This window comes from Mycolicibacter acidiphilus, assembly GCF_018455725.1.
Classification (GTDB): domain Bacteria; phylum Actinomycetota; class Actinomycetes; order Mycobacteriales; family Mycobacteriaceae; genus Mycobacterium; species Mycobacterium acidiphilum.
Genome location: NZ_JAHCLR010000018.1, coordinates 1 through 52,616, shown reverse-complemented (window position 1 = coordinate 52,616; position 52,616 = coordinate 1). Strand labels below are relative to the sequence as shown.

At 67.6% G+C, this 52,616-nt stretch carries 49 protein-coding genes, 3 pseudogenes and 1 riboswitch; of the genes and pseudogenes, 28 read left to right on the top strand and 24 right to left on the bottom strand.

The features are described 5' to 3' along the window. Positions 1-309 (top strand): annotated as a pseudogene (locus KIH27_RS10920) (HNH endonuclease signature motif containing protein); the annotation flags it as partial. 17 nt (positions 310-326) lie between these two features. Here KIH27_RS10920 and KIH27_RS10915 read toward each other — a convergent pair. After that, positions 327-1,904 carry a PE-PPE domain-containing protein gene (locus KIH27_RS10915; protein WP_214092967.1) on the bottom strand — a complete coding sequence of 526 codons (1,578 nt, stop codon included), beginning with the start codon at positions 1,902-1,904 and terminating at the stop codon, positions 327-329. Between the two features lie 157 nt (positions 1,905-2,061). On the opposite strand from KIH27_RS10915, the gene KIH27_RS10910 reads away from it, so the two are divergent. Further along, positions 2,062-2,580: a TetR/AcrR family transcriptional regulator gene (locus tag KIH27_RS10910; RefSeq protein WP_214092966.1), complete on the top strand. Its 519-nt coding sequence runs from the start codon at positions 2,062-2,064 to the stop codon at positions 2,578-2,580. Between the two features lie 16 nt (positions 2,581-2,596). On the opposite strand, the gene KIH27_RS10905 is transcribed toward KIH27_RS10910, so the two are convergent. Further along, on the bottom strand, positions 2,597-2,815 hold the full coding sequence (locus KIH27_RS10905) for a hypothetical protein (RefSeq protein WP_214092965.1): 219 nt from the start codon (positions 2,813-2,815) through the stop codon (positions 2,597-2,599). Positions 2,816-2,883: 68 nt separating this feature from the next. Further along, positions 2,884-3,984, bottom strand: a complete 1,101-nt coding sequence (gene otsB / locus KIH27_RS10900) for a trehalose-phosphatase (RefSeq protein WP_214092964.1) — start codon at positions 3,982-3,984, stop codon at positions 2,884-2,886. A gap of 76 nt (positions 3,985-4,060) precedes the next feature. On the opposite strand from otsB, the gene KIH27_RS10895 reads away from it, so the two are divergent. Further along, positions 4,061-4,945 (top strand): universal stress protein, encoded by an 885-nt coding sequence (locus tag KIH27_RS10895; protein WP_214092963.1) that lies wholly within the window; start codon positions 4,061-4,063, stop codon positions 4,943-4,945. Between the two features lie 7 nt (positions 4,946-4,952). On the opposite strand, the gene KIH27_RS10890 is transcribed toward KIH27_RS10895, so the two are convergent. Then, complete coding sequence (locus KIH27_RS10890; RefSeq protein ID WP_250149929.1) at positions 4,953-7,874, bottom strand: MMPL/RND family transporter; 2,922 nt, start codon at positions 7,872-7,874, stop codon at positions 4,953-4,955. Beyond that, a complete protein-coding gene (locus tag KIH27_RS10885) occupies positions 7,871-8,302 on the bottom strand; it encodes an MmpS family transport accessory protein (RefSeq protein ID WP_214092962.1) in 432 nt (143 codons plus the stop codon). Before KIH27_RS10885 ends, KIH27_RS10890 begins: the two co-directional genes overlap by 4 nt. 112 nt (positions 8,303-8,414) lie before the next feature. Here KIH27_RS10885 and KIH27_RS10880 point away from each other — a divergent pair, with 112 nt between their 5' ends. Further along, the gene (locus KIH27_RS10880; protein WP_214092961.1) at positions 8,415-11,705 is read left to right on the top strand and encodes an error-prone DNA polymerase; all 3,291 of its coding nucleotides are present in this window, start codon (positions 8,415-8,417) and stop codon (positions 11,703-11,705) included. A gap of 78 nt (positions 11,706-11,783) precedes the next feature. Here KIH27_RS10880 and KIH27_RS10875 read toward each other — a convergent pair whose 3' ends face one another. Then, positions 11,784-12,167, bottom strand: coding sequence for a hypothetical protein (locus KIH27_RS10875; RefSeq protein WP_214092960.1), 384 nt, complete (start codon positions 12,165-12,167; stop codon positions 11,784-11,786). Positions 12,168-12,234: 67 nt separating this feature from the next. Between KIH27_RS10875 and KIH27_RS10870 the strand changes: the two genes are divergently transcribed. Continuing rightward, entirely contained in the window at positions 12,235-12,882 is a 648-nt protein-coding gene (locus KIH27_RS10870; RefSeq protein ID WP_214092959.1) for a nitroreductase family protein, read from the top strand. Positions 12,883-12,966: 84 nt separating this feature from the next. Here KIH27_RS10870 and KIH27_RS10865 read toward each other — a convergent pair whose 3' ends face one another. Continuing rightward, positions 12,967-13,431: a tRNA (cytidine(34)-2'-O)-methyltransferase gene (locus KIH27_RS10865; protein ID WP_214092958.1), complete on the bottom strand. Its 465-nt coding sequence runs from the start codon at positions 13,429-13,431 to the stop codon at positions 12,967-12,969. A gap of 165 nt (positions 13,432-13,596) precedes the next feature. On the opposite strand from KIH27_RS10865, the gene KIH27_RS10860 reads away from it, so the two are divergent. From KIH27_RS10860 to KIH27_RS10835, 6 genes are all read left to right on the top strand, one after another. Next, a complete protein-coding gene (locus tag KIH27_RS10860) occupies positions 13,597-14,112 on the top strand; it encodes a hypothetical protein (RefSeq protein WP_214092957.1) in 516 nt (171 codons plus the stop codon). Positions 14,113-14,295: 183 nt separating this feature from the next. Further along, a complete protein-coding gene (locus tag KIH27_RS10855; RefSeq protein WP_372451349.1) occupies positions 14,296-17,283 on the top strand; it encodes a HAMP domain-containing sensor histidine kinase in 2,988 nt (995 codons plus the stop codon). After that, positions 17,280-17,726, top strand: a complete 447-nt coding sequence (locus tag KIH27_RS10850) for a roadblock/LC7 domain-containing protein (RefSeq protein ID WP_214092956.1) — start codon at positions 17,280-17,282, stop codon at positions 17,724-17,726. Before KIH27_RS10855 ends, KIH27_RS10850 begins: the two co-directional genes overlap by 4 nt. Before the next feature lie 16 nt (positions 17,727-17,742). Then, entirely contained in the window at positions 17,743-18,111 is a 369-nt protein-coding gene (locus KIH27_RS10845; protein ID WP_214092955.1) for a DUF742 domain-containing protein, read from the top strand. Beyond that, positions 18,089-18,682, top strand: a complete 594-nt coding sequence (locus KIH27_RS10840; RefSeq protein WP_214092954.1) for a GTP-binding protein — start codon at positions 18,089-18,091, stop codon at positions 18,680-18,682. Before KIH27_RS10845 ends, KIH27_RS10840 begins: the two co-directional genes overlap by 23 nt. Next, complete coding sequence (locus KIH27_RS10835) at positions 18,679-19,236, top strand: pentapeptide repeat-containing protein (RefSeq protein ID WP_214092953.1); 558 nt, start codon at positions 18,679-18,681, stop codon at positions 19,234-19,236. The genes KIH27_RS10840 and KIH27_RS10835 overlap by 4 nt, the downstream gene beginning before the upstream one ends. Here KIH27_RS10835 and KIH27_RS10830 read toward each other — a convergent pair. Beyond that, complete coding sequence (locus tag KIH27_RS10830; RefSeq protein WP_214092952.1) at positions 19,226-21,967, bottom strand: FHA domain-containing protein; 2,742 nt, start codon at positions 21,965-21,967, stop codon at positions 19,226-19,228. The two genes, KIH27_RS10835 and KIH27_RS10830, sit on opposite strands and share 11 nt — an antisense overlap. A gap of 5 nt (positions 21,968-21,972) precedes the next feature. After that, entirely contained in the window at positions 21,973-23,166 is a 1,194-nt protein-coding gene (locus KIH27_RS10825; RefSeq protein ID WP_214092951.1) for an NADH:flavin oxidoreductase, read from the bottom strand. A gap of 39 nt (positions 23,167-23,205) precedes the next feature. On the opposite strand from KIH27_RS10825, the gene KIH27_RS10820 reads away from it, so the two are divergent. Further along, positions 23,206-24,066: a bifunctional methylenetetrahydrofolate dehydrogenase/methenyltetrahydrofolate cyclohydrolase gene (locus tag KIH27_RS10820; RefSeq protein ID WP_214092950.1), complete on the top strand. Its 861-nt coding sequence runs from the start codon at positions 23,206-23,208 to the stop codon at positions 24,064-24,066. Further along, positions 24,066-24,374 (top strand): DUF3017 domain-containing protein, encoded by a 309-nt coding sequence (locus tag KIH27_RS10815; protein ID WP_307856844.1) that lies wholly within the window; start codon positions 24,066-24,068, stop codon positions 24,372-24,374. The genes KIH27_RS10820 and KIH27_RS10815 overlap by 1 nt, the downstream gene beginning before the upstream one ends. Here the strand turns inward: KIH27_RS10815 and KIH27_RS10810 are convergent. Further along, a complete protein-coding gene (locus KIH27_RS10810) occupies positions 24,371-24,820 on the bottom strand; it encodes a DUF732 domain-containing protein (protein WP_214092949.1) in 450 nt (149 codons plus the stop codon). The two genes, KIH27_RS10815 and KIH27_RS10810, sit on opposite strands and share 4 nt — an antisense overlap. Positions 24,821-25,052: 232 nt before the next feature. On the opposite strand from KIH27_RS10810, the gene KIH27_RS10805 reads away from it, so the two are divergent. Continuing rightward, positions 25,053-26,492 carry a recombinase family protein gene (locus tag KIH27_RS10805; RefSeq protein WP_202374935.1) on the top strand — a complete coding sequence of 480 codons (1,440 nt, stop codon included), beginning with the start codon at positions 25,053-25,055 and terminating at the stop codon, positions 26,490-26,492. A gap of 205 nt (positions 26,493-26,697) precedes the next feature. On the opposite strand, the gene KIH27_RS10800 is transcribed toward KIH27_RS10805, so the two are convergent. The 3 genes from KIH27_RS10800 to KIH27_RS10790 form a co-directional block, all read right to left on the bottom strand. Continuing rightward, the gene (locus KIH27_RS10800; protein ID WP_242528599.1) at positions 26,698-28,227 is read right to left on the bottom strand and encodes a replication initiator; all 1,530 of its coding nucleotides are present in this window, start codon (positions 28,225-28,227) and stop codon (positions 26,698-26,700) included. 86 nt (positions 28,228-28,313) lie between these two features. After that, positions 28,314-29,729: an FtsK/SpoIIIE domain-containing protein gene (locus KIH27_RS10795; RefSeq protein WP_202374934.1), complete on the bottom strand. Its 1,416-nt coding sequence runs from the start codon at positions 29,727-29,729 to the stop codon at positions 28,314-28,316. 98 nt (positions 29,730-29,827) lie between these two features. Beyond that, a complete protein-coding gene (locus tag KIH27_RS10790) occupies positions 29,828-30,169 on the bottom strand; it encodes an SCO3933 family regulatory protein (RefSeq protein ID WP_044544024.1) in 342 nt (113 codons plus the stop codon). A 155-nt stretch (positions 30,170-30,324) separates the two neighbouring features. Between KIH27_RS10790 and KIH27_RS10785 the strand changes: the two genes are divergently transcribed. Together KIH27_RS10785 and KIH27_RS10780 are read left to right on the top strand one after the other, a co-directional pair. After that, positions 30,325-31,539, top strand: a complete 1,215-nt coding sequence (locus KIH27_RS10785) for a hypothetical protein (RefSeq protein ID WP_250149928.1) — start codon at positions 30,325-30,327, stop codon at positions 31,537-31,539. After that, positions 31,536-32,255, top strand: a complete 720-nt coding sequence (locus KIH27_RS10780; protein ID WP_214092948.1) for a creatininase family protein — start codon at positions 31,536-31,538, stop codon at positions 32,253-32,255. Before KIH27_RS10785 ends, KIH27_RS10780 begins: the two co-directional genes overlap by 4 nt. 300 nt (positions 32,256-32,555) lie before the next feature. On the opposite strand, the gene KIH27_RS10775 is transcribed toward KIH27_RS10780, so the two are convergent. The 4 genes from KIH27_RS10775 to KIH27_RS10760 form a co-directional block, all read right to left on the bottom strand. Next, positions 32,556-33,650, bottom strand: coding sequence for a hypothetical protein (locus KIH27_RS10775; RefSeq protein ID WP_214092947.1), 1,095 nt, complete (start codon positions 33,648-33,650; stop codon positions 32,556-32,558). Positions 33,651-33,923: 273 nt separating this feature from the next. Further along, on the bottom strand, positions 33,924-34,412 hold the full coding sequence (locus KIH27_RS10770; protein WP_214092946.1) for an MTB12 C-terminal domain-containing protein: 489 nt from the start codon (positions 34,410-34,412) through the stop codon (positions 33,924-33,926). Positions 34,413-34,570: 158 nt separating this feature from the next. Further along, positions 34,571-35,089, bottom strand: coding sequence for an MTB12 C-terminal domain-containing protein (locus tag KIH27_RS10765; protein ID WP_214092945.1), 519 nt, complete (start codon positions 35,087-35,089; stop codon positions 34,571-34,573). A gap of 222 nt (positions 35,090-35,311) precedes the next feature. Then, positions 35,312-36,631 (bottom strand): glycine-rich domain-containing protein, encoded by a 1,320-nt coding sequence (locus KIH27_RS10760; RefSeq protein WP_214092944.1) that lies wholly within the window; start codon positions 36,629-36,631, stop codon positions 35,312-35,314. Between the two features lie 110 nt (positions 36,632-36,741). Between KIH27_RS10760 and KIH27_RS10755 the strand changes: the two genes are divergently transcribed. Together KIH27_RS10755 and KIH27_RS10750 are read left to right on the top strand one after the other, a co-directional pair. Next, on the top strand, positions 36,742-38,298 hold the full coding sequence (locus KIH27_RS10755) for a S53 family peptidase (RefSeq protein ID WP_214092943.1): 1,557 nt from the start codon (positions 36,742-36,744) through the stop codon (positions 38,296-38,298). A 26-nt stretch (positions 38,299-38,324) separates the two neighbouring features. Further along, positions 38,325-38,672, top strand: a complete 348-nt coding sequence (locus tag KIH27_RS10750; RefSeq protein ID WP_214092942.1) for a hypothetical protein — start codon at positions 38,325-38,327, stop codon at positions 38,670-38,672. 441 nt (positions 38,673-39,113) lie between these two features. Here the strand turns inward: KIH27_RS10750 and KIH27_RS10745 are convergent, their stop codons facing one another. After that, on the bottom strand, positions 39,114-39,533 hold the full coding sequence (locus KIH27_RS10745; protein ID WP_214092941.1) for a hypothetical protein: 420 nt from the start codon (positions 39,531-39,533) through the stop codon (positions 39,114-39,116). A 383-nt stretch (positions 39,534-39,916) separates the two neighbouring features. On the opposite strand from KIH27_RS10745, the gene KIH27_RS22985 reads away from it, so the two are divergent. The 3 genes from KIH27_RS22985 (at position 39,917) to KIH27_RS10730 (ending at position 41,693) form a co-directional block, all read left to right on the top strand. Continuing rightward, a complete protein-coding gene (locus KIH27_RS22985; protein ID WP_214092940.1) occupies positions 39,917-40,495 on the top strand; it encodes a hypothetical protein in 579 nt (192 codons plus the stop codon). Continuing rightward, positions 40,461-41,276 (top strand): chymotrypsin family serine protease, encoded by an 816-nt coding sequence (locus KIH27_RS10735; RefSeq protein WP_214092939.1) that lies wholly within the window; start codon positions 40,461-40,463, stop codon positions 41,274-41,276. The genes KIH27_RS22985 and KIH27_RS10735 overlap by 35 nt, the downstream gene beginning before the upstream one ends. Positions 41,277-41,489: 213 nt before the next feature. Beyond that, a complete protein-coding gene (locus KIH27_RS10730; protein WP_214092938.1) occupies positions 41,490-41,693 on the top strand; it encodes a hypothetical protein in 204 nt (67 codons plus the stop codon). Between the two features lie 322 nt (positions 41,694-42,015). Here KIH27_RS10730 and KIH27_RS10725 read toward each other — a convergent pair whose 3' ends face one another. Together KIH27_RS10725 and KIH27_RS23380 are read right to left on the bottom strand one after the other, a co-directional pair. Beyond that, positions 42,016-42,252 carry a hypothetical protein gene (locus tag KIH27_RS10725; RefSeq protein WP_214092937.1) on the bottom strand — a complete coding sequence of 79 codons (237 nt, stop codon included), beginning with the start codon at positions 42,250-42,252 and terminating at the stop codon, positions 42,016-42,018. Between the two features lie 77 nt (positions 42,253-42,329). Further along, positions 42,330-42,980, bottom strand: coding sequence for a glycine-rich domain-containing protein (locus KIH27_RS23380; protein WP_504739468.1), 651 nt, complete (start codon positions 42,978-42,980; stop codon positions 42,330-42,332). A gap of 217 nt (positions 42,981-43,197) precedes the next feature. Here KIH27_RS23380 and KIH27_RS10715 point away from each other — a divergent pair, with 217 nt between their 5' ends. Genes KIH27_RS10715 through KIH27_RS10710 form a run of 3 tightly spaced genes read left to right on the top strand, consistent with a single transcriptional unit; the run spans position 43,198 to position 44,843 of the window. Continuing rightward, positions 43,198-43,944 carry a hypothetical protein gene (locus KIH27_RS10715; RefSeq protein WP_214092935.1) on the top strand — a complete coding sequence of 249 codons (747 nt, stop codon included), beginning with the start codon at positions 43,198-43,200 and terminating at the stop codon, positions 43,942-43,944. A 51-nt stretch (positions 43,945-43,995) separates the two neighbouring features. Continuing rightward, entirely contained in the window at positions 43,996-44,169 is a 174-nt protein-coding gene (locus tag KIH27_RS22535; RefSeq protein ID WP_250149927.1) for a hypothetical protein, read from the top strand. Next, on the top strand, positions 44,166-44,843 hold the full coding sequence (locus KIH27_RS10710) for a GH25 family lysozyme (protein WP_307856842.1): 678 nt from the start codon (positions 44,166-44,168) through the stop codon (positions 44,841-44,843). The genes KIH27_RS22535 and KIH27_RS10710 overlap by 4 nt, the downstream gene beginning before the upstream one ends. A gap of 218 nt (positions 44,844-45,061) precedes the next feature. Here the strand turns inward: KIH27_RS10710 and KIH27_RS22530 are convergent. Further along, positions 45,062-45,214 (bottom strand): annotated as a pseudogene (locus KIH27_RS22530) (hypothetical protein); the annotation flags it as partial. Here KIH27_RS22530 and KIH27_RS10705 point away from each other — a divergent pair. Both KIH27_RS10705 and KIH27_RS23285 read left to right on the top strand, forming a co-directional pair. After that, complete coding sequence (locus tag KIH27_RS10705) at positions 45,144-45,320, top strand: DUF433 domain-containing protein (RefSeq protein ID WP_307856843.1); 177 nt, start codon at positions 45,144-45,146, stop codon at positions 45,318-45,320. The pseudogene KIH27_RS22530 and the gene KIH27_RS10705 overlap by 71 nt on opposite strands. Then, positions 45,317-45,430: pseudogene (locus tag KIH27_RS23285) on the top strand (DUF5615 family PIN-like protein); the annotation flags it as partial. The gene KIH27_RS10705 and the pseudogene KIH27_RS23285, both read left to right, overlap by 4 nt. Positions 45,431-45,490: 60 nt before the next feature. Here the strand turns inward: KIH27_RS23285 and KIH27_RS10700 are convergent. From KIH27_RS10700 to KIH27_RS10690, 3 genes are read right to left on the bottom strand one after another with little or no spacing between them, the layout of a single operon-like run. After that, positions 45,491-46,228: a class I SAM-dependent methyltransferase gene (locus KIH27_RS10700; RefSeq protein ID WP_214092933.1), complete on the bottom strand. Its 738-nt coding sequence runs from the start codon at positions 46,226-46,228 to the stop codon at positions 45,491-45,493. Beyond that, positions 46,225-47,367 (bottom strand): homoserine O-acetyltransferase MetX, encoded by a 1,143-nt coding sequence (metX, locus tag KIH27_RS10695; RefSeq protein ID WP_214092932.1) that lies wholly within the window; start codon positions 47,365-47,367, stop codon positions 46,225-46,227. The genes KIH27_RS10700 and metX overlap by 4 nt, the downstream gene beginning before the upstream one ends. Beyond that, complete coding sequence (locus tag KIH27_RS10690) at positions 47,364-48,689, bottom strand: bifunctional o-acetylhomoserine/o-acetylserine sulfhydrylase (protein WP_214092931.1); 1,326 nt, start codon at positions 48,687-48,689, stop codon at positions 47,364-47,366. Before KIH27_RS10690 ends, metX begins: the two co-directional genes overlap by 4 nt. Before the next feature lie 139 nt (positions 48,690-48,828). Then, positions 48,829-48,948, bottom strand: a riboswitch (SAM riboswitch). A 142-nt stretch (positions 48,949-49,090) separates the two neighbouring features. On the opposite strand from KIH27_RS10690, the gene KIH27_RS10685 reads away from it, so the two are divergent. Continuing rightward, complete coding sequence (locus tag KIH27_RS10685) at positions 49,091-51,325, top strand: NADP-dependent isocitrate dehydrogenase (RefSeq protein WP_214092930.1); 2,235 nt, start codon at positions 49,091-49,093, stop codon at positions 51,323-51,325. Positions 51,326-51,448: 123 nt separating this feature from the next. Then, positions 51,449-52,616, top strand: a 1,168-nt coding sequence (locus tag KIH27_RS10680) for a PPE family protein (RefSeq protein ID WP_214092929.1), incomplete at its 3' end; no start/stop codon positions are given.

Sequence of the window (52,616 nt, the reverse complement as noted above, 5' to 3'; positions counted from 1 at the left end):
GACCGCGGCTGCACCCACCCGGGGTGCACCGTCGCCGGCTACCACTGCCAAGCCCACCACAACAACGACTACGCCATCACCGGCACCACCGACGCCGACGACCTCACCTGGCGCTGCGGCGGCCACCACAGCCTCATCACCAACCACGGCTGGCGAACCCGCCGCCGAAAAAACGGCGACATCGAAACCATCCCCCCACCGCACGCCGACCACGGCCAGCCCCGCACCAACCACTACCACCACCCGGAAAACCTGCTCCGCAACAGCGAAAACGACGATGGCGAAGACGGAGACGGAGACGGCCCGTAGCCGCTGACGTCCCACTGTTAGTCACTCAGGTCGCCGCCCAGGCCGAGCAAATCGGCCAGGTTGACCACCGTTCCCCCGAGGGCCTCGGCGACGGGGGCGATCACCCCGTCCATCACCGCGAACGGGATCAGCCCGGCCAGCGCGCCGATGCCCTGCTCCAGGCCGCCGAGGATGTCGCCGGATTGGAACGAGTCCGTCAGCAGGGTGACGGCCGCGTTGGGCAGGCTGCTCAGCAGCGCGGTGCCGGTGTCGCCGAGCGGCAGCAGGGTTGCGTAGTCACCGGAGAGGGTGCCGGTGATGGCGTTGACGATGTCGGCAAGCGACGAGGACGGGGTCGCATCGGAGATCGGGAAGTTCGCGAAGCCGGCACCGAGGAAGTTGCGGGCCAGCGCCAGCAACTCCGGCAGGTTGGTCAGCAGCTGCGTGGGATCGGTGGCGGTGGTGAACCCCATGGTGTGCGCGGCGCTGACCAGCGGTGCCAACGCGTCGGTCAGCGCTGTCTGGGTGGCGGTCGGATCCTGCAGGTCGTGGACGGCGTCGGTGATCCCCTGTTGGGCGCCGTTGGCCAGCGCGGTGAGCAGCTGGCCCGGGTCGATGTTCGTCGGCCACAGCCCGGCCTGGGTCGCCACGTCCGCGGGCCCTTGATTCCAGCCCTCGGTGAGGCTGCCATAGCCCAGGTCCACCAGGATCCGCATGTCCGGCTCCAACAGGTCGTAGAGGACCTTGCCGCCGGGGCCGAACAGCAGCAGCGGCTCCAGCAGCGGCAGGTACGGATCGGGGACGACGTAGTAGTTGGTCAGGGTGTCGGCCGCCGAGGTCACCAGCTGATGCGCGTCGGCGATCTGCTCGGGGGTCAGCGCTGGATACAGCAGGTGCTGGAACACGATGCCGAGCAGGGCGTTGATCGTGGACAGCTCGTTCAGCGGATACCGCGGGAAGTCGGCGAACCCGTCGTACTCGTTGGTGTAGACGTCGGTGGGGTACAGGTCGTTGGGCTGCGGGCCGGTGAACGTGATGCCCAGCGATGGGGCCGACGGGTGGGCGCCGGCCGGAACGTCGAACATCGACAGCACGCCGCCGTTGGGGATGGCCTCGTCGCCGACCAGCACGAAGTGGACGTCGTCGGTGGGCACGCCCAGCTTCGCCAGGTCCGGCATCACCATCGTGGAGATCACCGAGCTCTGCGACCAGCCGAAGACCACCACCGGGTTGACGGCGTCGACGTGCCCGCCGGCGATCTGCGCCATGATCGCGTGTTCCAGGATCTGCACGCCCTGGGCGTTGGAGGTGTCGTTGAGCAGGCTGTGGACGCCGGTGATCGGATACAGCCCCTCCGGTGTGTTGACACCCTGCGTCACCCCGGTGAATCCGCGCGGCGCCAGGTACAGCTGGTCGACCATGTCGATGTAGCTCTGCGGCGGGATCGGGATACCGCTGGGCCCGAGCACCAGGGCCACGCCGCCGCCGAGCGGTGCGTCGGCGGCGGTGAGGATCGCCGTGCGTGCGTTCGACGGCGGTGCGGACGGGAGCGGTGCGACGGCCAGTCCGGCCGCCGCGACGACGATTCCGGTGCCTGTTCGCAGAACGTGGACCATCAACTACCCCTTGCCTCAGACCGTCAGATTGAAATGCAACTGAGTTGCACTTTAACTGAGTCGAGCCTGAGCAGACAGTGTCTGGCGGTAGATTTTCGAGGTGACCAGCACGCCCGTGCGCCGGGGCCGAGGGCCGCGCAAAGCCGAGGAGATCCTCGTGGCCGCGCTGCGACTGCTGGCCGAACGGGGCTACGACGATTTCACCGTCGAGGTCGTGGCCGCACGGGTCGGCGTGAACAAGACGACGATCTATCGGTGGTGGCCGTCCAAGGAAGCCCTGCTGGGCGCCGCACTGCTCGACTCCGAAGCGCTCTACTTCGACATGCCCGATACCGGCAGCCTGCGCGGCGACCTACTGGCGCTGGCCGAGCATGTCGCCGGCCTCCTCGTCGCGAACACCGCTGTGGTCACCGCGATCTTCGGTGCGGCACAACGTAAACCACAGTTGGCCGAGTTGCTTCACGACTTCTCCGCTGACCGCCTCGCACGGGAACGGCCCATCTTCGAGCGGGCCGTTCAGCGTGGTGAACTGCCGCCCGACGTCGATCCCAAGACCGTGATGGATCTGCTCGACGGCGCGATCTGGTTCCGGGTCCTGGTTCGCGGTGAACAGATCCCGCCGGGATTTCTCGCCGCGATCGTCGACGCGATTCTGGCCGGGAGCACTTGCCGCTAGGCGTTCTCAGTCCGCCTCAGTCCTCTTTGGCCATCCGCAGCCCCGACGCCAGCCCGTCGATCCAGATCGACACCATCAGCTCCACCACCGGCGGGTGGTTGGACGGCATGAACATCTTGGTGAGCTTCCCGACGCGCTCATGGGCCAGCTTCTGGAAATCACGGTCGTCCAGTTCGGGAAACTCCAGGTACTCGCTGCCGATCTTGGCGTTCTGAGCGGCCGTATACGCATCCATCCGCACATCCGATCAGCTGCCCGCGTGTCAGGGAAGGGACGGAAGTCCCCGGTCAGGTGTCGACCGGCTCACTCCCCGGCGAGCAACCCCGCCAGCCGGGCGGTGAATTCCACCACCCGGGCGGGGCTGTCCAGCGCGAACCGCGCCGCGGTGCGCCGGTCGCCGTCGTCGGTGTGCCGGACCAGGATCCCGACGCCGGCGAGATCGGCGGCCTGCACCGCGTCGAACGCGTCCTCGTCGGTGATGTCGTCGCCGAGGTAAACCGGCAGCAACGGGCCGGGCAGCCGGTCGAGGAGCCAGCGCAGCGTCGCGCCCTTGTCCCAGTCGATGTCCGGACGCAGCTCGATCACCTCGCGGCCCGTCGTCACCCGCAGCGCCCGGTGCCGCCCGGCGTCGCGCACCGCCGCCGTCACCTGCCCGACCCGGTCCCGGGCCGCGTTGCGGTAGTGCACGGCCACCGCGAACCGCTTGTGCTCCACCACGACTCCCGGGATTTTCGCCAACCGGTCGCGCAGTGCCGCTGCCGCCTTGGCCAGCGTCTGCACCGCACCGGCGGCGGCCTCGTTCTGGTGGTGCGCGCCGTCGGGCCCGGTCAGCTCGAAACCGTGGCTGCCCGCGTACCAGATGCCGGGCAGCCCGATCCGGCCCCGCACGTCGGCCAGGTCGCGGCCGGACAGCACCGCGACCGGGCACACCGCGGCCAGCGCCGCCAGCGCATCCACTGCGCCGGCCACCGGCTGGGCGGCGTCGGGGTCGTCGACGATGTCGGACAGGGTCCCGTCGAAGTCGAAGAACACCGCCGGGCGGGTCCACGGGGCCGGGTCCGGCGCCGGCAGTGCCGACATCGGCCGGTCACCGCTGCGCACCCCGACGTCGTCCGGGTCGGCCACCACGGCGTCGGCGCCGTCTTGGCCCATCCCGACCACCAGCGCGAAACCCGCACTGCGAGCGGTGATCACCCCGGCCGCGGTGTCGGTCAGCACCGCGCACCGCCCCGGGCGCACCGACAGTGCGGCCGCCGCGCCGGCCGGGTCCGCACCCGCCGCGGCGACCCGCACCCCCGCCTGCCGCAGCCGTCGCGCCAGTCCGTCGGCCGACGCCGGGTCGGCGAGGTCGAGCAGCACTGCGTCGTGACGTCGCGGGTCGATGGTCACCGACTCGTCCAGCATGTCCCCACGGTGCCACAGCGCAAACCGGATTAGCGTGGGAGGGGCGTAGTCAGGCCCATCAGCGCAAGGAGAACCGATGCCCGCGAAGTACGGAATCCTGGTCGGCGTCGACGGCTCGCCGTCATCGATCGCAGCGGTCGACTGGGCGGCCCGCGACGCCGCACTGCACAACCTGCCGCTCACGCTGGCGCACATCCTGGCCCCGCCGGTGGTGATGACGTTCCCCGAGACGCCGATGCCGCCCGGCTACACCGAGTGGCAGCGCGAGCAGGGGGAGCAGCACCTGCGGCAGGCCCGCAAGATCGTCGAGGGCTACACCGGCCCGGCCGGCCCGCTGCGGATCACCGCCGAGACCGTGGTGGGGTCGACGGTGCCGATGCTGGTGGACATGAGCGCCGAGGCGGAACGCGTCGTGGTCGGGTCCCGCGGCCACGGCCGGCTGCGCCGCAGCCTGCTCGGCTCGGTCAGCTCATCGCTGGTCCGGCATGCGCACGGCCCGGTGGTCGTCGCCCACGAGGGTGCTGCGCATCCAGCCGAAGCGCCGGTGGTGGTCGGCATCGACGGCTCACCGGTCTCCGAGGCGGCCACCGCGCTCGCGTTCGAGGAGGCGTCGCTGCGCGGGGTGGAGCTGATCGCGGTCTACGCCTGGCATGACACGTCCGTCGCAGATTTCCCCGGGATCGACTCCGCGGCAATGGCATCCGATGGTGAGCTGGTGCTCGCCGAGCGGCTGGCCGGCTGGCACGAGCGCTACCCCGACGTCACCGTGCGCCGGGTGGCGGTCAGCGACCGGCCGGCCGATCAGCTGATCGAGCAGTCGCAGGCCGCCCAGCTGGTGGTGGTGGGCAGCCACGGCCGCGGTGGCTTCACCGGGATGCTGCTGGGCTCGGTGAGCCTGGCGGTGGTGCAGTCGGCGCACTGCCCGGTGCTGGTGGCACGCGGCGGCACGCCGACGACGTGACCCCCGCTCAGCCGATCGGGAGCGGCTCGGACGCCGGCGCCGGTGCCGGCCGCTGCGGGACCCGGGGCTTGCGGGAGTACACCCGCTGCGGCCACCAGAACCACTTGCCGAGCAGCGCCGCGATCGACGGCGTCATGAACGAGCGGATCACCAGGGTGTCGATCAGCAGGCCCAGCCCGATCGTCGACCCCACCTGGCCGATCACCCGCAGGTCGGAGACCAGCATCGACATCATCGTGAACGCGAACACCAGGCCCGCCGACGTGACGACCGAACCGCTGCCGCCCATCGCGCGGATGATGCCGGTGTTCAGCCCGCCGTGCAGTTCCTCCTTCATCCGGGAGACCAGCAGCAGGTTGTAGTCCGACCCGACCGCCAGCAGGATGATCACACTCATCGCCAGCACCATCCAGTGCAGGTCGAGTCCGACGATGTGCTGCCAGATCAGCACCGATATCCCGAACGATGTGCCCAGGGAGAGCACCACGGTCCCGACGATCACCGCCGATGCGACCACCGCCCGGGTGATCAGCAGCATGATGATGAAGATCAGGCACAGCGAGGCGATCCCGGCGATCAGCAGGTCCCAGGCCGAGCCGTCCTTCATGTCGTTGAACATCGCCGCAGTACCGGCCAGGTAGACCTTGGAGCCCTCCAGCGGCGTGCCCTTCAGTGCCTCGTGCACGGCGTGCCGGATCGGGGCGATGTGGCTGACGCCCTCCGGTGACATCGGGTCGCCCTCGTGGCTGATGATGAACCGCACGGCGTGCCCGTCGGGGGACAGGAACATCTTCATGCCGCGCTTGAAGTCGGGGTTGTCGAACGCCTCCGGCGGCAGGTAGAACGAGTCGTCGTTCTTGGACTCGTCGAACGCCTTGCCCATGGCGTTCTGGCCCTCGGTCATCTTCTCCATCTGCAGCTGCAGCCCCTCCATGGTGGCCTGCATCTTCAGCTGGGTGACCCGCATGTTCTTCATGGTCTCGATCATCGGCGGCATGATCTCGATCATCCGGGGCATCAGCTTGTCGAGGTTCTCCATGTCCGGCATGAGCAGGTCGATGTCCTCGCTCATCTTGTCGACGCCGTCCATCATGTCGAAGATCGACCGGATCGAGTTACAGATCGGGATGTCGTAGCAGTGCGGTTCCCAGTAGAAGTAGCTGCGCATCGGACGCCAGAAGTCGACGAAGTTCTCCATCTCGTCGCGCAGCTGGGCGACGTCGTCCTGCATCTGGTGCATCTTGCCGACCATGCTGTGGGTGGTCGCCGCCATGCCCTTGGTGACCTCGAGCATCTGCTCCATCGACTCGACCGACACCATCATGTCGTCGCCCATCTTGAGCATGTTGCGCATGCTGTCGAGCTGGTACTTCATGTTCAGCTGCTGGGTGGTGCCCTGCATGCTGATCGCGAACGGGATCGTGGTGTGTTCGATCGGGGTGCCCTGCGGCCGGGTGATCGCCTGCACCCGGGCGATGCCGGGCACCTCGAAGATCCGCTTGGCGATCCGGTTGATCACCAGGAAGTCGGCCGGATTGCGCATATCGTGATCGGTCTCGATCATCAGCAGCTCGGGGTTCATCCGGGCCTGTGAGAAGTGCCGGTCAGCGGCGGCGTAGCCGATGTTCGCCGGCACGTAGCTGGGCAGGTACTGCCGGTCGTTGTAGTTGGTTCGGTAGCCGGGCAGGGTGGCCAGCCCGACCAGGCAGACCATCGTGGTCGCCACCAGCACGGCGCCCGGCCAGCGCACGATCACCGCGCCGATCCGCCGCCAGGTGCGGATCCGCATCGCGCGCTTGGGTTCGAGCATGCCGAACTTCGCGGCCACCGAGATCACCGCGGCACCGAACGTCAGCGCCGCCGTCAGCACGACGACCATGCCGATCGCCAGTGGGATGCCCAGTGACTGGAAGTAGGGCAGCCGGGTGAAGTGCAGGCAGAACGTGGCGCCGGCGATGGTCAGGCCCGAGCCGAGGATCACATGCGCGGTGCCGTGATACATGGTGTGGAACGCCGACTCCTTGTCCTCGCCGACCGACCGCGCCTCCTGGTAGCGGCCGAGCAGGAAGATCGCGTAGTCGGTGGACGCGGCGATGGCCAGTGTCACCAGCAGGTTCACCGCGAACGTCGAGAGCAGGATGATGTTGTAGTAGCCGAGCACGGCCACCACACCGCGGGCGGCGCTCAACTCGAACACCACCATCAGCAGCACCAGCAGGACGGTGCCGATCGACCGGTAGACGCTGAGCAGCATGCCGATGATCACCACGAAGGTCAGGGCGGTGATCAGCTTCAGGCTCTTGTCGCCGGCGATGTGCTGGTCGGCGTTGAGTGCGGCCCCGCCGGTGACGTAGGTCTTCACCCCGTCCGGTGCGGGGGTGTCGGCGATGATCTTCTGGACGGCCTCGACGGACTGGTTGGCGAGCGTCTCGCCCATGTTGCCGGCCAGGTACACCTGCACGTAGGCCGATTTGCCGTCCGGGCTCTGCGAGCCTGCGGCGGTCAGCGGGTCGCTCCAGAAGTCCTGGACGTGTTCGACGTGGGTGGTGTCGGCCTCGAATTTCTTGACCAGATCGTCGTAGTAGGTGTGCGCGGCGTCGTCGAGGGGGTGGTCGCTTTCGAGCACCACCATCGCCGAGCTGTCGGACTCGAACTCGTTGAACACCTTGCCGATGCGCGTCATTGCGACCATCGACGGGGCGTCCTTGGGGCTCATCGAGACCGCGCGCATCTGGCCGACCTCGTCGAGCTGCGGAACGATGGTGTTCACCAGCACGGTGATGCCGACCCAGATCAGGATGATCGGGATCGCCAGCCGCCGGATCCACCGTGAGATCGTGGTGTGCTTGGCGGTGTTGGGCGCCGGCTGGATCACCGGCAGCACCTGGGTCGGGGCGTCCATGTCGGGGCGGTTGCTGTGGTTGCTCATGCGGATTTCACAATGCAGAAGGTCTGAGCGACCACGGGGCCGCTGGAGATCCGTTCGTCTTTGACGACGCCGTCGATGGTGACGCGGCAGCCGATGGTGGCACCGTCACCCTGGGCGACGATGTTGGGGCTCACCGCCGGGTTGGTGGTCGACAGGGTGAGCGACCACGGCAGGGTGGCTGCGTCGACACGCTGCGGGGTGGCGTCGAGGTCGAGATAGTTGATGTCGGCGTAGGTGCCGTCCGGGCTCCAGATGTCGTAGACGACGATCTTGGGGTGGAACGGCTTGGTGTCCTCAAATTTGCTGGATCCGGCGGCGTTGGGGTCGGCGCCGAAGTAGCCGCGGATCCGCTGCACCGCGAACATGCCGACGACGACGACGGCCACGACCATCAGTGGCAACCAAGAGCGTCTGAGCACGCCGAGCATGAGGTGGGGGCCTTTCGTGCGGTGCGGGAATCTGACACAGATTAGTGCATCAAAGTTCTTTTAGGCACCTGTCGAGATCGAAATCGCACATCTGTTCGATATACTCGTCGGTGTGGGTTGGGGCGGTGGCCCGCCTAGCTGGGCGGAAATAGAACGTGTTCTCGATGGTAAGCCTCGTCACACCGGTTCCGGGGCCGGTGCGTCGATCCACGACGGCTCGGCGATGTCGCGCAAGCGGGAGCCGTACCGGCCGACCGGTCCGGCGCGGCCACCCGCTGCGACCGTTCCCTACGCCGAGCTGCACGCGCACTCGGCGTACAGCTTCCTGGACGGGGCCGACACCCCTGAGGAACTGGTGGAGGAGGCCGCCCGGCTGGGCCTGCGGGCGATCGCGCTGACCGACCACAACGGCCTGTACGGGGTGGTGCGGTTCGCCGAGGCGGCCCGGGAACTGGACATCGCGACCGTGTTCGGGGCCGAACTGTCGCTGGGTGACGGCTGCGCGGCCCGCACCGATGCGCCGGATCCGCCGGGCCCGCATCTGCTGGTGCTGGCCCGCGGCCCGGAGGGCTATCGGCGGTTGTCCCGGCAGATCGCCGCCGCGCACCTGGCCGGGGGCGTCAAGGGCCGGCCCCGGTTCGACCTCGACGCGCTGACCGAGGCCGCGGGCGGGCACTGGCAGATCCTGACCGGCTGCCGCAAGGGGCATGTCCGGCACGCGCTGGCCACTGGCGGTCCCGATGCGGCCGCGGCGGCGCTGGCCGACCTGGTGGACCGGTTCGGGCAGGCGCGGGTCAGCATCGAACTGACCCGGCACGGCGACCCGCTCGACGACGAGCGCAACGCGGCGCTGGCCGGGCTGGCACCGCGATTCGGGGTTGGCGTGGTGGCCACCACCGGCGCGCACTTCGCCGGGCCGGAGCGGGGCCGGCTGGCGATGGCGCTGAGCGCGGTGCGGGCCCGGCAGTCGCTGGACGGCGCCGCCGGCTGGCTGGCGCCGCTGGGCGGGGCGCACCTGCGCTCCGGGGCGGAGATGGCTCGGATGTTCGCGGCGCACCCGGGCGCGGTGCCCGCCGCCGCAGAACTGGGGAGGCAGTGCGCGTTTCCGCTGCGCCTCATCGCGCCGCGGCTGCCGCCGTACTCAGGCATGCCGGCCGGCGAGACCGAGGACAGCTGGCTGCGATCGTTGACGATGACGGGTGCCGCGCAGCGGTTCGGGGCGCCGGCCGACAACCCCAAGGCGTACGCGCAGATCGAGCATGAACTGAAAGTCATTGCCCAGCTGAACTTTCCGGGGTACTTCCTGGTGGTCCACGACATCGTGGCGTTCTGCCGGCGCAGCGACATCCTGTGCCAGGGCCGGGGATCGGCGGCCAACTCCGCGGTCTGCTACGCGCTGGGCGTCACTGCGGTGGACCCGGTCGCCAACGAGTTGCTGTTCGAACGCTTCCTGTCACCGGCCCGAGACGGCCCGCCGGACATCGACATCGACATCGAATCCGACCAGCGGGAGAAGGTGATCCAGTACGTCTACGACCGCTACGGGCGCGACTACGCCGCGCAGGTCGCCAACGTCATCACCTACCGGGGCCGCAGCGCGGTGCGGGACATGGCGCGCGCCCTGGGCTTCTCGCCGGGCCAGCAGGACGCCTGGAGCAAGCAGTTCGGCCGGTGGGGGGCGCTGGACGGGCAGGTCGAGGGGATCCCGGACCAGGTCGTCGAACTCGCCGGTCAGGTCGCGAACCTGCCGCGGCATCTGGGCATCCATTCCGGCGGCATGGTGATCTGCGATCGGCCGATCGCCGACGTCTGCCCGGTGGAGTGGGCGCGGATGCCCGGCCGCAGCGTGCTGCAGTGGGACAAAGACGACTGCGCGGCTATCGGTTTGGTGAAGTTCGACCTGCTGGGCCTGGGCATGCTCTCCGCACTGCACTACGCCCGCGACCTGGTGGCGCAGCACAGCGGCGTCGCGGTGGACCTGGCCCGCATCGACCTGTCCGAGGCGGCGGTCTACGAGATGCTGGCCCGCGCCGACACCGTCGGGGTGTTCCAGGTGGAGTCTCGCGCCCAGATGGCCACCCTGCCGCGGCTGCGGCCCCGGGTCTTCTACGACCTGGTGGTATCAGTGGCACTGATCCGGCCCGGGCCGATCCAGGGCGGGTCGGTGCACCCCTACATCCGGCGGCGCAACGGGGTGGACCCGGTGGTCTACGAGCATCCGTCGATGGCCCGGGCGCTGCGGAAGACACTGGGGGTGCCGCTGTTTCAGGAGCAGCTGATGCAGCTGGCGGTGGACTGCGCGGGTTTCTCCCCGGCCGAGGCCGACCAGTTGCGCCGCGCCATGGGATCCAAGCGGTCCACCGCGAAGATGCGCCGGCTGCGGGACCGGTTCTACGACGGGCTGCGCGACCTGCACGGCATCACCGGCCCGGTGGCCGACCGGATCTACGAGAAGCTGGAGGCGTTCGCCAACTACGGCTTCCCGGAGAGTCACGCGATGAGCTTCGCGTCGCTGGTGTTCTACTCGGCGTGGTTCAAGCTGCACTACCCGGCGGCGTTCTGCGCCGCACTGCTGCGGGCCCAGCCGATGGGCTTCTACTCCCCGCAGTCCCTGGTGGCCGACGCCCGCCGGCACGGGGTGACGGTGCGCGGCCCGGACGTCAACGCCAGCCTGGCGCACGCCGGACTGGAGGACGCCGGGGCCGCGGTCCGGCAGGGGTTGGGGGCGGTCCGCACCATCGGCGGCGAACTCGCCGAAAAGCTGGTGGCCGAACGTGATTCGGGCGGGCTGTTCACCTCACTGGCCGATCTGACTGCCCGGGTGCAGCTCACCTCGCCGCAGGTCGAGGCGCTGGCCACCGCCGGGGCGCTGGGCTGCTTCGGGCTGTCCCGGCGGGAGGCACTGTGGGCGGCGGGGGCGGCGGCCGCCCAGCGGCCCGACCGGCTGCCCGGGGTGGGCGCCGTCTCGCACGTTCCGACACTGCCCGGGATGAGTGAGACCGAACTGGCCGCCGCCGACGTGTGGGCCACCGGGCTGTCCCCGGACAGTTTCCCCACCCAGTTCTGCCGCGCCGACCTCGACGCCGCCGGGGTGCTGACGGCCGACCGGCTGGCCGTGGTGCCCGACGGCACCCGGGTGCTGGTGGCCGGGGCGGTGACGCATCGGCAGCGGCCGCCGACCGCCCGCGGGGTGACGTTCGTCAACCTGGAGGACGAGACCGGGATGGTCAACGTGCTGTGCACGCCGGGGGTGTGGGCGCGGCACCGCAGCCTGGCGCAGACCGCGACGGCGCTGCTGATCCGCGGGCGGGTGCAGAACGCCAGCGGGGCGGTCACGGTGCTGGCCGAGCGGCTGGGCCGCATTCAGTTGGCGGTGCGGTCGGCGTCCCGGGACTTCCGCTGATCTCTCTGCCACCGTGCATGATTGTCCACCCTCACCTGGGCGTTTGCCGGACAACTCTGCACGGTCGCGGGGAAGGGGTCAGGCCGGCCGGTCGGGGCCGCGCACCGTCATCACGGCGCACGCCGCCAGGAACCCGACCGCCGTCAGCCCGATCAGCCGGGTCAGCGGAGTGCCATGCCGCCACTCCCGGATGTGCAGCCCCACCGCGATCGTGAAGTACAGCGTCAGCATCGCCGTCGTCAGCCGGGCCAGCCCCGGGGCTCGGTGCACCGACCCCAGCCCGACCGCCGCGGCGGTCTTCACCGCGGCCAGCACCCAGCCCATCGGCGGTTTACGGTCGGAGAGTTGCAGCGCCTCCAGTAACTCCTCGACCTGAGGGATCGGGATGGCGCACAGCACGGCATCGACGGCGTGGAACACCGCCAGTCCGACATAGGTTTTCGGCGACGTCAACGCACCCATGCCGACCAGCGTAGGGGCCCGCGCGGATTCCGGAATCATCGGCCGCGGCGATCGGTAATCTCCCCTCATGGCACTCAACCTGTCCTTCGACGAAGTCCTGACCACCACCCGTTCCGTGCGCAAGCGCCTCGACCTGGACAAGCCGGTGCCCCGCGACGTGCTGATGGAATGCCTGGAACTGGCTCTGCAGGCGCCCACCGGGTCCAACGCCCAGGGCTGGCAGTGGATGTTCGTGACCGACCCGGTGAAGAAGCAGGCGATCGCCGACATCTACCGTGCCAACGCACTGCCGTATCTGAGCCAGCCGAAACCCGACTACGGCGAGGGCGACGTGCGCGGTGAGCGGATGGAGTTCGTCAGCGGCTCGGCGCGGTATCTGGCGGAGAACATGCAGGACGTCCCGGTGCTGCTGATCCCGTGCCTGGAGGGGCGGCCGGAGAAGGCGCCGACCGGGATCACCGCGTCGTTCTGGGCGTCGCTGTTCCCGGCGGCGTGGAGTTTCTGCCTGGCGCTGCGCTCCCGCGGGCTCGGTTCGTGCTGGACGACGCTGCACCTGCTCGAAGACGGTGAGCGCCAGGCCGCCGAGGTGCTCGGCATCCCGTTCGACAAGTACAGCCAGGGTGGGCTGTTCCCGATCGCCTACACCAAGGGCACCGGCTTCAAGCCGGCCAAGCGGCTGCCGGCCGAGCAGGTGACGCACTGGGACACCTGGTAGCCCGTCACCCCTTCCCGTGACCGTGCACAAATGTTCGCCCGACCTGGGGAGATACCGAACGCTTGTGCACGGCCGCGGTGAAGGTCAGACGGCGCCGGCGAACCCGTGCTGGCGCCACGCTTCATAGGCGGCGACCGCGGCGGCGTTCGACAGGTTCAGCGACCGCCGGCCCGCCAGCATCGGGATGCGCACCTGCGCGGTGATCCGCGGATCGGCCAGGGTTGTCGCGTCCAGACCGGTCGGCTCCGGGCCGAACAGCAGCACGTCACCGGGCCGGTAGGCCACATCGGCGAAACAGGTCTCGGCATGCGCGGTGAACGCGAACACCCGGGCGTCGGGCAGCGTCGCCCAGGCCGCCGGCAGCGACGGGTGCACGGTGACCGATGCCAGGTCGTGGTAGTCCAGTCCGGCGCGGCGCAGCTTCGCCTCGGACAGGTCGAACCCGAGCGGTTCCACCAGGTGCAGCGCCGCCCCAGTGGCCGCGACCAGCCGGATCGCATTGCCGGTGTTCGGCGGGATGCGGGGCGAATGGAACATGACGTTGAACATCGCGGCGGGCACTCCCTTTCGGCGATACAGGGCATTCCGGCCCTAGCGTTTGTACAAATTCAATTTGTATAAAAAACACGGCGGTGCGAGGCGGATCACCGTGACAGTGGTGAACGCATCATGCCGTGGCAGTTGAACTGACCGGACAACGGCAAGGGGTTCGACATGACCGTGACCGACGCGACCCACCCCGCCGACCTCGGCTCGACGGTGTTCACCGTCACCGCCGGCCGGCGCCCGTTGACCTACCGGGTCGACGACGACGCATTCAAACACTGGTTCGCCGGCCGGGCGGCCCAGGCCGAAGCGGCCGACGACACCGACGGCCCGGATGCCGACGAACCCGGCGTCCCGGACTGGCTGCCCGACTGGATGGAGTACGGCGCCGGCGCCCGGATGGCGCAACTGGCACTGGACGCCTGGCGGGCCGGGGTCCTCGGCGGGGACCCCGACGTGCAGCTGACGGTCTGCGGCGACGACGACGGCGAGACCAGCGGGTTCTACGTCATCCTCAACAACCGGGCGGGTGCTCAGACCGCGCTCGGGTTGACCAGCGGCTGGCAGGAGTTGCTGCACCTCGACGACCTGTCGCCGCGGCAGCGGGCCAGGGCCCATCTGGAGGAGATCTGCGCGATCGCGAACTTCACATTGGCGAAACTGCAGGTGTCTCCAACCAGTTAGCGGAAGGACACACGGCGGTCTCAAGAAGCGCTCTGTTCAGTAAAATTCCTGGTCATAGTGGTCCGGGGACTGTCATACTCGTCGAATTGCCATGCCCATCGATGTGCGGCGTGTGAGAAATCCGATGAATGAGGCGCTAACGGTGAATTCAAGCCGAGCGGTCGGTGAACCGGCCGCCGACGAGTGACGCTCTTCGGCCACCCGGACGGGGTGGAGCCGGCTGAGGAAGAGTCAGCAAGCCGGGAGGACGAGCCGATTGCAGCGACGGTCAAACGCCCGTCGCGGTACTCGGTGCGCAACTGGTCGGTGCGCTGGAAGGTGCTGGCGATCGCGCTGCTGCCGATGGCGCTGGCCGCGGTCTTCGGCGGTATGCGGGTCGCCAACGCGATCACCGAGGCCAACCGGCTGCGCCTGGTCGCCGACCGTGCCGAGATGATCCCGGCGATCACCAACTACATGTCCGCGCTGGGCAACGCGCTGGTCGCCGTCTCCTCCGACGGCGACGCACAGGGGGCGAAGAAGAACTTCGAGAACCGCAAGTTCGAACTGCAGTCGCGCCTGTCGCACACCGCGGTGGCGACCGACGTCCAATCCGGGGTGAACACGCTGCTCGAGCACGGCCAGGGGCTGCTGGACGTGGCGCTGGTCGGTGGCATCGGGCTGCGCGACGAGGTCACCAGCTACGCGCCGGTGCTGCTGACCGCCGAGGACGCCATCAACGGATCGGTGCGCGTCGACAACGAGCGGATCCGTGCGCAGACCGAGGGTCTGAGCCGGGCGGTCGGCGCCCGGGGCCAGATGCTGATGCAGGAACTGCTGGTCAACCGCGGCGGCGAGATCCCCGACCCGGAATTGCGCACGTCGATGATGACGCTGGCCGGCACCGAGCCGTCGACGCTGTTCGGGATGAGTGAAGTTCTCGGCGTCGACTCCCCGGACGCCAAGAATCTGCAGCTGCAGCTGGTGACCCGGATGGGGGTGATGTCCAACCCGGAGAATGTGCTGCCCAACAACCCGGTGCTGCTGGACTCGATCCGCACCACCGACGGGATCGCGGCCCGGGTGATCAGCGAGAACACCGGGGCGATCACCGCGGCCCTGGAGGACCGCGCCGCCAACCGGCGCACCGCAGCCCTCCGCGACATCGCGCTGGTGGTCGGCGCGATCATCGCCGCGCTGCTGGTGGTCGCGCTGGTGGCCCGCTCGCTGGTGCGGCCGCTGCGCACCCTGCGTGACAGTGCGCTGCGGGTGGCCCACACCGACCTGGAGGACGAGATCGCCCGGGTGCGCGCCGGGGATGAGAGTCCGCCCGCGCCGCTGCCGGTGTACACCACCGAGGAGGTCGGTCAAGTCGCGCACGCCGTCGACGAACTGCACGCCCAGGCGCTGCTGCTGGCCGGTGACGAGGCCCGGCTGCGGCGGCTGGTCAACGAGATGTTCGAGACCATGTCGCGGCGCAACCGGTCGCTGGTCGACCAGCAGCTGGCGCTCATCGACCGGCTGGAGCGCAACGAGGACGACCCGGATCGCCTGGAGAGCCTGTTCCGGCTGGACCACCTCGCGGCCCGGATGCGACGCAACGGCGCCAACCTGCTGGTGCTGGCGGGTTCGCGGGCGCCGCAGGAGCGTGGCCGATCGGCGCCGCTGGCGACGGTGATCAGTGCGGCCACCTCCGAGGTGGAGGGCTATCACCGGGTGCAGACCGTGTTGGTTCCCGAGGTCACCGTGCTGGGTGCGGCCGCCACCGACACCGTCCACCTGCTCGCCGAGCTGATCGACAACGGGCTGCGCTACTCCGCGCCGACCGAGCCGGTCCGGGTGGTGGCCGGCTTCGAGGCCGACGGCGGGGTGGTGATCGAGGTCGTCGACACCGGCCTGGGCATGACCGACACCGACCTGCGGATGGCGAACATGCGGTTGGCCGCCGGCGGCGAGTTCAGCCCGGAGAACGCCCGGCACATGGGCCTGTTCGTGATCTCGCTGCTGGCTCACCGGCACGGGATCGAGGTCCGGTTGTTCCCGGCCGAGCAGGGCGCGCAGGGCGTCACCGCGGAGGTCTACCTGCCGCCGGATCTGCTGACCGGCGCTCCGGTCATCGAGCAGCCCCCCGAGCAGTCCATTGCGCCGTATCCGGCGCCGCCCGTCGAGCCCGCCCCGCCGCGGCCGGAGTCGAAGTGGTCCGCCCCGGCCGTCGGCATCCCCGAACCCGAATTCGACCTCGAGCCCGAGTCCGAGTCCGAGCAGTACGACGACTCGTCGCCCGGGCCGGTCGTCTCACTGCTGCCCCGGCGCACCCCGGGGTCCAGCGGCATCACCGGGATGCCGGCCGCCCTCGAACCCGAACCCGAACCCGAACCGGAGCCCGCCGCTGAACTGCCACGGGTCCGTCGGGAACTGCCGCGGCCATGGTGGGAGACCGGCACCGAGGGCGACCAGGGTGCCGCGAGTTCAGAGGCCACCCCGGAGCCGGCCGGTGACAAACCCGCTCCCGCCGACACGTCCGCCTACTTCGCCGCCCGGTACCGGGTGGAACCCGACGAGGTGGCCGAGTTGGTGCGAGCCGACCTGAGCCACCCCGACCTGGGTCACACCGACCTGCCCGACCACGACGACGCGACCGGCGCGACCGACTGGGCCCCCGACACCGATGCCATCTACCAGCGGATGCTCTCGGAGTCGATGGGCGGGACGGCGGGCGCGGATCTGCAGGCCGACCTGGACTGGAAAACGGTGTGGGACCACGGCTGGTCGGTGGCGGCCGAGGCGGAGAACGTGCCGGTCGTCGCGCACACCGAGCACGGGCTGCCGGTGCGCGAACCCGGCGTGCGGCTGGTGCCCGGGTCGGCGGAAGGCGACCTGGACGCCGACCGGACTCCCGATGCACCGGCGGGGAGCCCCGAGACGCCCGAGCCCGACGAGGTGTTCGGTGAGCCGTCGGCCCCGGCGCACCGCGCGGCCGACCAGGCGGAGCCGGTAGCATCCAACGGCGTACCGCACCGGCCCGCGCACGCGGCGCCGGGACGGGATCCCGACGCGGTCCGCGCCTCGATCAGCAGCCACTTCGGTGGGGTGCGGGCCGGGCGGGCACACGCGCGGGACGACGAGCGCAACGGCTTCGACAGCGACATCAGCAATGGACCCGACACCGACCGGGGGCAGAATCACCGATGACATACCCGCCCAGTGCCGCCGGCCCCGCGGGCCGTTCCTCCGGCAACTCCCTGGATTGGCTGGTCACCAACTTCGCCCGGGAGGTTCCCGGGGTGTCCCACGCGGTGCTGGTGTCGGTGGACGGCCTGATGGTCGCGGCCAGCGAACACCTGCCCCAGGAGCGGGCCGACCAGCTGGCGGCCGTGTCGTCCGGGCTGGCGAGCCTGGCGAGCGGGGCGGCGCAGCTGTTCGACGGCGGGCGGGTGCTGCAGTCGGTGGTCGAGATGGAGAACGGCTACCTGCTGCTGATGCGGGTCGGCGACGGTTCCCACCTGGCGACGCTGGCCGGACCGGCCTGCGACATCGGCCAGATCGGCTACGAGATGGCGGTACTGGTGGAGCGGGTGGGGGCCGTGGTGCAGTCGTCGCGCCGGTCGGCGCCGGCGCCCGGCGGCCACGCGTGAGCGCCGGGGAGCCGTGATGGACACACCCGATCCCGCCGACCGGGCCAACCTGGTACGTCCGTACACGTTGACCGCCGGGCGGACGCACACCGACGTCGAACTGCCGCTGGAAGCCCCGGTGCACACCGTGCGGTCCGCGCAGCCCAACCAGTGGCCGGCGAACGACCCGCGCGGCCGGATCGTCGCGCTGTGCCAGGGGCATCCGTCGCTGGCCGAGATCTCGGCCCGGCTGGACTTGCCGCTCGGCGTCGCGCGCGTCCTGGTCGGTGATCTGGTCACGTCGGGATACCTTCGAGTGAGCCCGACGCTGACCGAACGGTCCACTCGGGATGAACGCCGCGAATTGATTGGGAGGACACTTCGTGGGCTACGAGCGCTCGGATAAGCCGGGCAGCGGGAGGGACTCCGCCTCGACGAAGATCATCGTGGCGGGCGGGTTCGGCGTCGGCAAGACCACCTTCGTCGGCGCCGTCTCGGAGATCATGCCGCTGCGCACCGAGGCGATCGTCACCGACGCCTCCGCCGGGGTGGACGCACTGGAGGCCACCCCGGACAAACGCACCACCACCGTTGCGATGGACTTCGGCCGGATCACGCTCGCCGACGACCTGGTGCTGTATCTGTTCGGCACCCCCGGGCAGCGCCGGTTCTGGTTCATGTGGGACGACCTGGTGCGCGGTGCGATCGGGGCGATCATCCTGGCCGACTGCCGCCGGCTGGCCGACAGCTTCGCCGCCGTCGACTTCTTCGAGCACCGCAACCTGCCGTTCCTGATCGCGGTCAACGAGTTCGAGGGGGCGCCGCGCTACCCGGTCTCCGCGGTGCGCAAGGCGCTGACGCTGCCCGACCACATCCCGGTGATCCCGGTCGACGCCCGCGACCGGCGGTCCGCCCGCGACGCGCTGATCGCGATCAGCGAGTACGCGCTGTCGAGTCTGGCCCCGACGGGCGGGTGACCGGCGAGTCGCAGTGGGCCGACCGCGAGTTTGTCGGCCACGACTTCCGCGACGAGGACCTGTCCCGGCTGCGCACCGAGCGGGTGGTGTTCGACGGCTGCGATTTCAGCGGCGCCGACCTCGGGCAGTCCGAACACCGGGCGTCGGCGTTCCGCAACTGCCGGTTCGATCGGACGACGCTGTGGCACAGCCGGTTCACCGGGTGCAGCATGCTGGGTTCGGTGTTCACCCGATGCAGCCTGCGGCCGCTGACGCTCGTCGAGGTGGACTTCACGCTGGCCGCGCTCGGCGGCAACGACCTGCGCGCGGTGGACCTGAGCGGATGCCGGTTGCGGGAGGCGAACCTGGTCGAGGCCGACCTGCGCAAAGCGGTGCTGTGCGGCGCCGACCTGACCGGCGCCCGCACCGTCGGCACCCGACTGGACGACGCCGACCTGCGGGGTGCGCAGATCGATCCGACGCTGTGGACCACGGCGACACTGACCGGTGCCCGGATCGATGTCGCGCAGGCGCTGGCCTACGCGGCGGCGCACGGCCTGACGGTCAGCGGGTGAGCCGGATCTTCCAGCGCACGATGCCGGCGTAGACCGTCGACAGCAGGATGAGCATGGCCATGTCCAGGAACCAGATCCCCTTGGTGTGCTTCCACAGGTTGTCCTGGGGAATCTGCGTGACCTGAATCGCCGGGGTGCAGCCGGCGGGCACTGCGGGGTTGGGGTCCTTCGGCGACGGTGCCGGCATGCAGTTCGCCGGATCGGCGTCGTGATGCAGCAGATGGTTGAAGTCGATCGTCGACGCTCCCGCCGCGAACCCCCACCGGCCAGGGGTCACCCAGGACGCCTGGTCGAGACCGAACCGGCCGGTCACCGGGATCATGCCGCCGCACAGCACCAGCTGACCCATGATCGAGACCACCAGCATCGGCATGATCTGCTCGTTGGAGTTCGCGAACGCCGACAGCGCCATGCCGAGGATCGCCGAGGCCACACAGGTGGCCGCGACCGTGAGGAACAGCGAGAAGCTGGCGCTGCCGAACATCGGATCGGATGGGTTCGGCGCCTTCTTGCCGATCAGCACGATCAGGGTCGCGATCGCCGACTGACCGACGGCGAAGGCACAGAACACCCCCACCTTGGCCAGCAGATACGCCGTCGTCGACAGCCCCACCGCCTGCTCACGCCGGAAGATGGGGCGCTCACCTATCAGATCTCGAATGGTCAGCGCGGTGCCCATGAAGATGGCGCCGAGGATGAGCAGCACCATGATGTATTGCGGCTCGGTGGGCGCATCCAGCCCGGGCATCTGCAGACCGTGTTTGCCCTTCACCGTCAGTGACAGCGCGCCCACGATGAACGGCAGCACCCCGAGGAACACCGAATAGCCGCGGTCGGAGACGATCAGCCGGAACTGACGTCGCGCGATCGTCGACAACTGCTTGACGAGGTTGGTCGCGGGCGGGGCGCCGAGCTCCGACGGTGGGCTGGGGGGGATCTGCGCGGCGGCTTTATGATTCCCGTCGCGCGCCAGGAAGCGGCGGTTGGCCTCGTCGGGGTCCGCGCCGACGTTGGCGAAGATGTCGGCGTAGTTGTCCGCCCCCATGGCACCGAACACCTCTTTGGGCGGCCCGCAGAATGCGGTCTTGCCACCTGGCGCCACCAGCAGGATCTGGTCGCAGACGTCCAGGTACGACACCGAGTGGGTCACCACCATGACGACACGGCCCGCATCGGCGAGCTGACGCAGCATCAGCATCACCTGCCGGTCCAGCGCCGGGTCCAGGCCCGAGGTGGGCTCGTCGAGCAGCAGCAGGGACGGCCCGGTGAGCAGTTCCAGCGCCACCGAGGCGCGTTTGCGCTGACCGCCGGAGAGCTTGTCCACCCGGGTGTCGGCGTGCTTGGTCAGGTCGAGTTCCTCCAGCACCTGCGCGACGGTGTGGTCGCGGTCGGCTTTGCTGGTGTCCGGCGGTAACCGCAGCTCCGCGGCGTAGCCGAGTGCCTGGTTGACCGTGAGCTGGCGGTGCACGACGTCGTCCTGCGGGACCATCCCGATCCGGCTGCGCAGGATCGCGTACTCGGTGTGGATGTTGTGGCCCTCGAAGGTGATCGAGCCGGAGGTCGGCTTGGTGTAGCCGGCGATCAGCCGTGACAGCGTCGTCTTGCCGGCGCCGGAGCCCCCGATGATCGCGGTCAGCGATCCGGGCCGGGCCGTCAGCGAGATGTTGTTGATCAGGCGCTTACCGCCCTCGACATCGAAACAGATGTCCCGGACTTCCAGCCCGCCGGTCTTCGCGGCCGCCTCGGTGGCGCGCACCAGGGCGCCGTCGGTGAACGACAGGTCCACGTTGCCGATCGTGACGATGTCACCCTCGGTGAGGATCGCCGAACCGATCCGGACGCCGTTGACGAACGTCCCGTTGATGCTGCGGCTGTCCCGGATCTCGGTGCCCAGCGGGGTCTGAATCAGCATCGCGTGCTGCCGGGAGGCCAGCACGTCGGAGATGACGATGTCGTTGTCGGTGGCGCGGCCGATGGTCAGGGCCCCGGACGGCGCCTGCGGGGCCGCCGCGCCGCCGGGACGCAGGATGTCGATCATCCGGGTCGCCAGGTTGCCCATCTCCGGCGGTTTGGCGGCCACCGGAGCCATCCGGGTGTGCGGCTGGCGGGGCGGCATCGGCGGCATCGGCGGGCTCGGGGGGTACTGCTGGTGGCCGGCGGAACCGCCCGGATAGGCCGGCTGCCGGGTGGTCGGCGGCGAGTATCCCGGGCCGGGCTGCGGCCGGCCGACGGGACCCGGTCGGGCCGGTGGCGGATACGGGTGGGCGGTGGTGCGCGGCTCGTGATATCCGGCGTCGTGATGTCCGGCGTCGTGATATCCGGCATCGTGTGGGCGGCCCGGCGGCGGCAGGTGCGGCCGGGAGACCCCGGGCGTCGGGAGATGGATCGCCATGGTCGCCGGTGGCCGGCCGGCCTGCCCCTGGTGGCGGCCGACCTCGAAGAACAGTCGCGGGCCGTCCGGGTTGCCCAGGTTGAGTGCCATGCCGTCGCGGACGTCGACCATCGGCACCCGCTGGCCGTTGACGTAGACGCCGTTCAGCGACCCGTTGTCGATGGCCAGCCAGCGGCCCTGGTCGAAGCGGAGCAGCAGGTGGGCGCGGGACACCAGCGGGTGCGGGACACGGACGTCGGCGCGCAGGTCACGGCCGACGACCACGTCGTGGCCTGCGGAGAAGGTGCCCTGCGACCCGTCGTAGCGGACGGTCAGCACCGGCGGTACTGGGTGATTCATCGCCGTCAACTGTAGCGAGTTGTGTCCGGAGCGCCGGTAACCACGCAATGGGTGCGGCGGTAGATGGTCGGCATGCACTGGTTGCAGTGGATGCACGCCGACTGGTGGTTCGCATCGGCGGCGATCCGGTTGACCAGGTCCGGTTCGGCCAACAGCGCCCGCGCCATCGCGACGAATTCGAAGCCCTCGGCCATCGCGGTGTCCATCGTCTCCCGGCTGGTGATGCCGCCCAGCAGGATCAGCGGCATCGACAACTCGGCGCGGAACAACCGGGCGTCCTCCAGCAGGTAGGCATCCCGATACGGGTACTCGCGCAGGAAGCGGTGCCCGGTCATCCGCATCCCCCAACTCAGCGGCGGCTTGAAGACCCCTGCGAATTCCCTGATCGGGGCGTGTCCACGGAACAGGTACATCGGGTTGACCAGCGAACTGCCCGCGGTGAGTTCCAGGGCGTCCAGCCCGCCGTCGTCCTGCAGCCAGCGCGCGGTGGTCAGCGCCTCCTCGGTGCCGATGCCCAGGCGCACCCCGTCGGACATGTTCAGCTTCGCGGTCACCGCGATCTGCCCGTGTACCGCCGCGCGGACCGCCTGCACGATGCCGCGGGCCACCTTGGCCCGGTTCTCCAGCGAGCCGCCGAACTCGTCGCGGCGACGGTTGACCAGCGGGGACAGGAACGAACTGGCCAGATAGTTGTGGCCGAGGTGGATCTCGACGGCGTCGAACCCGGCGTCGACGGCGATCCGGGCGGCGTCGGCGTGCGCGGCGATGACGCCGGCGATGTCGTCGCGGTCGGCCTTCTTGGCGAACCGCATGCCGATCGGGTTGAAGAACCGGATCGGGGCCAGGGCGCGTGCCTTGTTGGAGCGGGCGTCGGCGACCGGCCCGGCGTGGCCGATCTGCGCGCTGACCGCCGCGCCCTCGGCGTGCACCGCGTCGGTGAGCCGGCGCAGGCCCGCGACCGCCTCCGGGCGCATCCACAGCCCGTCGCCGGACGTCCGGCCGCCGGGGGAGACCGCGCAGTAGGCGACCGTCGTCATCCCGACGCCGCCCGCGGCCACCACCCGGTGAAACTCGATCAGGTCGTCGGAGACCAGGGCGTTCGGAGTTCGGTTCTCGAAGGTGGCGGCCTTGATCACCCGGTTGCGCAGGCTGACCGGCCCCAACTTGGCGGGGCTCAGGACGTCGGGGGACGGTGCCATGGCGAGAGCCTACGCAGCGGCGGTGACACAATGTGCGGCGTGGGTGCAATCAAGCTGGACGGTAAGGCAACGCGCGACGAGATCCTCGTCGACCTGAAATCCCGGGTGGCGAAGCTCGCCGCGGCCGGCCGGGTTCCGGGACTGGGCACCGTGCTGGTCGGCGACGACCCCGGTTCGCACGCCTACGTGCGCGGCAAGCACTCCGACTGCGCGCAGGTCGGCATCAACTCGATCCGCCGCGACCTGCCCGCGGACGTCACCGAAGCGCAGCTCAACGACACCATCGACGAGCTGAACGCCAACCCGGAGTGCACCGGTTACATCGTGCAACTGCCACTGCCGAAGCACCTGAACGAGAACGCGGCGCTGGAGCGGATCGACCCGGCCAAGGACGCCGACGGGCTGCACCCGACCAACCTGGGCCGGCTGGTGCTGGGCACGCCGGCGCCGCTGCCGTGCACCCCGCGCGGCATCGTGGCGCTGCTGCGCCGCTACGACGTGGAGATCAACGGGGCGCACGTCGTGGTGATCGGCCGCGGGGTGACGGTCGGGCGTCCGCTGGGGCTGCTGCTGACCCGCCGCACCGAGAACGCCACCGTCACGCTCTGCCACACCGGCACCCGCGATCTGCCGTCGCTGACCCGGCAGGCCGACATCATCGTCGCCGCCGTCGGGGTGCCGCACATGCTCACCGCCGACATGGTGCGGCCCGGTGCCGCCGTCGTCGACGTCGGTGTCAGCCGCACTGAGGCCGGCCTGGTCGGCGACGTGGCGCCGGACGTCTGGGAGGTCGCCGGGCATGTCTCGCCGAACCCGGGCGGGGTGGGCCCGCTGACCCGGGCGTTCCTGCTCACCAACGTCGTCGAGACAGTCGAAGCGCAGGTCGAGGCCGGGTTGTGATCCGCGCGATCCGCCCGGTAAGCCCGGCCCAGGTGCGGCAGGTGCTGGTCGCGCAGTGGCCGATCGTGCTGGTCGGGTTGATCTTTCTGAGCGCGTTCGTGTTGGTCGGGGCCAACTTCTGGCGCCGCGGCTCGCTGCTGATCGGCGTCGGCGCGGGGGTGGCCGCCGCGCTGCGGCTGGTGCTGCCCGACGAGAAGGCCGGGCTGCTGGTGCTGCGGGACCGCGGGCTGGACTTCGCGACGATGGCGACCGCGGCGACGGTGATGCTCTACGTCGCGGCGACGATCGACCCGCTGGGGACCGGCTAACGCCCGCCGACCACCGGAATGCCGGCGGGCAGGCCGGGGATGGCGGGGATGGCGAAACCGCCGCCGCTACCGGTACCGCCCAGGCCCGGGATCTGCGAGAAGTCCGGCACCTGACCGTTGGCCAGCTGCGACAGCATCTGCGGGCAGTACGCGTCGACCGCGATCTCGGTGAACGTCTGCGCCATCTCCGGATCCATGCCGCTGTCACCGCTCACGGTGGCGTAGGTGGAGGCGGCGGTGCCGGCCGGCGCGGTGAGCATCGGGCAGACCGACTGGCCCAGCGCGGTGGTGGCCGCCGGGTCGCCGACGTTGACCCCGGCGGCGCCGAGCGAAGACAGGAACGACGGGTCGATGGGATCGGCCTGGGCGGGCGCCGCGAGCGCAGCCGCCGCGATCAGGCCGGTCGACAGGGCCAGGCCGGTCTTCACCGCTCGGTTACGTCGCATCTTTTCCCCGTTTCGGTTCGCCGCACGCCGTGTCGGCGTGGTCGTACCGACGATACCGACGGGCCGCGCTTGGTGCACACAGCGTTGGTGGGGCCGGGCCTACCTGGCTCGGCTCATCGACCGAATCTGATAGTCGCAGCGCTTGAGCCTTCTGCGCGCCCACCGCGCCGAGTGCTGGGAAGACGGCGGTGCCACTGAACGGATCAAGGTCATAAGTTGTTAAACTACCCTCATGTCTGTGAGGAAATCTGCTGGTCAGCGTGTTGGGGTGGGGTCGGCGGCGATTTATGCCCGGATTTCCTCGGATGTGGAGGGCACGGGGTTGGGGGTGGCGCGGCAGTTGGAGGATTGCCGCAAGCTCGCCGCGGATCGGGGTTGGCCGGTCGGGGCCGAGTACGTCGACAACGATGTGTCGGCGTTTTCCGGCAAGCCGCGACGCCAGTACGCCCGGATGCTGGCTGATCTGGCATCAGGTGATCGTGATGCGGTGATCGTCTACAACTTGGATCGGCTGCATCGGCGTCCGGTGGAGCTGGAGGAGTTCGTCACGCTGTGCGAGTCGGTCGGGGTTCGCGATGTGGCGACGGTGACCGCCGACATCGACTTGGGTAATGATGACGGGCTGTTCATGGCCCGCATTTTCGCGGCGTTCGCCGCCAAGGAGTCCGGCCGCAAGTCGGCCCGTATCCGCCGCAAAATGTTGCAGAACGCCCAGGCCGGGTTGCCACACGGTTCAGCACGCCCGTTCGGGTATGAGGCCGACAAGATCACCGTGCGCGAAGCGGAGGCCGCAGTGGTCCGTGAGATGGTGGACCGGTATCTGGCGGGCCAATCGCTGCGGTCGTTGACGATCTGGCTCAACGAGACGGGGATCGCCCCGAGTGTGGCGGCGTCGTGGCAGACGTCGGCGGTGCGCCAAGTGTTGTCTTCGGGCCGTATCGCCGGGTTGCGCGAGCATCGCGGAGAAGTGATCGGTCAGGCGGTGTGGCCGGCGATCATCACCCCGGCAGACCGGGATCGGGTATTGGCGCGGATGGCGGCCCGGGCGGTGACCAAGACCAGATCAGCCCGCACGTATCTGTTGTCGGGGATGTTGCGCTGTGGGCGTTGCGGTAACCGGCTGTATTCCCAAGCTCGGCACAGCAATCCGGAGAATCGGATACGCCGTTATGTGTGTTTGAAGGGGCCGGATCATGGTGGGTGTGGCCGGTTGACGGTGGTCGCTGCCCCGGTCGAGGAACTGCTGGCTGAGGCGGTGTTGGCGCGGCTGGATTCACCGCAGTTGGCCGACGTGTTGGCCGGCAAAGCCACCGCTGATGCTGATGTTTCCGCGTTGGCCGCCCAGGTCGATGCCGATCAGGAACGTCTTGATGAGTTGGCCGGCTTGTATGCCGATGGGGCGATCACGGCGCGGGAGTGGATTGCGGCGCGTGATCCGATCACCGAACGCATCACGACGGCACGCCGAGATATTGCTGCGGCGACTGACACGACGGCGGTGTTCGAGTTGGCCGGGACCGGCGGGGTGTTGCGCACCGACTGGGACGGAATGGATTTGGGTCGCCAGCAGGCGATCGTCAAAGCGGTGTTGGATCACGCCGTGATTGCACCGGGCACACCGGGTGCGCGCCGCCTGGACATCGACCGGGTGGCCCCGGTGTGGCGGGTCTGACCCGACGACGTCGGCGGGCGATCGGCCCCAAGGAGCGTGGCGATCCGGGCGATGACGGTCGGGTCGGTCACGGTGACCGGCACGTCGTGGCGTTCACACGATGCGGTCAGCCACGCGATGAACTCGGGCCGCTCATGAAGGGGCAGCACGCCGGAGTCACTGCTGCTAGCGGCGTCTCCCGTCGCGTCACCGGGTGTGGTGGTCATTATCCGGCACCCGGAGGCATGGGCGGGATTCTTCCAGTGGCACAGCGGGATTCGGTGATACCGGCGATGCGGGCAGCGATGTGACGCAGGGCTGCGGAGACGACCAGCACCCGCTCCCCGGCGCTGGCGTGTCCAGCGTAGTCGAACTCCCAGAACACCTCATCGGAGTCGAGCGCCGCGTAAGGCCGCTGGTCGGGGCCGGTCACCGCGCCGCCGGGTGAGGTTCCGTTTCGTTGCGTTGCGTCTTTCGTTGCTTGCTGGCGGGTCCAGGTGGCGCGGGCGGTGCGCAGGGCGCCCAAGGTGGTGGAGTAGTGCCGGGATTTGGTGGTGATGTGCCCGCGATACCCCAGCGTGTGCAGCCAGCGCCCGATCCCCGTCACCGCGCCACTACCGTGTTCGGCCAGCTCGGCGATGGTGGCCAAGATAGCGCGCACATGCTCACTGACATCCAAGCCGGTGATCGCTTCGGCGGATAGGCGTCGCGCGGTGATCCCGAAGTCGTGCAACGATTTGGTGACGTATTTCGCCAAATAGGCGGCGACCCGGCGCGGTGAAAGCCGCGACGATGCACTCACCGCGGTTCCCACCGTTGCGGGGTCGGTTGCGGCCGTGTCGGTTTCGGATGTCAATGCTTGAGTGTCGATTTGGGTGCCGAAACGCACCGTCCGCACGTCATCTCGTCCGCTGTCGCTGTCGCCGGCGGTGATGTCGATGCGGACACGGCCGGCGGCTTGGTGAATCAGAGCGGTCAGGTCGGTGGCGGTGATCGGTGACGACCAGCCCGTATCCTGGCCGACTCTCGAACGGGGCTCCCCACCACCCCGAGAGGCGGCGGGGCCGTCAGTGTCACGGCCACTCGATGCGGTGGTGGCGGGATGACCGGGTGGGTCGAGGCGGATCAGGGCGTGAATGTGCGGAATGGCACGCACTTGCAGCTCGACGACCTTGACGAAGCTCATCCGCACCGAATCCGAGGACATGCCAATGGCCTTCAGATGTGTTGCGACAGCTCGGCGTAGTGCGATGGTGAAGCGCCGCCACAGTTCAGGCAGATGCCAGGCGAACAGCACATGCCCGAGGTAGTCATAGCAATCACCGCATAACGGCTGACCCACCGCAGGATCATGGGCAGAGTGGATCATGGTGCAGGACAGTGGTTTACCGTGCTGACATCTAGTGGCTGCCCCGCTGCGTTTCGGGTGACAGGTGCTGCCGGTGGTGTTGTGCACGCTTCCGTACCCCGGCGCGGTGAGCGTGGCGAACACCTGGGGGCGGGTAGCGACCTCGGTGGATATGTTGTGGTGCCCGCCAGCGGCACCAGCGTGCACCAGCTGCCAGGTGTCGCGGGCATACAAATCCGAACACGACGGGCAGACCGTAGTCCGACGATTGTTGCAGCGCGTCCACACCATGTGCCGGAGCCCCGCGGTGTCGGCGCCGACCAGCTGGATCGGATGGGCGCAGTAGCCGACCGATTCCACCCGCCGCCACCATGTCTCAAAGCGTGGTGAGGATGCGCGCCGAACCATTTCGGTGATGACCGGCGCGGGGTCGGTGGTGGTGGGCAGACCCGGCAGTGCGATCACCGGGCCGCCCACCACGTCGGCGGCAGTACTCACTGCGGACCCCGCCCCTGGGAATGCTCACCGCCGGGGCGCGGTGCCCGAAAGGTGCGGGCCAAAACGCTGATGTCGCGGTCGGTGACGTGAAAGGCGCGGACCCGTGCCGGGTCGGCGGTGCCGTCGATCATCACGTAGCCGATCCCCGGGGTGGCATCGGCGATCAGGTCGCATTCGGCGCCGGCATCGCGGGCTCCTTGTCCGAGCACCATCGCGGTCTGGGTGGCTTCGGTCATGCGCAGCCCGATGCGCACGGTGAACAGTTGGCGCACCGGCAGGGTGTCTTTGGCCGGGTCTTGCACCGCGGCCACCACCGAAATCCCGACCGCCCGCCCCTGCGATAACAGCAGCCCGAGTAGGTGTTCGATCTCGGCACGCAGTTTGCGGTCGCTGACATAGGCGGTCAGCGCGGCAATCTCGTCGATGATCACCACATACAGCGGCTCGCCGACAGTGGGGTTGTGCAGTCGGGTGTGCCCGCGCAGCCGGGCGGCGCGTGCGTGCATCAGCTCCACCAGCTGCCGCAGCAGCTCCACGGTGGGTTGCCCCGTGTGATAGCAGAACCGGGTGAACAGCGGTGCGCCGGCGCCGAGTTCCATGCCGCCTTTGGGGTCGATCACCCACAGCCGCACCCGCCCGGTTTTCACTTGGGGTGCCAGCCCGGCGATCAGCGACCACAGCACCGAACCCTTGCCCGCTCCGGTGGCACCGGCAACCAGCAGGTGCTGCCCGAGCACCGGCAACGTCCACCAGCGCCGTGATTCGGTGACCCCGACCCGCACCGCGCCCAGATCGACCTCAGTGGCCGGGGTTGGCATCGGTACCGCGATCGGCTGGCCGAGCACATCACCGCGGCCGATGATGATCCGCAGCTGCCCCGGCGCCGTGGCGCGGATCGTCAACCGCTGCGCACCCCAGGTCGCCGCCAGCGCGGGGGCGCGTTTTTGCCAGTCAGCAATCGACTGGCCGGTCACCACGCGCAGGCACAGTACGTCGGCGTGGCGGCCGATCCGCACCGACTCCACGGCGGGCACCAGCGTGCGCTCACCGAGTTTGGCGGTCAGCCCGTGCAGGGCGCACACCGATGCCCAGTTGCGGTGATACCGCCACCACGCCCAGAACCGCTGCCGCAGCGGGTTGGTCACCCACCGGCTAAACGATGACGGCTCGCATACCGACCAGCCGACATATGCCGCGATCTCCGCGATGGCGGTCAACACGCCGGCCCGCGCCCCGTGGCTGACGGTGACCCAGAGCGCCACGATGGCCGGGACGCTCAGGACGGGAAACAGGATCGCCCACCACAGTAGCTGTCCGGCGGCTTTGACTGCCGCCACGATCAGCTCACCGATCCAGTCATCATGGGGTGATGGATTGTTGTTGTGGCGCTTATTGTTTGGGGTGTTCGACATGACGGCCTGCTTTCACTGACGACGGAAAAAAGGGAAGGGGGGTGCCAGCCCGGCAGCCCCGACGCGCTGGTGTGCGCAACTGCCGGGCCGGCATCCGGTTACCGGGCCTGCTGGCCCGTCTTGACGGTCGCCGTGGCGGGGTCGGTGGCGGTGATGGATTCGGCGCGATACGCGATGCCCGAGCGGCCGTCTTGCGACCACGGCAACGCCACCAGACCCGCTACCGCCACCGGCTGGCCGACAGTGACTTTCGGTTCACCGACCACGGTGACCGCCAGCACTTCGCCGCCGGTGGCGTCCAGGGCGATCAACTGCACCTGCCACAGCGCTTGCCCGGTGGCCTTGTCGACGCGTGGTGCCCCGGTGTCGAAATTGGTGCGCTGCTCAGGAACCCGCGTGCACAAGAACGTCACGCCGCTCGTGTCGATTCTCAGTTTCATGCCGGTGCTGTCCTTCCTCGTTTGTTTTCCCGCGGGTGTGTTCACCCGCCAGACAAGGAAGCGCCATCCCGCGATGCGCCAGGAAGTGATAGGCAGTGATAGCAGTGATGACCGCAAACGCGCACAGGTTGCTGACCTGCGGTGATATATGCGGCATGATCGAAGTCATGGCCGCAGCCGACCCGATCCGCGCACTCAACGCGCAGCGGCTCAGCGCGGCCCGCAAGCGCTACGGCTACAGCCTGCGCGAGTTGGCGATCGAGGTCGAAAACGTCCGCACGCTACGCGGGGATGCCGACCTGCCCACCCAGGAGTCCCTGCGACAGAAAATCGCCCAGATCGAGCGGACCGGAATGCTCGGCCCGATGTGGCGCGAAGACCTCGCCGCGGTGTTCGGCGTCGAACCCGACGAGATGTTCAGCGTGCCGATCACCACCGACCTGCCGCACCCGCTGCTGCTGCAAGTGCCCGTCGACCGTGACGTAGTGGCCGTCATCGCCGCCCAGCAACATGCCCACATCCGAGCTGAGCACACCTTCGGCCCCCAGCACGCCCGCCCGCTGGTGGAATCCGATCTGCTCACCATCGAATCCCTGATCGTCCACGCGCCATCACAGGTCAAAGCGGAAATGCGGCATGCTGCCGGGACTACCGCCGAGGTCGCCGGGTGGATCGCCCAAGATGTCGGAGATCACGCCGCCGCGGAACGACTCACCCACACCGCCGCCTTGCACCTGCGTACGGCCGGCCCGGCATTCAACGCCATGATCTTGATGCGTCAATCCAACATTCTCACCCGCACCAACCCCGACCTGGCCGCCGCGTTGGCCGCTGATGCCGCCGAACTCATCGACGGCCACGACGTGGGCCGTCTGGCCGCCAGCATCGCCCGCCAACAGGCCCTCGCGGAGCTGGCCAACAAGAATGAGCGGGCTTTTCACCGCCACGCCGCCGCAGCCCTCGAACTCGGTGACCTGCAACCCCATCCGCACGATCATGCGATCTACGCCCACGGCGCCTACGTCGCCAGCGAAATCGCCTCCGGCTACCTACGCATCGGTGACTCCGACAAAGCAGTAGCGCTGCTCGCCACGCACCATCACGCCTGGACATCGCAACAGCATCGCGACCAGACCGTGGCCGACATGCGACTCCTGCACGCCTGGATCGCCACCGGCGAATACCAAAAAGCACTCGCACTGACCGGCACGGCGATCCCGGGCTACCTGGCCGCGCCTTCCCAGCGAGCCAGACGTCATCTGGCCCAGGCAGGCACCATCGTGCGGGAGCGCCGGCGACGAAACAAAGACTCGATCCTGCAACAGCTCGCCGGCCGCATCAAAAACGCCACCCAAGGGGTCCTCCCGTGAGCCGTCGAGTCATTCCCGACAGCACCAGCACAGACCCCGCAACCGCCCGCCCCGTCGCGGTGCTGCCGGTCGGCTCATTCGAACAGCACGGCCCCTACCTGCCGCTGGGCACCGACACCCTCATCGCCAGTGCCATCGCATCATCAATCAATCAGCACCACAGCGTATTTCAGCTACCACCAGTCACATTCGGCTGCTCGCATGAACACGCGGCCTACCCCGGCACCATCAGCATCAGCGCCACCACCCTGGCCGCGATCGTCGCTGACATCATCGAATCGCTGGCACGCCAGAACATCGCCGGGCTGATCGTCGTCAACGGCCACGGCGGCAACGCCGTGCTGACCAACGTCGTCCAACAAGCCAACCACCCCAAGAACCCCGTCAAGGTTGGGCTCTACCCCAGCCGCGAAGACTGGGCCGAAGCCCGCGCCGCCGCCGGAATCCACAGCAGCAACCACGACGACATGCACGCCGGCGAACTGGAAACCTCCATCCTGCTCGCCGCCCACGCCGACTACCTGCGCGAGGGATGGCAGACCAGCGACCACACCGCCACCGACCGCCGCTACCTGACCAGCCTCGGCATCCACGCCTACACGCCTACCGGCGTCATCGGCTCCCCATCCCAGGCCAGCGTCGCCAAAGGCAGCAGTGTCCTCGCCCATCTCGGCCGCAGCGCCGACACCCTGATCGGGCTGCTCACCACACGTTGAGCAGCAGAACAGACAACTCGGCGGCTACCTCCGGGCTGCGCTGCGCTCCCTTCGCTTCCGTCCGCTGGCGCTCCCGTCCGCGCCGGTCGCTCCACTGCGCCCTGCGTCCGCCGCCGAGCACCAGTGCCACCAGCCAGTGAATACACCCGCAGCGTTCGTGCCAGCTGCCACCAGGCCAACGACGCTTGCGCCTATCGCTCCGCGGCCAGCACCTTCACCGCGACCCCGCGTCGGCCCACCCGCCCGCACGCTGCCGAACACAGTCCCCAACCTCGCGCGTGAGGAATTTCTTTACTGGTATTAAATGCCCAGGTCCATGTCAGCGGCACCGGCGGCGAGCAGATCCACGTTCGAGTCGAGGATGGAGCTGAGTCCGTTGCCGTTGAGCACGAAATCGATTTCGGTGGCCAGGAAGCCCAGGGAGTCGGTCGGAATCAGGTAGCCGCCGCCGGGTTGGAGGAAGGCTCCGTCGATGCCGTCGAACGTCGCGCTCGCAAACGCGTTGTGGTCGAACGAGTAGACCAAATCGGTGAGCGGGTGGTCGTTGCTTTCTTCGAAATACGTGACGGCGTTGTAGAAGTTTGCCGCGTCGACCGGGTCGGTCTGGAACAAAGCCGCGTCCAGGGCCGCGTTGTGCGCGCCGACGCCGCCCTCGGCCCCGAACAGCGCCGAGTAGCCCTGGTCATCGACCGGGGTGCCGTTTTCGGCGGCGGTGTCGGGGTTGCCGTCAGCGAAAGTGTAATCGGCGGGGATGTTGGTGGCGCCCGGCGGCGGGGTGGCCCCGTTGAGGTCAGCGGCGATGTCGGCCGCGTTGACATCCGAGGCACTGGCAAACTGGTAGCCGTCGATGCCCAGGGCGGCGGTGACTTGGCTTGCCGAGACCGAGCCCCCGAAGATATCGGTGCCGCGATCGGTGCCTGCGGTCAGGATGCCTTGGTAGGCGGCGAGTGCGTTGGCGACCTCGCCGACGGTGGTGTCGCCGCTGAAGTCCGAGCTGGTGACCCCGTCTGCGCTAAGTACTGATTGGATTTCGTCGCCCGAGGGGATGACGTGGTTGAGGTCGTAAGCGATCAAGGGCGAATCGTAGTAGAGCGCCTGTCTCGTGGGTTGGTTGACAATGCCGTCGCTGATGAAGACGTTGGTCACCTCGCTTGCGGTGACGTCGCCGCCGAACACATCGGTCTGTGCGTTGTCAGCCAGGGCGGTCGCCGCGTCGAGGAGGGTGGTGGACCCGGTGAAGTCACTGCTCACAAGCCCGTAGCCGGTCAACACGGCTGCAATGTCGTCGGCGGTCGGACCCGGGTCGGCCAGTGCCGCCGACGCGGCACCCAGGCCAACCAGCAAAGCCAACGCGCCACCAGCGCCGACACGGACAGCGATAATGTGACGGGCCATATCTGAGTCTCCCATCGAGAGGCACCTGGGTGCGCGATACCAGCGGGAGTCCGCCGGTGAGTGAGCAAAGACGAACGCGACCAGGAACTGCAACACAAAGTACACCGATATCGGCAGACATCAGGACTTCCCGAGCGGTCTCTCTTCAGGCCGGACCACGCCGGCGGGGTCGCCTTCGTACCGCCGCGCTGATTCCCGGACGGCGAAGCCATCGACACTTCCGAACGCGTTCTCTGGTGGCGCCGCCCGCCGATACGGCACAGCCGACCAATCTCAGATACCACCAACGACCACTGGGTGCCGCTGGGCGTTGTACCAGAACGCGTCCAGTGCCGTCATGGCGGTGTCGTGGGTGATCAGCCAGTGCCCGTCCTGGTCGACCAGCACAATCGGCCCCGGAGGAGTGTATTGGTTGTACCACCGTCCCGAGGCGGACACGGTGGCCCCGGCCAGATCGTTGGGTGCGGGTTGGATGTCGGCCGCCACGAAGTTCAGTGGCAGCAGCCCGACCGCGTTCATCCGGTTCAGGTGGTCGTCGATAGTCCTGGCTTCTTCGGAGGTGAACCCGGGAGTGACGATGTCAGTCTTGTTCGCGGCGGGAATGTTCGGGTCGGTCAGCTTATCCATGATGGCGACCACCTCGTCGACGGTGGGGACGGGACCGGTGCAGGCAGGCTCGCCGGGGTCTCCGCAGTCCGCATAGACCGGTGCGGCGGTCACAACCGTTGCGGGGACGGCGATCAGCGCTGCCGTCAGCGCCACCCGCGCAATCCCAGCGAATTTCGCTGGCGGCCCTGTCCGGCGCCCCGCGACACCCCAGCCACTGACCCGGTGACCCTCACCAACGACCTGCACTCGCCCCGACGGGAAGAACTTCTTTACCGATATCACGGACGGTCCTTTCCGCGACCAGCCTCAGCTCAGATACCACCAACGACCACTGGGTGTCGGCGGGCGTTGTACCAGAACGCGTCCAGTGCCGTCATGGCGGTGTCGTGGGTGATCAGCCAGTGCCCGCCCTGATCGACCAGCACGATCGGCTTCGCAGCGCTGATCTGATGAAACCCTCCCGTGGTAGCGAGCGTGGCCCCGGCAAAATTGTTGGGTGCGGGTTGGATGTCGGTGACGACGAAGGGCAGGGGCAGCAGCCCCTTGCCGTTCATCTGGTTCAGATGGTCGTCGATAGTCCCGGCTTCTTCGGGGCTGAATCCGGGAGTGACGATATCGCCCTTGTTCGCGGCGGGAATGTTCGGGTCGGTCAGCTCGGCCATGATGGCGACCACCTCGTCAACGGTGGGGACGGGTCCGGTGCAGGGAGCTTCGCCGGGGTCTCCGCAGTCCGCATACGCCGGTGTGGCGGTCACGACCGTTGCGGGTACGGCGATCAGCGCCGCCGCCAGCAGTGCCTTTGCGGCATCAGATAATTTGCTCCGAAACATCGGTGGTTCCTCCCCTTTCAGAATCAGCTGGGGGTGTTATTGAGGCGATGAAGCCACGCGGCGCAGGCTCCGCCTTGCGATGACATGTCCTGTGTTGACGGTCGGCGCCAACGCCGTTCGCGTCGCGGACACCGAACTCGCCGGCCCGACCCCTGGATTGTTTGCGGTGATGTACCCCGCTTTGGGCGGGGTACATCACCGAAGGGGTGGTCGGTACGGTCATCAGTTGTAGAAGTAGAAGAACGCGGCGCCGATGGCGCCGTTGCCGCCGAGTTCGGTGCTGCTTGAGGCGCCGCCGATACCGCCTTCGCCGATGGTGCCGGTGATCTCGGTCATGTCGGCGGTAACCGCGAGGGTTTGTTCGGCCCATTGGCCGGCAGCGCCGCCTTGTCCTCCAATGACCAGAGCCGAGGCGCCTCCGCCTCCGCCGCCGCCGGGCGCCGTACCATTGCCGCCGACACTGCTGTAGCCCAGCGCGCCGCCGGTGCCGCCGGTGTAGGTTCGGCCGTCGAAAAATTCGGTGCCGGCCGAGGCGCCGGCGCTAGCGATAGCGGTCTGGCTGCTGGCACCGCCGATACCGCCCGCTGCGGTCAGGGTGGAACCGCCCGTGGGTGTTGCCGTGGTGGCTCCTCCATCACCGCCGGTGCCGGAGCCAGCGACGTTGTAGCCGCCACCCCCACCGGCGCCGCCAATCAGGACGATGTCCATATATTTTGTGCCGGCCGGGATCGGTACCGAGTAGGCGCCAGCGGTGTTGACGGTGACGAGTTCGCCGGTGAACCCTTCCAGAGCCCACAACGCATAAGTGATGCTGGCAAGGCTGACATCAGTGAGAATCGCCGCATCGGTGAGCACCAGCGCAACATTAAGACCGGTCAGAGCAACCGGTTGCTCATAAATGTTGTTGGTGTCGATCTCGGAAAGAATCGTCACCACATTCTGTTCCATGAGGAGCAGATTTTGAAGCGTGGCGATCATACCGGCATTCGACTCATTCCCGCCCGATACCGATGCCGGAAGAGAATTCAAAAATGTATTGATGGCCTGCTGAAACAATATGTGACCGCCAAGGACCTGCAATTCGTTGCCGGACGGCAAATTATCCGTGAGCGGCTGTTCTTTCGCTGTCGAGAAGGAGCTCTGGGCCGCCGTCAACGCCGCCGTGGCTGCTTGCTGAGCCTGGGCCAAGACACTGCTGACGGTATCGCTGGTGGCGGCCGGTGTAGCGGCAGCTGCGACCGCCTTGGGCGCCGCAGCACCTATTGCAATCCCCGATTCGATATTGGTGACAATCGAAGATGCCAAAATGCCGGCGGTTAGCACTTCCATGATCACGGCTTCAAAATCTTGGGCGAACACCTGGCCGACATCGCCTCCTACCTGAAGGAAATACAGGTCGGCCGAGCCGAGCGCACCGAAGTCTATACCCGATTGCACGCCGCCAGTCGGAGCAGTATTTACGAGCGCTCTGGCGGTGTTCACGGCCGCGGTAATCGTATTGTCGAAAAGCGTGAAAGCATCGGAAACGATGGGGGAAGTCATGATTTAAGTTATCCTCCCATTTTGGGTGTCAGTCAAGGCTCCGCGTTGACTGACAGGGAACTACCGGGAAACATTCAGGGTTGCCCGCCGTCGGCTGTGAAGGACGCATCATGATGAGCGGTGAAGTAGGCATCTCGCAGGGTCGGCCGGCGCGTGCGGGGACCCGCTATGTGGGTCCGCACCACGGCGAGGAACCCATCGAAGTCACTGTGGTGTTGCGCCGCCGCGGCGGGGCGCCGGCCTCGGCGGGGTGGCCTCAGCCGCCTGCGGTCAGTCACCACGCTTTCCCCAACCTTTGCGGCGCGGACCCGGCCGACATCGCACGCCTGCGCGAATTCACGGCCGCACACGGCCTGCAGGAGACTGGCTGCCAGCCGCACCGCCGGGTCCTGCACGTGCGCGGGTCATCGACCGCCCTGCAGCGCGCGTTCGGTGTGCAGCTGGGCAGCTATCAGAGCGTCGAGGGCGGTCCGATGTTGTTGGGGTGCGCCGGCGCACCGACCTTGCCCGACGGTGTTATCGCGGTGCTCGGACTGGATCGCCGCCCCATCGCTGCCCCGCACGTCCGCCAGCCGCACGCGCAACCCAGCCACACCTACACGCCGATCCAACTTGGCCAGCTGTACGGCTTCCCCGCTGGCACGGACGGCAGCGGCCAAACCGTGGCCGTCATCGAACTCGGCGGCGGCTACCGCACCAACGACCTTGAGACCTACTTCACCTCACTAGGCCTGACCACAATGCCCTCGGTGACCGCCGTTTCGGTTGTCGGCGGCCTCAACCTGCCCGGCAGGCCCGCGGATACCGAAGTGATGCTCGACATCGAGGTGCTCGGCGCCCTGGCTCCCGCTGCTGCCATCGTGGTGTATTTCGCGCCGAACACCGACCAGGGTTTCTATGAAGCCATCTCCCAAGCAATTCATGACAGCGCGCATAAGCCGTCGGTGATCTCGATCAGCTGGGGTGCCCCGGAGCCTACTTGGAGCAACCAGGCGCTGGCCGCTATGCAGACCGCGCTGCAGGACGCCGCCCTGCTTGGTGTCACGGTGACCGCATCCGCCGGGGATAACGGTTCCTCCGACGGCGATAACGACGGTACGCCGCACGTGGACTTTCCGGCGTCGAGTCCCTACGCGCTGGCCTGTGGCGGCACTACCCTGATCGCCGGCGGCGACACGATCAGCAACGAAACAGTGTGGAACGACACAACTCTTGGCCAAGGCGCCACCGGCGGCGGGGTGAGTGTCGACTTCGCGATACCCGATTGGCAGCACGCCGTCACGGTGCCCACCACACCTGACGGCTCCGCGGGCCGTGGGGTACCCGATGTCGCCGGTAACGCCGACCCGCTCACCGGCTATCAGGTGTGTGTGGACGGCACTGATCAGGTGCTCGGCGGCACCAGCGCCGTGGCCCCGCTATGGGCGGCGCTGGTGGCGCGGCTCAACCAGCAGCTCGGCCGCCCACTGGGAGACCCCCACCGAGCCCTCTACCAGATCGGGAGCAGCGCCTTCCGCGACATCACCATCGGCACCAACGGCGTTTACACCGCCAGCCCGGGCTGGGACCCGTGCACCGGCCTGGGCAGCCCCAACGGCCAGGCCCTGCTGACCGCGCTGACGGCCTTGAGTGCGGACCCAGGCAACTCATCAGAGCAAAGCGAATAGCCAATGTGGCATGACCAACTGCGGCGATGAAAACCCGAACACCCCATGGTGCCGAGACAAACGACCTGCCCCTGATCGGCTATCACTACGTCACCACCGATGACCCAGCCACCCAAGCCCGCACCTGGACGGCCAACAACGGCGGGCCGGTGGCGATGCTGGACTGGGAAGCCAACGGCGGCAGCTTGGCCAACCTAATCGCCGCCGCCATGACCGTGGTATATTTCACGCCGAACGCCGATCATGGTGTCTACCAAGCCATCTCCCGCGCAGCTCATAACCGTGTTAGTAAGCGCTCGGCGCTCTCGATCAGGCCGGACAGTCTGGAGAACTCCTGGACCGCCAAGCACGCACCGCCATGCACACCGCGCTAGCGAACGCCACCATGTTTGGTGTGATGGTCATCGTGCCAGCCGGGGAGCCGGACCAATCTGACCATCGACGTTGACGTTTTCAGCGTTTTTGCCCTCGCCGTCGCCAGCTCTGTCCCCACCACCCTGACCAATGGTCATCCAACAAGTCGCGCCGCCCCGGCGCTACCCTCGGCACCGGCATAGACCCGCCACCGCCGCCGCCGGACAGCTTGATTTCGATACAGGTCGCGGTGGACGGGATGGTGACGGCGTAAGGGCCGGCTGACGTGGCACCGACCAGCTGAGGGCTACCGCCGGTACCTTTGCTTTGAAACTGCAGCGCCACGGATTCAGCCCTCACGGCGATCTGTTGGAAAGTCGCTGCAAGCTGCCGATAAATTGGGGCCATCATAGTTCATTGACGCTATCAGGCTGCACCTCGATACGATCGAGAATCGGCCCTCAGTCGACGATATGCAGTGTCACGGGGATACTCATCGAGCTGCCGCCGTCGATCGTTTGAACCAACATCATGCGGCCGTCCTTGTCCGCATTGATTCGCAGCTCCGACACCGAGAAACATTTCTCACCGGCGCCCGCGCCCGGAGCGCTGGTAACTGGGATGATCTCGCCATCGGCGACGACACGCTTGTTGCCCTCGGCGTCGACCAATTCGGTAGTCATCCGATACGGCCTCGTACCGTCGTCGGGTCCGAACTCCATCAACGTCACCAGGCTGTAGGACGCGGCCGCCATCTCGCCCTCGTCGTTGAGCTGCCCGGCGCGGGGTACTTGGATGGACTTCGGCACGCCACCAGTGGCGTAGAGCTTGTTATCGACGACCTGGGCGTCTTCAGCGAGAAAAAGACCTTCTATCTGCATCCGTCCAACGTAAGGCCACACTCGGACAGAAATCAACGACCACGCGCGTGGGTGCCGAGATAACTTCCGTCCCAAACGATTACACAATCATGATCCGATACAACGTGGAAGCGTTCACCACGTCAGCCAACAGTGTGGCCCGGCGCGGCAGCGCGGCGCGGACTGTCGACCAGGCTCGCGCCGTCGCTGAGCAACCGTGGCAACCGTGCGTCGACACGTCGATCCGTCACTCTGAAATTCCTAGAAAATCCCCAGACGCCGCGGCCTCTTGCCTGCTACCTTCAGGAGCTATGACCACGCCGAATTACCCTCAGCTCGCAACAACTTTCCAGCAACTTGCCAACAAAGCTCAATCTCTCAATCAAAACTTCCAGAACCAAGGCATGGGCGGCACCACCGTCCAACTGGTCACCCTCACCGTGCCCGGCGCCTACACCATCCCGATCCCGCCCACCGCGACCGCCGTCGACATGATCGTCTATGGCGGCGGAGGCGGAGGAGGCGGATACGACGACCAGACCGGCGCCACAGGCGGGACCACCGGCGGCACGTCAACCGCGGCGGTAAACGGTGGAGGTGTCTCCATCTATGCCACCGGAGGCGGAGGCGGAGGCGAAAGCGAAACAGGTACCGCCGGCTACGGCGGGTCATCGTCCAGCGTCAACTTCAATGGCCGAAATTACACGGGTGCCGCCGGCGGCGCAGCGGGCGTCAACAGTGCTGGAGGCAACGGCGCGGCACCCGGCGGGGGCGGCGGTGGAGGCGGCGGCGGAACAGGTGGCACCTTGGGTGGTGGCGGCGGCGGTGGCGGCGGGGTCGAGCCCTACACCCAGACGATCAGCTCCGGGATGACCGAGATCGCGGTGGTCGTCGGGGCCGGGGGCACCGGAGGCGCCACAAGCGCGAACTCGCCGGGCGGCAACGGCGGTGACGGCGCCGCATTCCTGTGCTTCTACACCTGACCGCCGCACGCTGGCGACGATTTCTCCGACATCGACAATCCTCCGAGTTGTATTCGGCAGCTGGGCGCCTTTTAGGGCGCGAATTGTGAGGCCGGGATATCGCTGGCGGATCGTCGTGTGCCTGCTGTTGCCTCTGCTGGCCGTGGCGCGTGCTCCGGTCGCCGCAGCCGCACTCCCGCTGGGCGGCGGGGCAGGCATCATCGTCAACGGCATCTACTGCACCCTGACCACCATTGGCCACGACAAGACCGGGGATCTGGTCGGTTTCACCGCCGCGAGCTGCGGCGGACCGGACTCCCCAGTCGTTGCTGAGGGCTCCGAGGACCTCGGGCCGGTGGGTACCGTGGTGGCCATCGGCAACAACCCTGGGCTGGATTACGCGGTGATTAAATTCGACCCCACCAAAATCACCCCCATCGCCAATTTCGCTGGCTTCGTCATCAACAGCATCGGCCCTGACCCGGAATGGCACCAGCCCGAATGCCGACTCGGCGCCGCCACCGGTGACTTCTGCAGCGACAACAGCACCATCCCTGGTCCCGGACCGCACATGTCCATGCCGCGGGGTGACTACCAACCCGGCGACAACGGCGGCCCGGTTACCTCCAATGACCAGCTGATCGGCATGATCACCGACGGCACGTTCATGCCTGGCTACGCCGGTCAGTTTCAAGTACATCCCCCGCATCAATTCACGCACATGACGAAGTTCAGCCGGATTCTCGACGACGTCAACGTCGGAGACGCGCCCGGCTCCGGGTTCATCCCGATCTCAGCATGAGGTGAGCTGGTTGGGGCTAGCTTCCTGTTTCCGGGCTGGGGTTTCTCCCACCATGGACCTACAGGGGACGCCTGCCGTTGGGCGCTGTAAAAGTCCGCCGATTCGGTGTTGCTGGCATTCTTACGTGATACATCGAGAATGTTTCGTGGGCACTCTGCGCTTCACTACTCGGTGGGTTGAAATTGTGCAAGTCGTAGTGGTATCGTTAACAAGGTGACCCTAGAAGAGTTTCAAATCGATATCTATGGAATAGTCACTGAGGTTGCTACCGCGGTGGCCAATTTTCTGGACAAAAATAATCTGTACATCCTTGACGGGCTCGATGCCCTCTTGGAGGCGATCTCGACTATCTTGTCGGTGACTGAGTACGTGCTTGGTGAAGTTCAGGATGCTGTTTGCGACTTGGCGGGCGGGTGACATCTAGCGTCAAAGCGTGTCATCCGAACGGTCACCGATGTTGACACCGTCCTTCCTGCACTTTCTTGCGCACAGGAAGTAGTCAATGCGTGGTGATATCTGGATAAGATATTATGCTATAGAATGAAAATTCTAAGCCCATGATATGGGCATGGCGAAGAGCAATTGTTGTCACCAATTTTGAAATAGTTTATTCGCATTTTTTGATTTTGTAGATCATACTCATCGAACCCTTGATATGTCGCGGAGAGACAGCAAAGGCATCCGGCGATCTATTATCGACTTTACTCCTCACACCATTCTAGTACCACGCCTGTGAATATTACACATCGTCCCCAACAAGGGCCGCGCCGCATGACGCAATACCGATGATATCCAAAATAATGTCGGGGACATCTTCGGCCAGCGACCGAATAAATTCTCCAGCCGAACCCATAAGAATAGGGTCGGTGAGAGCGTCCTCGGCCAACGTTTCGAATGCACCAACGAGATTATTTAGCGCTTCCACCATCTGACCATGGGCTTCAGCTGCCGTCGTGGGGGCTTGGGGATTGGTCATCTACTTAACCTCATAGCTCGTGGTTGTGCGGGGCTGTTGGACATCACTCGTGGCCGTTACGTCGTCTTGAGGATCAATCATCCGACGTGAAAGTAGAAGTAGGCGGCGCCGTTGCCGCCGTTGCCGCCCGCAACACCGCCACTGTTGGGGACGCCACCAAAACCCCCCGCACCCACGGTGCCGGTGATCTGAGTCAGGGCGCTCGTAATCGTTACCGAGTCGGAACCGATCCCACCAGCGCCGCCACCAGCGCCGCCCTCGGTGCCCGATGTTCCGCCGCCGCCACCGCCTCCGCCCCCACCGGGCGTCGCGCCGTTGCCCCCAGGACTGTCGACGCCTGCTGAGCCTCCAGCACCGCCCGGGTAATCCTGACCATTGACGTTGACGCCCTCCTGCATGAGACCGGCAGAGTTTTGCCCCTCGCCGCTGCCCCCGCCTCCGCCTCCGCCACCACCCGGGCCGCCGGCAATCGAACAAGTCGTCGCCCCGCCCGGACTACCAGCCGCACCGTCGTAAGCGCCACCGCCACCACCACCGCCGTATAGCACGACGTCGACAGACGTCGCCCCCGACGGGACGTTCACAGTGTAGGGGCCTGGAGTCGTGATGCTGACCAGTTGAGGGCTGCCACTGGTGCCCTGGTTTTGGAACTGCTCGACCAGAACTTGCGCTTTGTCCGAAAGCAGCTGCAAAGCCGCCGCTAAATTCGGGTAACTTGGGGTCGTCATAGTGCTTCGACGCTACCAGGCCGCACCTTGATATGGGGCCAGATTCCGCAGCGAGATGTGACCCAAGATTGCACAGAAATTTTGCAGGCGATCACCAGTTTCCTCCCATTGTGTGGATGGTGAGATGAGTTCCGCCCGAACCACTTTCACTCTGGCACAGCCCGGCGCGAAAGTGTTATCATCGGGCGCCAGTTCCTGATGAGAAGCAGTGTTTTGCATGGAGGTTTTTCAGATGTCCGCTCAGGGCGTGTGCCGGTTCGGCGCGGGTGCGATTGTTGTCGGCGGGGCCATTGCCACGGCCGTGATGCTTGGATCAGGTGCCGCTCACGCCGCCCCCGGTGCAGACATTGCCGATATCACCAGTGCCACAAGCGGTTCGGGTCTAGGTTGGTTGTGGGCCGACGTGGAGAACCTGCTTGGTGGCCCGGCCCTCAGCGGGGCGGCGGACGCCACTGGCACCACCAGCTCGACTGACCCGTTGGGCACCGCCGTAACGGATTTCACCGACGACAAGTCCGTGCTCGCCGGTATCGACATCTCCACCGCCCCGAGTGACCTTCAGGCGCAGCTGACTCAGAACATCAGCAGCTCAATGAACCTGGATGACACAGGTCTGCAGCTCATCAACGATGACTTGAAGCCGGTCGAGTCGCTCGTGCTCGCAGACACCGGTCCCCTGTCGACGGTGATCGATCAGTGGTTTTTCGAGCCGCTCAACCAGAGCTGGGCCACCGAGGCTCAAGACCTGCTCACCGCCGATCAAGGACTCGCCACCGCCATCGCCGGCGGCACGGAATCGGCCATCACAACCGCCCTGCAAGATCAGGTCGTAGCCGATGCCAACTTTGTGCCCACCGAGTTCGAGTCGATACCGTTCATGGTCATCGCCGACCTCATGGGCGACGGCGGGACTGGTGATGCCGCCGCCACCCCGGACTTCTTCGACATACCGTCCGGGCTGTAACCCAACGAGGACAAGCTCCGTAGTCGCGGCCCGCAGTTCTAGGATTCGTCGGTGAACAAACACGGTCGCCCGACCCGGGCCGGGGAGGTCCGCCGCCAAGCCGGAGCGGTCGCCACCGCGATCAAAACCGAGGACGGACTGTGCTGGCAGGTGCGCCGCGAGCATGACGGCCTGGTGCGGACCACCAAGCGCCTTGCCCACACCGACCATTGGCACCGGCCGTGACCCTGTTCTACCCCGATTGCAGCAACAACAACTGGGCATCGACCCAAGACGCCATCAACTTCCTGGAACAGCTTGTATCCGAAGGCTTTAGCGGTATCTGCCACAAAGTCTCCGAGGGCAGCTACTACGAAGACCCCTACTGGCCGACCGTGCAGCAATGGTCCCGAACCAACGACCTGCCCGTCATCGGCTATCACTACGTCACTACCGACGACGCAGCCGCCCAGACCCGGACCTGGTTGGCCAACAACGGCGGGCCGGTGGCGATGCTGGACTGGGAAGCCAACGGCGGTAATCTGGACAACCTGACCACCGTCGTCGATGCGTTCAACACCGCCGGCATCACCGTGCAACTGGGTTACTACCCACACTGGTACTGGCAGCAGGAAGGCGGCGGAACTCTAGCAGGGCTGACCAACTACCTGGTCTCATCCGGTTATCCCGACGGCGGAGGGTACGCCTCCACCATCTACGCCAACTCCGGCGCCAACACCGGCGCAGGCTGGGCACCCTACGGCGGCGCCACCCCAGCCGCCTGGCAGTTCACCAACCAAGCCCTCATCGCCGGGCACACCGTCGACTGCAACGCCTACCAAGGTGCGGACCTGCGAGTCCTGTTCGGCACCACCCCGACCACCCACACGCCCACACCCGACGCGGCTGTAGCGCTATAACCGCTGGTCACCACCTCATCCGGGTCTGGCTGATCTCGGACCGTAAGGGGGTAGGTTCCGGACTTGCCAGGAAGGTCAGCGTCGTGTGTCGTTTCGGTTGCGCCTGATCAGCAAAACCGCTGGTGGAAGCGTTGGCGAGGCTATGGGTGTTGTTAGCGACACGTGAGGTAGCCCGTGTCAGTGGGTCGGACAGTCGCATGGTCCAAGAGCTGCACGGGCGTTTCGCAACCGTATAACCTTAGGGGCATGGGATTCACCCGCGTCACCATCGACCCAGCCGTAATGGAGGGCATGCCGTGCATTCGCGGCTTGCGTATCCCGGTGGCGACTGTGGTCGCGATGATCGCCGACCAGATGACGCCGACCGAGATCCTCAGCGAGCTTCCCGATCTTGAAGCAGAAGATATTGTCGAGGCCCTGCGCTACGCGGCTGAAGCGGTGCGGGAGCGCGAGCTGCCGTTGCGCTCGACCGCATGAGGCTGTTGCTGGACGAGAATCTTTCGCCGGCAGTGTCCGGCTTTCTCCTCGAAGCTGGTCACGATGTCATCCATGTTCGTGACCGTGGATTGACAAGCGCCACCGATGAGGTGGTGCTCGCGCTGGCCTTTGTCGAGGAGCGCGTGCTGATCAGCGCCGATACGAGGGACTCAGCCGACGGTCGCGCGCACGCACACCGTGACGTACGGCAGCGCCACCCCACCCGCCCCGGCCAGCCCGGGATGCGTCGCCAACAACTGGCGCACCTGGTCGAGGGTCTTGGTGCGTACCGCGTCCGGTGAGGTGATGCAGTAGCTGCGCGAGGCCACCAGGTCGATCAGGGCCTGCGGCGTCAGGTAGTTGGTCCACTCCACCTCGTGATGCTCGATGCCGGTGAACGGCGCTGGCAGCGTCACCCCGGCATCCACCACGTCGCGGGCATCCTCGCGGCCGATGATGGCGCCCAGTTCCTTCACCCAGCCCAGCCGCTCGTCGCGGGTGTTGAAGACCAGCCCCAGTCGCCCGCCGGGCCGCAGCACCCGCACCAGCTCGGGAATCGCCCGCTCCGGGTCGAACCAGTGCCAGGCCTGCGCCACCAGCACGGCGTCGACGCTGTCGTCGGCCAGCGGGATCTGCTCGGCGGTCCCCAGCAGTGCGGGCGTCTCCGGCAGCGAGGCGCGCAGCACCTCCAGCATCTCGGCGATCGGGTCGACGGCCACCACCGAGAGGCCGCGCTCGACCAGCCGGGCGGTGAGTTTTCCGGTGCCGGCGCCCAGGTCCAGGACGTCGCGGGCGTGCGGTGGCAGCAGCCAGTCGATGGCCTCCGGCGGGTAGGACGGCCGGCCGCGCTCGTAGGCGGCGGCCTGGGAACCGAACGACAGGGAGCGATCGTGCCGGGCCTGGTTCACCGCCGGCGGGCCCTCTCGGCCAGCGCCAGGGTCTGCCGGATCAGCTCGCCGACCGGCTCGGTCTCCAGCAGGAAGCCGTCGTGGCCGGTGATCGAGTCGATCACCTCCAGCCCCGCGCAGCCGGGCAGCAGCTCGGCCAGCTCGGCCTGCAGCCGCAGCGGGTACAGCCGGTCGGAGGTGATGCCGGCGACGACCGCCGGCACCGGGCAACCGCCCAATGCTGCCTCGACTCCACCTCGTCCGCGGCCCACGTCGTACCCGGACAGCGACTCGGTCAGCGTGACGTAGCTGCCGGCGTCGAACCGGGAGACCAGCTTGCCGCCCTGATGCTGCAGGTAGCTCTCCACCGCGTAAAGGTCGCCGGCGGCCGGGTCCACTGGGCCGTCCCCGGACTGCGCGCTATTGGCGAACCGGCGGTCCAGTTCCTCCTCGCCCCGGTAGGTCAGGTGCGCGATCCGCCGGGCGATCGACAGGCCGTCGGCCGGGGTGCGGCCGGTGCCGTGGTAGTCGCCGCCGCACCAGTTCGGGTCGGCCTTGATCGCGGCGACCTGGGTGGACTGGGTGCCGATCTGGTCGGCGGTGGCGCGTGCCCCGACCGCCAGCAGCAGTCCGGCGCCGACCCGGTCGGGATGGCTGACCATCCACTCCAGCGCGCGGGCACCGCCCATCGACCCGCCCGCCACCGCGGCCACCTCGGTGATGCCCAGCGCGGCCAGCGCGGCTACGTCGGCGGCCACCTGGTCGCGGATCGAGATCGTCGGAAACCGTGAGCCCCAAGGCTTCCCGTCGCGGGCCAGTGAACTCGGGCCGGTCGAGCCTCGGCAGCCGCCGAGGGTGTTGGTGGCCACCGCGCACCACCGGTCGGTGTCGATCGGTGCACCCGGCCCGATGATCCCGTCCCACCAGCCGGCGGTCGGGTGACCCGGCCCGGCCGGCCCGGTGACGTGCGAGTCGCCGGTCAGCGCGTGCAGCACCATGACGATGTTGTCGCGGGCCGGTGACGGCTCACCCCAGCGCTGCACGGCGATGCTGACGTCCGGCAGCACCGTGCCGTTCTCCAGCTGCAGCGGGCCGACGTCGACCACGCCGATCTCACCCTCAGCGGGCAGCAGCTGCGTCGACACGTCGGAGATTGTCACCGGTGCCCCTGGGCTCCGGTCAACCCGGCCCGGTGTGGGCGTGCTGCGGCGAACCCGAGTTCCAGGTCGGCCAGGATGTCGTCGATGCCCTCGATGCCCACCGACAGTCGCACCAGGCCCGGCGTGACGCCGGTGGTCAGCAACTCCTCCTCGGCGAGCTGGCTGTGCGTCGTCGACGCCGGGTGGATCACCAGCGAGCGCACGTCGCCGATGTTGGCGACGTGGCTGTGCAGCTGCAGCGCGTTGACGAACGCCTTGCCGGCCTCGATCCCGCCGTCCAGCTCGAACGACAGCACCCCGCCGACGCCGCGCGGGGCGAGTTGCTTGGCCCGCTCATGCCACGGCGAACTGGGCAGCCCGGCGTAGTTGACGGCCAGCACCCCGTCGTGGCCCGCCAGGAACTCGGCGACCCGCTGGGCGTTGGCGACGTGGCGCTCCACCCGCAGGCTCAGCGTCTCCAGACCCTGCGCGATCAGGAACGCGTTGAACGGCGAGGCCACCGCACCGTAGTCGCGCATCAGCTGCGCGCGGATCTTCACCGCGTAGGCCGGCGGCCCCAGGTCGGCGTAGACCAGGCCGTTGTAGGACGGGTCGGGGGTGGTGAAGCCGGGGTGGCGGCCCTGCGTCCAGTCGAAGTTGCCGCTGTCGACGACGACGCCGGCGATCGCGGTGCCGTGCCCGCCCAGGTACTTGGTGGCCGAGTGCACGACGATGTCGGCGCCGTGGGCGATCGGCTGCAGCAGGTACGGGGTGGCGATGGTGTTGTCGACTATCAGCGGGATGCCGTCGGCGTGCGCCACCGCCGACACCCCGGGCACGTCGAGCACGTCGATCTTCGGGTTGGAGATGGTCTCGGCGAAGAACGCCTTGGTGTTCGGCTTGATCGCCGCGCGCCAGGAAGCGGGGTCGTCGGGGTCGTCGACGAAGCTGACCTCGATGCCGAGCTTGGGCAGCGAGTAGCGGAACAGGTTGTAGGTGCCGCCGTACAGTCGCGGGCTGGCCACGATGTGGTCCCCGGCGCCGGCCAGGTTGAAGATCGAGTAGGTGGCGGCGGCCTGCCCGGCGGCCAGGAACGTCGCCGCGACCCCGCCCTCCAGCGCCGCGACGCGCTCCTCGATGACCGCGCTGGTCGGGTTGGTCAGCCGGGTGTAGATGTTGCCGGGGGTGGTCAGCGCGAACCGGCCGGCGGCCTCGTCGGTGTCGCTGAACAGGTACGACGTGGTCTGGTAGATCGGCAGGGCGCGCGACCCGGTTTCCGGGTCACCGGCGTGGCCGACGTGGATCTGCTTGGTCTCGAACGACCAGTTGTTACCGGCGGTCATAGTCGGATGCTTTCTTGGGGTCGGGATGGTTGTGGGTCGCTGCAGAAGGAGAATTCAGCGACAACAACAGCCCGTGAGCCGGCGCAGAGAGGCACGCACCAGGAGTTCCCCTGTCTACTCGGGGGGTCCGTCACATCCGGACCCGCGCTTGCCGTGTAGCCGTGGTGGCTACTCAACCCGGTCAATCACCCGGGGCACCCCACCGCGGTTGGAGGGTTGCCGGCCAGCGAGCCGGGGCTTGACGCTGACACTCATGACCGTTTCGCAGCCTATCGCATGTCAGCGAGTCACCGCCACCTGCTCACCGCCGGTGTCGGGCGCCGGACGGGTGCGCGATACTGATGCCGCCGTGTACAACGCGGGACCTCACAACACACGACCCTGACAAAGGGAGAGCAGCCATGGGCGCCGACCAGCCGACCATCATCTACACGCTGACTGACGAGGCGCCGCTGCTGGCGACGTACTCGTTCCTGCCGATCGTGCAGGCCTTCACCGGGCCGGCGGGTATCGACGTCAAACCCAGCGATATCTCGGTGGCCGCACGCATTCTCGCCGCGTTCCCCGACTATCTGACCGAGCAGCAGCGGGTGCCGGACAACCTGACCGAGCTGGGCCGGCTCACCCACCTGCCGGACACCGCCATCATCAAGCTGCCCAACATCAGCGCGTCGGTACCGCAGCTGGTCGCGGCCATCAAGGAGTTGCAGGACAAGGGATTCCGGCTGCCGGACTACCCGGAGGACCCGAAGACCGACCAGGAGAAGGACATCCGCGACCGGTACGCCAAGTGCCTGGGTAGCGCGGTGAACCCGGTTCTGCGCGAAGGGAACTCGGACCGGCGCGCCCCCAAGGCGGTCAAGGAGTACGCCCGCAAGCACCCGCACAGCATGGGCAGGTGGTCGATGGCGTCGCGCACCCACGTCGCGACCATGCGCCACGGCGACTTCTACCACGGTGAGAAGTCGATGACGCTGGACAAAGCCCGCGACGTGAAGATGGAGCTGATCACCAAGTCGGGCAAGACGATCGTGCTCAAGGAGAAGGTGTCGCTGCTCGACGGCGACATCATCGACTCGATGTTCATGAGCGTCAAGGCACTCTGCGACTTCTACGAGGAGCAGATGGAGGACGCCCGCGTCACCGGCGTGATGTTCTCGCTGCACGTCAAGGCGACCATGATGAAGGTCAGCCACCCGATCGTGTTCGGCCACGCCATCAAGGTGTTCTACAAGGACGCATTCGCCAAGCACCAGAAGCTCTTCGACGAGCTCGGCGTCAACGTCAACAACGGCATGGTGGACCTCTACAACAAGATCGACACGCTGCCCGCCTCGCAGCGTGACGAGATCGTCGAGGACCTGCACGCCTGCCACGAGCACCGCCCCGAGTTGGCGATGGTCGACTCGGCGCACGGCATCACCAACTTCCACTCGCCCTCGGACGTGATCGTGGACGCCTCCATGCCGGCGATGATCCGGGCCGGCGGCAAGATGTACGGCGCCGACGGCCGGCAGAAGGACACCAAGGCGGTCAACCCGGAGTCGACGTTCGCCCGGATGTACCAGGAGATCATCAACTTCTGCAAGACCAACGGCGCGTTCGACCCCACCACGATGGGCACCGTGCCCAACGTCGGGCTGATGGCACAGAAGGCCGAGGAGTACGGCAGCCACGACAAGACCTTTGAGATCCCCGAGGACGGCACCGCCAACATCGTCGACCTGGCCACCGGTGAGGTGCTGCTCACCCAGGAGGTGGAGACCGGCGACATCTGGCGGATGCCGATCGTGCGCGACGCCCCGATCCGGGACTGGGTGAAGCTGGCCGTCAACCGGGCGCGCGCCTCCGGCATGCCGGTGGTGTTCTGGCTGGACGACGAGCGGCCGCACGAGAACGAGCTGCGCAAGAAGGTGCACACCTACCTCGGCGAGCACGACACCGAGGGGCTGGACATCCGCGTCATGCCGCAGGTGTGGGCGATGCGCTACACGCTGGAGCGGCTGATCCGCGGCCGGGACACCATCGCCGCCACCGGCAACATCCTGCGGGACTACCTCACCGACCTGTTCCCGATCCTGGAGTTGGGCACCAGCGCCAAGATGCTGTCGATCGTGCCGCTGATGGCCGGCGGCGGTATGTACGAGACCGGTGCCGGCGGTTCGGCGCCCAAGCACGTCAAGCAGCTGGTGGAGGAGAACCACCTGCGCTGGGACTCGCTCGGTGAGTTCCTGGCGCTGGCGGCCTGCTTCGACGACATCGGCGTCAAGGCCGGCAACGCCCACGCCAAGATCCTCGGCGAGACCCTGGACGCGGCGATCGGGGAACTGCTCGACGAGAACAAGAGCCCGTCGCGCAAGACCGGCGAACTCGACAACCGGGGTAGTCAGTTCTACCTGGCCCTGTACTGGGCGCAGAAGCTGGCCGCACAGACCGAGGACGCCGAACTGGCCAAGCACTTCGCCGCGCTGGCCGACAAGCTCGCCGCCGACGAGACGACGATCGTGGCCGAACTCAACGCGGTGCAGGGCAAGCCGGTGGACATCGGCGGCTACTACGAGCCGGACCCGGCGCTGACGGCGGCGGTGATGCGCCCGAGTAAGACGCTGAACTCGGTGATCGACGCCAAGGACTGAGCGCGGGCAGCGAAGTCTTCGCCGCCGCCCCTCGCCGAGCGTGAACGCAGGTTCACGCTCGCGCATCGAGAGTGAACGTAACTTCACGCTCGGCGAGGCTCGGCATGGGACAATGCGCAGGTCATGACCGCGCCGATCTGGATCGCATCCCCACCCGAAGTCCACGCCACCCTGCTGTCGGCCGGTCCCGGGGCGGGTCCGCTGCTGGCTTCGGCCGCGGCGTGGGGCCGGCTGGGCGCCGAATACGCCGAGATCGCCGATGAGCTGACACAGCTGCTGGGTGCGGTGCAGGCCGGATCGTGGCAGGGCCCGAGCGCCGAGACGTTCGTGGCGGCCAACCTGCCGTACCTGGCCTGGCTGGCACAGGCGGCCTTCGACAGTGTGGTGACGGCGGCGCAACAGGAGGTCGCGGGCAGCGCCTACACCGGTGCGCTCGCGGCGATGCCGACGCTGGCCGAACTGGCCGCCAACCACGCCGTGCACGGGGTGCTGCTGGCCACCAATTTCTTCGGTGTCAACACGATCCCGATCGCGCTCAACGAGGCCGACTACGGCCGGATGTGGGTGCAGGCCGCCACCGTGATGAGCGGATATCAGGCGGTGGCCACCGCGACGGTGACATCGTCGCCGCACACCGAGAACGCGCCGCAGATCGTGAAATCAGGTTCCGCAGCGGACAATTCGACAGGCAACTGGCCGCCGCTGCCGCCGGACACCGAGCAGGACATCATGAACTGGATGGCCAGTCACGGCTACCTGGACTTCTACAACAACGTCATCCAGCCGATGGTCAACGCACTGGCCAACAACCCCTACCTGCAGTCGATCTTCAACGGCTTCGACCCCTATCTGACGTTCACCGGCAACCCGCTGTCCTTCCTCAGTCCGTTCAATGTGGCGTTCGCACTGGGCTATCCGATGACGTTCAGCCAGTACGCCGCGTTCCTGTCCGAGACGTTCGGGTTCATCGGCGCAGACCTCACCGCGGCCTTCGCTTCGGGCAACCCCGCCACCATCGGGCTCACCCTGCTGTTCACCGCGGGGGAGGCCATCTTCACGATCATCACCGACACCATCGCGCTGCTGAAGACCCTGCTGGAGCAGGCGCTGGTGCTGATCCCGGTGATGCTGCCACTGATGACGGCCGCCCTGGCGCCGCTGGCCGCACCGCTGCCCGGCCTGGCCGGCCTGGCGGGATTGGCCGGCCTGCACGCGATCCCGGCGGTGCCCACGCCGCCGGTGCTACCGCCGCCGCTCGCCCCGGCGATGAGTCCGCCGCCGGCGCCCGCCC

Bases quoted from the DNA above. Each gene is read 5' to 3' on its own strand.
- KIH27_RS10760 (WP_214092944.1), bottom strand. From the start codon at position 36,631: ATGACTTCCCCCATCGTTTCCGATGCTTTCACGCTTTTCGACAATACG.
- KIH27_RS10725 (WP_214092937.1), bottom strand. From the start codon at position 42,252: ATGACCAATCCCCAAGCCCCCACGACGGCAGCTGAAGCCCATGGTCAG.
- KIH27_RS23380 (WP_504739468.1), bottom strand. From the start codon at position 42,980: ATGACGACCCCAAGTTACCCGAATTTAGCGGCGGCTTTGCAGCTGCTT.
- KIH27_RS10785 (WP_250149928.1), top strand. From the start codon at position 30,325: ATGATCGAAGTCATGGCCGCAGCCGACCCGATCCGCGCACTCAACGCG.
- KIH27_RS10745 (WP_214092941.1), bottom strand. From the start codon at position 39,533: ATGCAGATAGAAGGTCTTTTTCTCGCTGAAGACGCCCAGGTCGTCGAT.
- KIH27_RS10810 (WP_214092949.1), bottom strand. From the start codon at position 24,820: ATGCGACGTAACCGAGCGGTGAAGACCGGCCTGGCCCTGTCGACCGGC.
- KIH27_RS22985 (WP_214092940.1), top strand. From the start codon at position 39,917: ATGGGCGGCACCACCGTCCAACTGGTCACCCTCACCGTGCCCGGCGCC.
- KIH27_RS10765 (WP_214092945.1), bottom strand. From the start codon at position 35,089: ATGTTTCGGAGCAAATTATCTGATGCCGCAAAGGCACTGCTGGCGGCG.
- KIH27_RS10890 (WP_250149929.1), bottom strand. From the start codon at position 7,874: ATGAGCAACCACAGCAACCGCCCCGACATGGACGCCCCGACCCAGGTG.
- KIH27_RS10715 (WP_214092935.1), top strand. From the start codon at position 43,198: ATGGAGGTTTTTCAGATGTCCGCTCAGGGCGTGTGCCGGTTCGGCGCG.
- KIH27_RS10850 (WP_214092956.1), top strand. From the start codon at position 17,280: ATGACATACCCGCCCAGTGCCGCCGGCCCCGCGGGCCGTTCCTCCGGC.
- KIH27_RS10800 (WP_242528599.1), bottom strand. From the start codon at position 28,227: ATGGTTCGGCGCGCATCCTCACCACGCTTTGAGACATGGTGGCGGCGG.
- KIH27_RS10870 (WP_214092959.1), top strand. From the start codon at position 12,235: ATGGCACTCAACCTGTCCTTCGACGAAGTCCTGACCACCACCCGTTCC.
- KIH27_RS10685 (WP_214092930.1), top strand. From the start codon at position 49,091: ATGGGCGCCGACCAGCCGACCATCATCTACACGCTGACTGACGAGGCG.
- KIH27_RS10690 (WP_214092931.1), bottom strand. From the start codon at position 48,689: ATGACCGCCGGTAACAACTGGTCGTTCGAGACCAAGCAGATCCACGTC.
- KIH27_RS10905 (WP_214092965.1), bottom strand. From the start codon at position 2,815: ATGGATGCGTATACGGCCGCTCAGAACGCCAAGATCGGCAGCGAGTAC.
- KIH27_RS10750 (WP_214092942.1), top strand. From the start codon at position 38,325: ATGAAAACCCGAACACCCCATGGTGCCGAGACAAACGACCTGCCCCTG.
- KIH27_RS10805 (WP_202374935.1), top strand. From the start codon at position 25,053: ATGTCTGTGAGGAAATCTGCTGGTCAGCGTGTTGGGGTGGGGTCGGCG.
- KIH27_RS10845 (WP_214092955.1), top strand. From the start codon at position 17,743: ATGGACACACCCGATCCCGCCGACCGGGCCAACCTGGTACGTCCGTAC.
- KIH27_RS10915 (WP_214092967.1), bottom strand. From the start codon at position 1,904: ATGGTCCACGTTCTGCGAACAGGCACCGGAATCGTCGTCGCGGCGGCC.
- otsB (WP_214092964.1), bottom strand. From the start codon at position 3,984: ATGCTGGACGAGTCGGTGACCATCGACCCGCGACGTCACGACGCAGTG.
- KIH27_RS10795 (WP_202374934.1), bottom strand. From the start codon at position 29,729: ATGTCGAACACCCCAAACAATAAGCGCCACAACAACAATCCATCACCC.
- KIH27_RS10775 (WP_214092947.1), bottom strand. From the start codon at position 33,650: ATGGCCCGTCACATTATCGCTGTCCGTGTCGGCGCTGGTGGCGCGTTG.
- KIH27_RS10790 (WP_044544024.1), bottom strand. From the start codon at position 30,169: ATGAAACTGAGAATCGACACGAGCGGCGTGACGTTCTTGTGCACGCGG.
- KIH27_RS10860 (WP_214092957.1), top strand. From the start codon at position 13,597: ATGACCGTGACCGACGCGACCCACCCCGCCGACCTCGGCTCGACGGTG.
- KIH27_RS10865 (WP_214092958.1), bottom strand. From the start codon at position 13,431: ATGTTCAACGTCATGTTCCATTCGCCCCGCATCCCGCCGAACACCGGC.
- KIH27_RS10830 (WP_214092952.1), bottom strand. From the start codon at position 21,967: ATGAATCACCCAGTACCGCCGGTGCTGACCGTCCGCTACGACGGGTCG.
- KIH27_RS10885 (WP_214092962.1), bottom strand. From the start codon at position 8,302: ATGCTCGGCGTGCTCAGACGCTCTTGGTTGCCACTGATGGTCGTGGCC.
- KIH27_RS10875 (WP_214092960.1), bottom strand. From the start codon at position 12,167: ATGGGTGCGTTGACGTCGCCGAAAACCTATGTCGGACTGGCGGTGTTC.
- KIH27_RS10755 (WP_214092943.1), top strand. From the start codon at position 36,742: ATGATGAGCGGTGAAGTAGGCATCTCGCAGGGTCGGCCGGCGCGTGCG.
- KIH27_RS10825 (WP_214092951.1), bottom strand. From the start codon at position 23,166: ATGGCACCGTCCCCCGACGTCCTGAGCCCCGCCAAGTTGGGGCCGGTC.
- KIH27_RS10895 (WP_214092963.1), top strand. From the start codon at position 4,061: ATGCCCGCGAAGTACGGAATCCTGGTCGGCGTCGACGGCTCGCCGTCA.